At 63.2% G+C, this 57,511-nt stretch carries 47 protein-coding genes, 1 tRNA gene and 1 riboswitch (1 of these 49 cut by a window edge); of the genes, 19 read left to right on the top strand and 29 right to left on the bottom strand.

Going from position 1 to position 57,511, the window contains the following annotated elements; genetic code table 11:
• From Q0O99_RS09470 to Q0O99_RS09540, 15 genes are all read right to left on the bottom strand, one after another.
• Positions 1-1,315, bottom strand: a 1,315-nt coding sequence (locus Q0O99_RS09470; protein ID WP_293750758.1) for a tyrosine-type recombinase/integrase, incomplete at its 3' end; no start/stop codon positions are given.
• 125 nt (positions 1,316-1,440) lie between these two features.
• A tRNA-Asn gene (locus Q0O99_RS09475) sits at positions 1,441-1,516 on the bottom strand.
• A 79-nt stretch (positions 1,517-1,595) separates the two neighbouring features.
• Complete coding sequence (locus Q0O99_RS09480; RefSeq protein ID WP_293750760.1) at positions 1,596-3,806, bottom strand: TonB-dependent siderophore receptor; 2,211 nt, start codon at positions 3,804-3,806, stop codon at positions 1,596-1,598.
• 67 nt (positions 3,807-3,873) lie between these two features.
• Positions 3,874-3,976: riboswitch (TPP riboswitch) on the bottom strand.
• A gap of 197 nt (positions 3,977-4,173) precedes the next feature.
• Positions 4,174-5,211: an NAD(P)/FAD-dependent oxidoreductase gene (locus Q0O99_RS09485; protein ID WP_293750762.1), complete on the bottom strand. Its 1,038-nt coding sequence runs from the start codon at positions 5,209-5,211 to the stop codon at positions 4,174-4,176.
• A gap of 64 nt (positions 5,212-5,275) precedes the next feature.
• A complete protein-coding gene (gene fdxA / locus Q0O99_RS09490) occupies positions 5,276-5,605 on the bottom strand; it encodes a ferredoxin FdxA (protein ID WP_293750764.1) in 330 nt (109 codons plus the stop codon).
• Positions 5,606-6,006: 401 nt separating this feature from the next.
• Entirely contained in the window at positions 6,007-7,287 is a 1,281-nt protein-coding gene (locus Q0O99_RS09495) for a GTP-binding protein (protein WP_293750766.1), read from the bottom strand.
• Positions 7,288-7,304: 17 nt separating this feature from the next.
• Entirely contained in the window at positions 7,305-8,255 is a 951-nt protein-coding gene (gene cysD / locus Q0O99_RS09500) for a sulfate adenylyltransferase subunit CysD (protein ID WP_293750768.1), read from the bottom strand.
• 177 nt (positions 8,256-8,432) lie between these two features.
• The gene (locus tag Q0O99_RS09505) at positions 8,433-9,188 is read right to left on the bottom strand and encodes a phosphoadenylyl-sulfate reductase (protein WP_293750770.1); all 756 of its coding nucleotides are present in this window, start codon (positions 9,186-9,188) and stop codon (positions 8,433-8,435) included.
• Positions 9,189-9,227: 39 nt separating this feature from the next.
• The gene (locus tag Q0O99_RS09510; protein ID WP_293750772.1) at positions 9,228-9,605 is read right to left on the bottom strand and encodes a DUF934 domain-containing protein; all 378 of its coding nucleotides are present in this window, start codon (positions 9,603-9,605) and stop codon (positions 9,228-9,230) included.
• Positions 9,606-9,780: 175 nt separating this feature from the next.
• A complete protein-coding gene (locus Q0O99_RS09515; RefSeq protein WP_293750774.1) occupies positions 9,781-11,586 on the bottom strand; it encodes a nitrite/sulfite reductase in 1,806 nt (601 codons plus the stop codon).
• Between the two features lie 9 nt (positions 11,587-11,595).
• Positions 11,596-12,387 (bottom strand): sulfite exporter TauE/SafE family protein, encoded by a 792-nt coding sequence (locus Q0O99_RS09520; protein ID WP_293750776.1) that lies wholly within the window; start codon positions 12,385-12,387, stop codon positions 11,596-11,598.
• Positions 12,388-12,648: 261 nt separating this feature from the next.
• Positions 12,649-13,665 carry an SPOR domain-containing protein gene (locus Q0O99_RS09525; RefSeq protein ID WP_293750778.1) on the bottom strand — a complete coding sequence of 339 codons (1,017 nt, stop codon included), beginning with the start codon at positions 13,663-13,665 and terminating at the stop codon, positions 12,649-12,651.
• Between the two features lie 209 nt (positions 13,666-13,874).
• The gene (locus tag Q0O99_RS09530; RefSeq protein WP_293750887.1) at positions 13,875-15,455 is read right to left on the bottom strand and encodes an FMN-binding glutamate synthase family protein; all 1,581 of its coding nucleotides are present in this window, start codon (positions 15,453-15,455) and stop codon (positions 13,875-13,877) included.
• 269 nt (positions 15,456-15,724) lie between these two features.
• The gene (gene mnmC / locus Q0O99_RS09535; protein WP_293750780.1) at positions 15,725-16,903 is read right to left on the bottom strand and encodes an FAD-dependent 5-carboxymethylaminomethyl-2-thiouridine(34) oxidoreductase MnmC; all 1,179 of its coding nucleotides are present in this window, start codon (positions 16,901-16,903) and stop codon (positions 15,725-15,727) included.
• A gap of 134 nt (positions 16,904-17,037) precedes the next feature.
• Positions 17,038-17,313: an oxidative damage protection protein gene (locus tag Q0O99_RS09540; RefSeq protein WP_108351744.1), complete on the bottom strand. Its 276-nt coding sequence runs from the start codon at positions 17,311-17,313 to the stop codon at positions 17,038-17,040.
• A 213-nt stretch (positions 17,314-17,526) separates the two neighbouring features.
• Here Q0O99_RS09540 and Q0O99_RS09545 point away from each other — a divergent pair, with 213 nt between their 5' ends.
• Positions 17,527-18,303, top strand: a complete 777-nt coding sequence (locus tag Q0O99_RS09545; RefSeq protein ID WP_293750783.1) for a ferredoxin--NADP reductase — start codon at positions 17,527-17,529, stop codon at positions 18,301-18,303.
• Positions 18,304-18,387: 84 nt separating this feature from the next.
• Positions 18,388-18,891, top strand: a complete 504-nt coding sequence (locus Q0O99_RS09550) for a disulfide bond formation protein B (protein WP_293750785.1) — start codon at positions 18,388-18,390, stop codon at positions 18,889-18,891.
• On the opposite strand, the gene Q0O99_RS09555 is transcribed toward Q0O99_RS09550, so the two are convergent.
• The gene (locus Q0O99_RS09555) at positions 18,879-19,352 is read right to left on the bottom strand and encodes an Lrp/AsnC family transcriptional regulator (RefSeq protein WP_293750787.1); all 474 of its coding nucleotides are present in this window, start codon (positions 19,350-19,352) and stop codon (positions 18,879-18,881) included. The two genes, Q0O99_RS09550 and Q0O99_RS09555, sit on opposite strands and share 13 nt — an antisense overlap.
• A gap of 113 nt (positions 19,353-19,465) precedes the next feature.
• Between Q0O99_RS09555 and Q0O99_RS09560 the strand changes: the two genes are divergently transcribed.
• The 8 genes from Q0O99_RS09560 to Q0O99_RS09595 all read left to right on the top strand — a co-directional run bounded on the left by Q0O99_RS09560 (position 19,466) and on the right by Q0O99_RS09595 (position 29,147).
• The gene (locus Q0O99_RS09560) at positions 19,466-20,155 is read left to right on the top strand and encodes an aspartate/glutamate racemase family protein (protein ID WP_293750789.1); all 690 of its coding nucleotides are present in this window, start codon (positions 19,466-19,468) and stop codon (positions 20,153-20,155) included.
• A gap of 12 nt (positions 20,156-20,167) precedes the next feature.
• Positions 20,168-21,016, top strand: coding sequence for a class II glutamine amidotransferase (locus Q0O99_RS09565; protein WP_293750791.1), 849 nt, complete (start codon positions 20,168-20,170; stop codon positions 21,014-21,016).
• Between the two features lie 80 nt (positions 21,017-21,096).
• The gene (locus Q0O99_RS09570) at positions 21,097-23,598 is read left to right on the top strand and encodes a sugar transferase (protein ID WP_293750793.1); all 2,502 of its coding nucleotides are present in this window, start codon (positions 21,097-21,099) and stop codon (positions 23,596-23,598) included.
• Positions 23,599-23,600: 2 nt separating this feature from the next.
• Positions 23,601-24,716 (top strand): glycosyltransferase, encoded by a 1,116-nt coding sequence (locus Q0O99_RS09575; RefSeq protein ID WP_293750795.1) that lies wholly within the window; start codon positions 23,601-23,603, stop codon positions 24,714-24,716.
• Complete coding sequence (locus Q0O99_RS09580; protein WP_293750797.1) at positions 24,713-25,645, top strand: glycosyltransferase; 933 nt, start codon at positions 24,713-24,715, stop codon at positions 25,643-25,645. The genes Q0O99_RS09575 and Q0O99_RS09580 overlap by 4 nt, the downstream gene beginning before the upstream one ends.
• Positions 25,642-26,889: a hypothetical protein gene (locus Q0O99_RS09585; protein ID WP_293750799.1), complete on the top strand. Its 1,248-nt coding sequence runs from the start codon at positions 25,642-25,644 to the stop codon at positions 26,887-26,889. The genes Q0O99_RS09580 and Q0O99_RS09585 overlap by 4 nt, the downstream gene beginning before the upstream one ends.
• Before the next feature lie 34 nt (positions 26,890-26,923).
• On the top strand, positions 26,924-27,874 hold the full coding sequence (locus Q0O99_RS09590; protein WP_293750801.1) for an AEC family transporter: 951 nt from the start codon (positions 26,924-26,926) through the stop codon (positions 27,872-27,874).
• Between the two features lie 115 nt (positions 27,875-27,989).
• Positions 27,990-29,147, top strand: a complete 1,158-nt coding sequence (locus Q0O99_RS09595; protein ID WP_293750803.1) for a Stealth CR1 domain-containing protein — start codon at positions 27,990-27,992, stop codon at positions 29,145-29,147.
• A gap of 3 nt (positions 29,148-29,150) precedes the next feature.
• On the opposite strand, the gene Q0O99_RS09600 is transcribed toward Q0O99_RS09595, so the two are convergent.
• From Q0O99_RS09600 to Q0O99_RS09615, 4 genes are all read right to left on the bottom strand, one after another.
• Positions 29,151-29,507 (bottom strand): TIGR03643 family protein, encoded by a 357-nt coding sequence (locus tag Q0O99_RS09600; RefSeq protein WP_293750805.1) that lies wholly within the window; start codon positions 29,505-29,507, stop codon positions 29,151-29,153.
• Between the two features lie 22 nt (positions 29,508-29,529).
• Positions 29,530-30,456, bottom strand: a complete 927-nt coding sequence (locus Q0O99_RS09605; protein WP_293750807.1) for a B12-binding domain-containing protein — start codon at positions 30,454-30,456, stop codon at positions 29,530-29,532.
• 229 nt (positions 30,457-30,685) lie between these two features.
• Positions 30,686-31,666: a glycerophosphodiester phosphodiesterase gene (locus tag Q0O99_RS09610; RefSeq protein ID WP_293750809.1), complete on the bottom strand. Its 981-nt coding sequence runs from the start codon at positions 31,664-31,666 to the stop codon at positions 30,686-30,688.
• Between the two features lie 31 nt (positions 31,667-31,697).
• Entirely contained in the window at positions 31,698-32,291 is a 594-nt protein-coding gene (locus Q0O99_RS09615; RefSeq protein WP_293750811.1) for a lysophospholipid acyltransferase family protein, read from the bottom strand.
• A 157-nt stretch (positions 32,292-32,448) separates the two neighbouring features.
• Here Q0O99_RS09615 and Q0O99_RS09620 point away from each other — a divergent pair, with 157 nt between their 5' ends.
• Positions 32,449-33,648: a CoA transferase gene (locus tag Q0O99_RS09620; RefSeq protein WP_293750813.1), complete on the top strand. Its 1,200-nt coding sequence runs from the start codon at positions 32,449-32,451 to the stop codon at positions 33,646-33,648.
• Positions 33,649-33,696: 48 nt separating this feature from the next.
• Here the strand turns inward: Q0O99_RS09620 and Q0O99_RS09625 are convergent, their stop codons facing one another.
• Together Q0O99_RS09625 and Q0O99_RS09630 are read right to left on the bottom strand one after the other, a co-directional pair.
• The gene (locus tag Q0O99_RS09625) at positions 33,697-34,662 is read right to left on the bottom strand and encodes a tripartite tricarboxylate transporter substrate binding protein (RefSeq protein WP_293750815.1); all 966 of its coding nucleotides are present in this window, start codon (positions 34,660-34,662) and stop codon (positions 33,697-33,699) included.
• Positions 34,663-34,673: 11 nt separating this feature from the next.
• Positions 34,674-36,362, bottom strand: a complete 1,689-nt coding sequence (locus tag Q0O99_RS09630; RefSeq protein WP_293750817.1) for an amidohydrolase family protein — start codon at positions 36,360-36,362, stop codon at positions 34,674-34,676.
• Positions 36,363-36,706: 344 nt separating this feature from the next.
• Here Q0O99_RS09630 and Q0O99_RS09635 point away from each other — a divergent pair, with 344 nt between their 5' ends.
• Genes Q0O99_RS09635 through Q0O99_RS09645 form a run of 3 tightly spaced genes read left to right on the top strand, consistent with a single transcriptional unit; the run spans position 36,707 to position 39,694 of the window.
• Positions 36,707-37,864, top strand: coding sequence for an acyl-CoA dehydrogenase family protein (locus Q0O99_RS09635; protein ID WP_293750819.1), 1,158 nt, complete (start codon positions 36,707-36,709; stop codon positions 37,862-37,864).
• 12 nt (positions 37,865-37,876) lie between these two features.
• Entirely contained in the window at positions 37,877-38,878 is a 1,002-nt protein-coding gene (locus Q0O99_RS09640; RefSeq protein WP_293750821.1) for an acyl-CoA dehydrogenase family protein, read from the top strand.
• 21 nt (positions 38,879-38,899) lie between these two features.
• Positions 38,900-39,694 carry a crotonase/enoyl-CoA hydratase family protein gene (locus tag Q0O99_RS09645; protein WP_293750823.1) on the top strand — a complete coding sequence of 265 codons (795 nt, stop codon included), beginning with the start codon at positions 38,900-38,902 and terminating at the stop codon, positions 39,692-39,694.
• 300 nt (positions 39,695-39,994) lie between these two features.
• Here the strand turns inward: Q0O99_RS09645 and Q0O99_RS09650 are convergent, their stop codons facing one another.
• The 5 genes from Q0O99_RS09650 to Q0O99_RS09670 all read right to left on the bottom strand — a co-directional run bounded on the left by Q0O99_RS09650 (position 39,995) and on the right by Q0O99_RS09670 (position 44,569).
• Positions 39,995-41,023, bottom strand: coding sequence for a S1C family serine protease (locus Q0O99_RS09650; protein WP_293750824.1), 1,029 nt, complete (start codon positions 41,021-41,023; stop codon positions 39,995-39,997).
• 187 nt (positions 41,024-41,210) lie between these two features.
• On the bottom strand, positions 41,211-42,884 hold the full coding sequence (locus Q0O99_RS09655) for a long-chain fatty acid--CoA ligase (protein ID WP_293750825.1): 1,674 nt from the start codon (positions 42,882-42,884) through the stop codon (positions 41,211-41,213).
• A 283-nt stretch (positions 42,885-43,167) separates the two neighbouring features.
• Positions 43,168-43,803, bottom strand: a complete 636-nt coding sequence (locus Q0O99_RS09660) for a flavin reductase family protein (RefSeq protein ID WP_293750827.1) — start codon at positions 43,801-43,803, stop codon at positions 43,168-43,170.
• A gap of 103 nt (positions 43,804-43,906) precedes the next feature.
• The gene (locus Q0O99_RS09665; RefSeq protein ID WP_293750829.1) at positions 43,907-44,329 is read right to left on the bottom strand and encodes a type II toxin-antitoxin system VapC family toxin; all 423 of its coding nucleotides are present in this window, start codon (positions 44,327-44,329) and stop codon (positions 43,907-43,909) included.
• A gap of 9 nt (positions 44,330-44,338) precedes the next feature.
• Entirely contained in the window at positions 44,339-44,569 is a 231-nt protein-coding gene (locus Q0O99_RS09670) for a CopG family transcriptional regulator (protein ID WP_293750831.1), read from the bottom strand.
• 350 nt (positions 44,570-44,919) lie between these two features.
• Here Q0O99_RS09670 and Q0O99_RS09675 point away from each other — a divergent pair, with 350 nt between their 5' ends.
• Entirely contained in the window at positions 44,920-45,240 is a 321-nt protein-coding gene (locus tag Q0O99_RS09675; RefSeq protein WP_293750833.1) for a hypothetical protein, read from the top strand.
• 2 nt (positions 45,241-45,242) lie between these two features.
• Here the strand turns inward: Q0O99_RS09675 and Q0O99_RS09680 are convergent, their stop codons facing one another.
• Positions 45,243-46,223, bottom strand: coding sequence for a tripartite tricarboxylate transporter substrate binding protein (locus Q0O99_RS09680; protein WP_293750835.1), 981 nt, complete (start codon positions 46,221-46,223; stop codon positions 45,243-45,245).
• A 368-nt stretch (positions 46,224-46,591) separates the two neighbouring features.
• Here Q0O99_RS09680 and recC point away from each other — a divergent pair, with 368 nt between their 5' ends.
• From recC to recD, 3 genes are read left to right on the top strand one after another with little or no spacing between them, the layout of a single operon-like run.
• Entirely contained in the window at positions 46,592-50,155 is a 3,564-nt protein-coding gene (gene recC / locus Q0O99_RS09685; RefSeq protein WP_293750837.1) for an exodeoxyribonuclease V subunit gamma, read from the top strand.
• On the top strand, positions 50,152-53,823 hold the full coding sequence (gene recB, locus Q0O99_RS09690; RefSeq protein ID WP_293750839.1) for an exodeoxyribonuclease V subunit beta: 3,672 nt from the start codon (positions 50,152-50,154) through the stop codon (positions 53,821-53,823). The genes recC and recB overlap by 4 nt, the downstream gene beginning before the upstream one ends.
• Positions 53,820-55,991, top strand: a complete 2,172-nt coding sequence (recD, locus tag Q0O99_RS09695; RefSeq protein WP_293750841.1) for an exodeoxyribonuclease V subunit alpha — start codon at positions 53,820-53,822, stop codon at positions 55,989-55,991. Before recB ends, recD begins: the two co-directional genes overlap by 4 nt.
• A 5-nt stretch (positions 55,992-55,996) precedes the next feature.
• Here recD and Q0O99_RS09700 read toward each other — a convergent pair whose 3' ends face one another.
• Entirely contained in the window at positions 55,997-56,263 is a 267-nt protein-coding gene (locus tag Q0O99_RS09700) for a hypothetical protein (RefSeq protein WP_293750843.1), read from the bottom strand.
• Positions 56,264-56,397: 134 nt separating this feature from the next.
• Between Q0O99_RS09700 and Q0O99_RS09705 the strand changes: the two genes are divergently transcribed.
• Positions 56,398-57,511, top strand: the 5' portion of a protein-coding gene (locus Q0O99_RS09705; RefSeq protein ID WP_293750889.1) for a pyridoxal phosphate-dependent aminotransferase. Its footprint extends 86 nt past the window's final position; 1,114 of the gene's 1,200 nt are visible here — the first part of the coding sequence; the start codon lies at positions 56,398-56,400; its stop codon lies beyond the right edge, outside the window.

Genomic DNA, 57,511 nt, shown 5'->3' on the forward strand with positions numbered 1-57,511 from the left:
TGAGGGGCATGACAAGTCCTGTACCCATCTGCACCAAGTTCATGATGTTGTTGTTGGCCATTTGTGCTGTCATGATGGCCCTGATCTGTGCAGCTTCACCACTGGTGGCGTAGGGATCTATAACGCCAGCGAATTGCTTGGCCTTCATCAATGGCGTTAAGTGGCTGTAGTGCTTGGTGATCATCAACACTGACGTGCCCATCTGCTCCGCCAAGTCGTGAATTGGAATTCCTTCTAACAAGCGCTGGGTGGCGTAGTAGTGGCGCAAGCTGTACAAGCTGCGTTCCTTGCCCGTAACAGGGCAGTTGAGTAGATCTGAGTCCTCAAGCCACTGACGGAAAGGTTTGTTCCAGTTGTCTGGCACTGAGCCATCACTCAAACGGAACAGCAGCTTGGGGATCTTTTTCTTTAAAACTTCCTCAAGCGTCATGTGGCTCAAGTCCGGACTGAGCTGACGTAGGCGCTCTAGCAGCAGCCAACAGCTGTTGTGGGCTACAAAGTTGCGTGCACCGCGTTTGCCGCGTTGTAGACGGAAATGCAGGATGGGCTGCCCATCGCGCACTTCCACATCAATGTGCCGCCATTCCAAGTATTCAGCTTCAGTTCCGGGGCGCATACCAGTAGCAGCCATGAAGGGCACGTAGATAGCCAGCAGTTCACGGATAATTTTTGTACGAGCGGTGCGCCCATCGTCAATGAACTTGGCCGCATACTTCATCATTGCTTCCAGCTCTTCATGGCTGAACTCAGCACGGCGATCACTTTCAACTCCAGTGTTCTTGGTAAGAGGGCGATCGTATGCAGTGAGATAGCCACGCTCAATGGCTTCATCAAAGATGAGGTTCAGCGCAGCGTTGTGATTGTTCTGTGCACTGCCTGAGAGCTCACGCCCCACCTTGTCGCGACGCCACACATGGAATTCAGAAATCACGGCTGGCTTGATGCCATCCACGTTGTACAAGCCGTAGAAGGGGATTAAGTACAACTTAATAGCTGAAACATAGTCCCGAAAGCTAGGTTTGGCGGTACCTGCGGCAATTTCAGCTTCCAAGCGGTGCAGGACGATTTCAGCCACTGGCTTGAACTTTCTGCTGGTGACAGGGCGACCTTCTTCCAAGTCAAACGTTGCCTTCATCCACATACGCTCAGCAATCTTGGCAGCTTCCTTGACGTTTGCTGTGTCAGTGCTGCGGCGGAACCAAGTTTTGAGATTATCCAGCTTGTAATGCGCTTGCCATTTTTTGCTGTCGTCACGACGCACAAGCCTAATCAATTCAGGCTTGACTATGACGGTTTCGCTTGCTGGTACACGCATGTCAGCACTTTACAACGACTTTTCAGAAAAAGCAACCAACGGCAGATTAATTATTCGTGTAATAACCGTGTAATTAACAAATCAAATAAAAACAACGAGGTAAGTCGTTGTTTTTAAAGGGATTTTGGCTCCTCAACCTGGGCTCGAACCAGGGACCTACGGATTAACAGTCCGGCGCTCTACCGACTGAGCTATTGAGGAACAGCTCTGGATTATAGGTCGATTTTTAGTCTGTTTTGAGAGGGGCAATAGATTTTTCGCAAATCTTGCCACCCTGGTTTCAGAAGCTGGCCTTGACCACCAAACGCACCGTGCGGGGTGCACCGGGGTACAGGTAGTAGTGGCCGTATTGCTTGGGGGATTCACGCCAGTAACGGCGGTCGGCCAGGTTGTCGATGGCCAGTGTCCATTGCGTGCGCGTGCCCTGGATGCGCGTGTCGTAATGCGTGGCCAGATCGAGCGTGGTCCATGCGGGCAGCAGGAGGGCACCATCCTCGGTCACGCGGCGCGTGCCTTCGTGGTTCAGTCGCAAACTGCTGCGCAAACCTGGGGTGCCTGCGAAGCGGTATTGCGCCATGGCGCGCAAGCTCATGCGTGGCACGTTCAGGGCGCGTTGGCCGTTGATGCTGGGGTCAATCTCAGCTTCTTGACGCTTGGCATCTGTCCAGGTGGTGGCGATGTCCCATTGCCATTGCGCTTGGGTCAGGCCCGCCGACAACTCCAGTCCCCGGTGGCGGGCTTGTCCGTCGATTTTTCGGGTGCAGGTGTTGGCCTCGTCGCAGGTGCCTTCGTCGCCCGCCACGGGGCGGGTGATGTCAAACCAGCTCGCTTGCCAGCGCGTGCGGACCCATTGGCCTTTGACACCGATCTCGAACTGCTCGCTGCGCAACGCGGGCAGGGCTTGACCGGCGTTGGTGTAGCGGTTGCGGTTGGGCGCAACATCGGTTTCAATGCCTTCGCCGTAGCTGCCATAGACAAGGTAGGCGGGCGTGATCTGGTGCGTCAGGGCCAGCCAGGGTGTGTTGAAGCTGCGCTCGTCCTGCACAGCGCGGCTGCCGTCGGTGCGCTCGCTGGCGCGGTTCAGGCGCGTGTGACGCAGGCCCAGCCACAGGGCGGTTTGCGCGCTCAATGCAATGCGGTCACGCAGCGCGATTTCAGTGGTGTATTCGCTGCGGTTGGTGTTCAGGTCGTTCGGGGTGGGTTGGGCTTCGGGGCTGTCCGAGGTGCCGTCAATATTGCCTGTGCCGGCCCAGTTGTAGGCTTGCATGCTGGATAGGCGATCGAGCAAGCGGTGGCGCATCAAGCTCACGCCCACATCGTGGCGCAAGCCTGCCAGGCGCATTTGGCCATTGATTTCGGTTTGCAGGGCGTCGCTGGTGCGGCGTTCGTTGTCGCTGCGGTAGTCGTAGAGATCGAAGTTGCCGTTGCTGCAGTATTTGTCGCCAATCCAGTCGCCACTGGGCAAGGTGCAGCCAAACGCGTAGCTCAGTCGGTCATGGGAGCGCAGACGTTGAGCGCCGTATTGCGTGGTCCACAGCCAGCCGCCGTCCAGGTTTTGTTTGAAGCGGATGGTGCCTGTGGTGCCTGCAAACACGCCGGGCACTGACCAGGCCTGGCGCGTGATGTTGCGTGTGCCGTCCACGGTGGGGGGGAGGGTGGGCACGCCATTGAAGGGGTCGTTCGCATTGGCCAGCAGGCTGTAGGCATTCACCCCCATTTGCTGGCGTTCGCTGCGCTCGATCTCCCACTCCAGGCGGCTGTCGGGCGTGAGCCGCCAGTCCATGGCCAAGGCCATCAGGTGGCGGTGGCCTTGCGTGTTTTTGATGTAAGGATTGAGGTCTTCATAGGCCGCATTGAAGCGGTAGCCCAGGGCCTGGTCTTGGCCAAAACGGCCGCCCAAGTCCAGCGCGATGCTGCTGTTGTGGGCTGGGCCGAAACTGGCGCTGACGTCGCGCACGGTGGTGTTTTGGGCCGAGGGCGGGCGTTTGACCACGTAGTTGACCAAGCCGCCCGGGGCGCTGGTGCCGGCTTGGATGCCGCTGGTGCCCTTGAACAACTCGATTCGTTCCTTGTTGTCCATGCCGATCATGGTTTCGGCCGAGATGGGCAGGCCTTCGCGGCGGTAGTTGTAGCGGTTGTCCAGGGTGTAGCCGCGCACACTCAGCATGTCCCAGTAGGCGGGTGAGTTGTAGCTGTCGGCCACACTGGCATCGAGGCGCAAGGCGTCGGAGACGCGTTTCGCGCCGATGTCTTGCAGGGTTTTCTGGTCGATGGTGACGGCACTGAACGGTGCTTTGCTCAGGGGCACATCGCCAAAGCCGCTGACCTGCGAGGGTGCGGCATCGGTGATGGTGATTTCGGTCAGGCTTTGTGCCGCAAGCCCGGTGGCCGTCAACAAGGCGATGGCGCTGGCGACATGGGTGGCGCGAAAAGCAAAGCGGCCGGCAGACCGGCGCGGACGAGACGAAAAGAATGGCGAAAAAAATGCCATGACGTTTTTCCTTCAACGTAATGGCAGGTCGGCTGGCTGGGAACGTCATGCGCCCGAAACCGGACGCCGTTCTTTTGACGAGCTTCCCTGCGCGAGGATTACCTCAATCAGGTTCAAAGGGACTTTCTCAGTCGATGGCTTTGCAGCCACCAACACCCCTAGCGGATGCGCCGCAGGATTGCAGCGCGGTGTGGATTTTAGGCGATCCGAGCCAGGCATGCTTTGAGCAGACACGCAGGGGCTGGGGTTTTGCAGGTCGGGCCTTCAGGTCCGACGGGGATCAGTTGTCGGACCCGAAGGGCCCGACCTACGGGTTATCGGCGTAGATCTTTTGCAGGTCGGGCCTTCAGGTCCGACGGGGTTGTGTTCAGGCGATTCCCAGACGCTGGTGCAGCAGCGTGGAGGTGGTCGTGTACTGCAGCAGGGTTTTTTCTTCCGGGCGCAGCAGGGCCACGGCACCAAAAGCGGCCAGCGTGGCTTCGTGGAAGCCGCACAGGATCAGCTTCTTTTTGCCCGGGTAGGTGTTGATGTCACCCACCGCAAAAATGCCCGGCTCAGAGGTGCCGAAGTTTTCGGTGTTGACCACCAGCTGCTTGCGTTCCATGGCCAGGCCCCATTGCGCTACGGGCCCCAATTTGGGCGACAGGCCCAGACAGGTTTGCAGCACATCCAAGCTCAGCCACTCGGTGTCGCCTTGCGGGTTGAGCAGTTCCAGTGCTTGCAAGCGGCCAGCTTCGGTGCGCAGGCCTGTGGGCTGACCGGCCACAAAGCGCATGCGGCCTTCGGTGCAGGCTTGGCGCATTTGGGCGATCAAGGTCGGGTCGGCGGTAAAGGCGTCGCGGCGGTGCAGCAGCGTCACGCTGGCAGCGGCTTGTGGGCCTTGACCTGCATCCAGGCCAGTTTGCAAGGCGGTGTCGCCGTCGCCCGCCACCACCAGGTGTTGGCCTGCCCAGCGCTCGGGCGCGGGTTGCTCGGCAAAGACTTGCGTGCCTTCAAAATCCGCCAGGCCGCCCAAGGCCATGCGGCGCGCGACAAAAGCGCCGACGCCCGCTGCGATGAACAGGGTGTGGGTGCGAAAGGTCTGGCCCGTGCTGGTGATCACCAGCAGGCGCTGGTCGGGCAGGCGCTCGACGCTGCCCACATGCTGGCTCAGGTGCAGGGTGGGTTTGAAGGGGGCGATTTGCTGCTGCAGGCGCTCGATCAGTTCGAGGCCGGTGCAATAGGGAATGCCCGGAATGTCGTAGATGGGTTTGGCGCCATACAGCTCGGCGCATTGGCCGCCCACATGCGGCAGGGCGTCGATCACGTGGCAGTGCACGCCCTGCAGCCCGAGCTGGAAAACCTGAAACAGGCCCACGGGGCCTGCGCCAATGACCAGCGCTTCGGTGTCGATGGGGGCGGTCATGGGGTGAAGCTTGCGAAAAAAAGGCCGAAATAAAAAGGCCGAAAATTTCGGCTCTTCAAAAAGTTCAGCGGATCAACTCGGACAACTTGCCGGTCTTGTCTTTCCACTCGTCAGCGGTGGCCAACGGCGTTTTGCGCTTGGTGATGCTCCTCCAGCCGGGCAATACGGCCAACTGGGCATTGAGTTGGGTCATGTGCTGCTGGTCGGCGGGCAGGTCTTCTTCGGCAAAGATGGCATTCACGGGGCATTCTGGGATGCACACAGCGCAGTCGATGCACTCATCGGGGTCGATGGTCAGGAAGTTGGGGCCTTCGCGAAAGCAATCCACGGGGCAAACGTCCACACAGTCGGTGTATTTGCACTGGATACAGGATTCGGAAACAACGTGGGTCATGATGGACTCGGAAAATGGAGCAGCGCTGTAGGATTGGCGCGGGAATTTGGATTTTAAAGGAGATCGTTCGCCTCCCGATGGAGGCGAACCCCTGCTCACGACAGGGATGATGGTGAATCATACGCATGGGTCAGAGTGGCCCATTTGTCGGGGCTAAAGCCGCCGACCTACAAATCGATGTGTCACTCGGTGGCATCTGCCCCGACATGAAATGAACCCGTAGGTCGGTGGCTTCAGCCCCAACATGAAATGAACCCGGTCGGTGGCATCCGCCCCGACATGAAATGAACCCGTAGGTCGGTGGCTTCAGCCCCAACATGAAATGAACCCGTAGGTCGGTGGCTTCAGCCCCAACATGAAATGAACCCGTAGGTCGGTGGCTTCAGCCCCGACATGCCGGCTCAGTTCACCAGCACCGCCCCCGAGGTCTTGTGGCTGGCGGTGTCCACCAGCACCAGCGCGCCCAAAATGCGCGACTGGGCAAAGGGCCGGGTGGCCAGAGGCTCTTGCAGGGTCAAGGTCACATGGCCGATGGCGTTGGGGGGCAGTTCGCTGGCTTCTTCTTCGGCCAGGGTGTTCACGTTCAGGCGGTGTACCACGCGCTGCACTTTCACTTTGACCCAGCGGTGGCCGTGCAGCGCCCAGTAAGTGCGCCCGGCCACCAGGGGCTCGTCGTCCATCCAGGCGATGGTGGTGCTCAGCTGGCGCTGGCCTTCGGGGCTGCCGTGTTCTGCCAGCAGCCAGTCGCCGCGCGACACGTCCACCTCGCGGTCGAGCACAAGGCCTGCGCTGTGGCCAGCGGCCTTGTTTTGCGCTTGGCGGGTGGCGCTGAGCACCTGCGCCACCACGGCGGTTTGGCCACTGGGGAAAACCTGGACGGTCTGGCCCGGCTCAACGCTGCCCGTGGCCACGCGGCCCCAAAACACCCGGCGGCCCTGGGTGGTCACGCCCGAATCGTGAAACTTCTCCACCCACTGCACCGGGAAGCTGAACGCCACACCGGTCTCGGCAGGTGTGACGGGCAGGTCTTCCAGGATGCTGAGCAAGCTGGGGCCGGTGTAGCCGCACCAGTCGGCTTGGTCGGCGTTGTGGGTGTCCACCACATTCCAGCCCTTGAGGGCCGATACGGGCACCATGGCCGCGATGGTGATGCCGGCTGCTTGGGCGAACTTTTCCAAAGCCCCTGCGATGTTTTTGTAAGCCAGGGCAGGGTCGGCCACGGCGTCCAGTTTGTTGATGGCGAACACGACAGACGGCACCCGCAGCAGGTTCACTAGCAGCGCGTGGCGGCGGGTTTGCGGCAGCAGTGGCAGGTCGGGGTGGGCCCAGTCGAGCTTGATGGCGTCGACCAGCACCACGGCGGCGTCGGCGCTGGATGCGGCGGTGACCATGTTGCGGGTGTATTGCTCGTGGCCCGGTGCGTCGCCAATGATGAACTTGCGCGATTCGGTGTTGAAGTAGCGGTAGGCCACGTCGATGGTGATGCCTTGCTCGCGCTCGGCACTCAGGCCGTCGGTCAGCAGAGCCAGGTCAGTTTCGCCTGAGCGCTGCACGCCCGCCAAGTGGTCTTGCAGCACGGCCTTGGTGTCCACCAGCAGGCGGCCAATCAGTGTGCTCTTGCCATCGTCGACCGAGCCGCAGGTGATGAATTTGAGGGCTGAGAAATGTTTGTCGTTGTGCATATGTGGTTCCCCCGTGATTAGAAATAGCCGTCTTTTTTGCGCTTCTCCATCGAAGCCTCGGACGTCTTGTCGTCCATGCGCGTGGCGCCGCGCTCGCTCACATCGGCGGCCAGCGTCTCGATCACGATCTGCTCAGGTGTAGAGGCCGTGCTTTCCACCGGGCAGGTGCAGGTGATGTCGCCCACAGTGCGAAAACGCACGTCGCGCACCACCACCGTTTCGCCGTCTTTAGGCGCGGTCAGCGTGGTCACCGGCACCAAGAGGCCCCGGCGGTCGACCACCTCGCGTTTGTGGGTGTAGTAGATCGAGGGCAAGGCAATGCGTTCGCGGGCAATGTATTGCCACACGTCCAGCTCGGTCCAGTTGCTGATCGGGAAAACGCGAAAGTGCTCACCGGGTTGCAGCTTGTGGTTGAACAGGGTCCACAGTTCGGGGCGCTGCGCCTTGGGCTGCCACTGGCCAAAGCTGTCGCGGTGACTGAAGATGCGCTCCTTGGCGCGGGCTTTTTCTTCGTCTCGGCGGGCGCCACCGATCAGCGCGTCAAAGCCGAACTCTTCAATCGCTTCGAGCAGGGTCACCGACTGGTGCACGTTGCGGCTCTCGCCGGGGTGGGCCAGGCGCACGGTGCCGCGCTTCATCGAGTCTTCGACGCTGCGCACGATCAGTTCGGCACCCAGCTCCTGGGCGCGCGCGTCTCGGAAGTCGGTCACTTCGGTGAAGTTGTGGCCGGTGTCGATCATGAGCAGCGGGTAGGGGATGCGGCCGCTGCCGGCGGGGCTTGTTTTGCCTCCAAAAGCCTTCTCTGCGCACTTGAGCATGACCAGCGAATCCTTGCCACCGGAAAACAGCAGGGTGGGGCGCTCGAAAGCGGCGGCAACTTCGCGCAGGATGAAGATGGTTTCTTCTTCCAACGCGTCGAGGTGGGCGTTGCTCAGGGTGTGCAGTTCGGTGGGTGTGGTGGCGGTCATGTTGAGATCTTCGCAGGGGTTTTTGTAGGTCGGTGGCTTTAGCTCCGACATCTGTCTTTTCGGGCTCAATGTCGGGGCTGAAGCCACCGACCTACGAGGTCAATGCATGTCGGGGCTGAAGCTGCCGACCTACGAGGTCAATGCATGTCGGAGCTGAAGCTGCCGACCTGCGGGGATTCATTGTTTGACGTGCAGTCCGCATTCCTTGGCGGCTTCGTCCTCCCACCACCAGCGGCCGGCGCGGAACGCTTCGCCCAGGCTGATGGCACGGGTGCAAGGGGCGCAGCCGATGCTCGGAAAAAACTGGTCGTGCAGCGGGTTGTAGTCGACCTGGTGGGTGGCGATGTGGTGCCACACGTCGCCCCAAGTCCACCTGGCCAGTGGGTTGAACTTGTACAAAGCTTTGCTGGCCACTTCGCTCTCGTCCAGCAAAGGCACTTCGGCGCGGGCATTGGATTGCTCTTGGCGCAGACCGGTGATCCAGGCACGTTGGCCCGTCAAGGCGCGGGCCAGCGGCTCCATCTTGCGCACACCGCAGCAGGCTTTGCGCAGCTCCGTGCTGTGGTAGATCGCGTCTTGGCCTTTGTCGCGCACAAACTGAATGACCGAATCTTGCACCGGGCGGAACACGTGGATCGGCGCACGCGAATGCGCCTGGGTGCGCTCCAGCAGCGCCAGGGTTTCGGTGTGCAGCGCACCGGTTTCCAGCACGAAGACCGGGATGTCCAGCTGCAAGCGGTTGATGAGGTGGGTGATCACCACGTCTTCCGCGCCCAGGCTGGAGGCCTGGGTCACGGGCGCAAATTCGGCGGCAGCGCGTTGCAGCAGGGCTTGGGTTTCGGCCAGCTTGGCGGCAAAGTCAGGGCTGGCTTGGGCATGCAGATCTGTGGCTTTGAGCGGCGTGTTGCGAGAAGAAATCAGATTGGAAGTCATGGTGTGTCTTTTGTAGGAGCCCACCCCGCGGGCGATGCTTTAGGCTGCTTTCGCGAATGGGGGTTGTGTCCCCACAGCAGAGCCTTGGTAGAACCCGGCAAAGCGCTCAAACTGGCGTTGCGCCGCCGAGGCGTCTACGCCTTCGCGCAGCACGGCCACGTCAAAACCGGTGCGCTGCATCTGCACCAGTTGGTCGATCAGCACGTCGCCGGTGGCGCGCAATTCGCCCGCAAAGCCCAGGCGGCGGCGCAGTAAAAAGGCTTGGCTGTAAGCGCGCCCATCGGTGAATTTGGGGAACTGCAGATCAATGCGTGTCACGCCGCTCAGGTCGAGCGTGCGAGGGTCGGCGTCGTTGGCCAGTGTGATGACGGCTGGTGAATCAACGGTCTGGTGTTCTTGGGCGGAAATGATGTTCATGGCTGTTTTTTCTGTTGCAGGAGCGGCGTCCTCGCCGCGATTTGCAATTCATCTCCGTGAGGGTGTGGCTCCCAAAGGTGCATGCTGTGCAAGTTGGAGGAGCCCCGCCCTCGAGGCGATGTTGGGTGGTTTGCGCGGATTGATCGCGACGAGGACGTCGCTCCTACAAGGGGATTCAGGCGGTGCTTTCTTCGGTCACATGGCGTGCCGCATTGGCCGCCGCCTTGAATGGGTCTTGGCCCACGCGGCGCAAGGTGTCGATGAAGTATTCGTGGCGGCCTTGGGCGGGCTGGCGCAATGCCTTGTAGGTTTCCAAAATCGCCTCGATCACATCCGGCACTTCAAACGACGAGAACGAAGGGCCGACCACTTTGCCAGGGGTGGTGGGGCCTGAGAGGTTCTTGCCGTCCGAGCCGCCCAGCGTGACCTGGTACCACTCTTTGCCGTCTTTATCCACACCCAAAATGCCGATGTGGCCCGAGTGGTGGTGGCCGCAGGAGTTGATGCAGCCGCTGATGTGAAAGTCGATGTGGCCCAGGTCGTTCAGCTCGTCCAGGTCTTGGTAGCGCTCAGTGATGGCGGCCGCCAAAGGCAAAGAGCGGGCATTGGCCAGCGCGCAATAGTCGCCGCCGGGGCAGGCGATCATGTCGGTCAGCAGACCAATGTTCGGTTGGGCCAAGCCCAGGGCCTTGGCTTGGAGCCACAGGGCGTGCAGTTGGTCCAGGCGAACCCAGGGCAGCACCAGGTTTTGGGTGTGCGTCACGCGGGCTTCGCCTGCGGAATAGTGGGCCACCAGCGCAGCGGCAGCGTCCAGCTGGTCGGCCGTGGCGTCACCGGGGGCCTGGCCCACACGCTTGAACGACAGGCTCACGGCGCGCAGTGCAGGGTTTTGGTGGGGCTTGACGTTTTGCGCGATCCAGCGGGCAAAGGCGGGTGTTTTGGCCGCTTCGATGCTGACATCGGCTTCGGCTTTGGCCACCCATTCATCCAGGTCTGCAGGCAGGTTCAGCGCAGGCGCGGCAAAGCAGGCGGCCACGCGGTCGAACTCAGCCTGCGGGATGGTGTGCAGTCCGCCGTCCTTGACCAAGATGTCTTGGTACTCGGCTTCGACTTCGTAGAAGTAACGCTGGCCTTCGGCCTTGACCAAAATTTTGATGCGGGCCTTGTACAGGTTGTCGCGGCGGCCCCAGCGGTTGTAGACGCGGATCACGGCTTCGAGGTAATTCATGATCTGGTTCCAGGGCAAGAACTCGCGGATTGAAGTGCCCACCACCGGGGTGCGGCCCATGCCACCACCCACCAGCACCTTGAAGCCCACTTCGCCCGCCGCGTTCTTGAGCATCTGCAGGCCCACGTCGTGCCAACCAATGGCGGCGCGGTCCTCAAGAGCCCCGGTGATGGCGATCTTGAACTTGCGGGGCAAGAAGGCGAATTCGGGGTGCAGCGTGCTCCACTGTCTGATCAGCTCGGCATAGGGACGGGGATCGACCACTTCGTCGACGGCCACACCGGCCAGTTCGTCGGTGGTGGTGTTGCGGATGCAGTTGCCGCTGGTCTGGATACCGTGCAGGTTCACGCTGGCCAAGAGGTCCATCACGTCGGCCGATTTGGACAGGGGAATCCAGTTGAACTGCACGTTTTGGCGGGTGGTGAAGTGGCCGTAGTTGGTGGTCAGCTTCGGGGCCAAGCCCGCAATTTTGTCTTGCGTGGCCTGGGCCTCGGCCAGCAAGGCGGCGTCGGGTGTGTCGTAGTCGCGGGCAATTTTCGCCAGAACGCTGAGTTGTGCCGCCGAGATTTCGCCGTAAGGCACGGCCACGCGCAGCATGGGGGCGTAGCGCTGCACGTACCAGCCGTTTTGCAGGCGCAGGGGCTTGAACTGGTCGCCCGTGAGTTGCCCGGCTTGAAAGCGCTCGAGCTGGTCGCGGTGCTGTGCGGCGCGGGCGCGCACGAACTGTTTGTCAAATTCGGTGTAGTGGTACATGGGAATCACTCAGATCAAAACCAGTTTGGTGCCAGCCCAAGCCAGCAGGACGGAAAGCAAGGAGCGGATCACGCGATCCGGCGTGTGTTGGGTCAGGCGCGAACCCAGCCAGATGCCGGGCAGCGAGCCCGCCAGCAACTTGGCCAGCAAGGCCCAGTCCACCGAGCCCATCGACGCGTGGCCCAGGCCCGCCACCATGGTCAGGGGCACGGCATAAGCGATGTCGGCCGCTACGATGCGCGGCAGCGGCAGCAGGGGGTAGAGCAAGAGCAACACGGTGACGCCAATGGCGCCCGCGCCCACCGAGGTGAGGGTGACCATGATGCCGATCAGCGCGCCAAACAGCACCGGCAGGCTCCAGTGGCGCGGCGTGCTGGCGCGGGCTTCGTCGGCGGCGGCCAGGTGGCGGGGCAGTTGTTGGCCGCGAATGGCCTTGTAGAGCATGGCCGCCGCCGTCAGCAGCAAGGCCACACCCAAAGTGGTGGTCATCAGCGACTGCACCTCTGGGGAGGCCGGGCCCACCCAGTGCAAAAAGCCCAGCGTCAACAAGCAGGCCGGAATGCTGCCCGCACTCAGCAAGCCCACCACACGCCAAGGCACGATGCGCTGTCGGGCAAAGCTGATGGTGCCGCCCATCTTGGTGAAAGCCGCAAACAGCAAGTCGGTGCCCACGGCCATGTAGGGCTTGACGCCAAAGAAAAAGATCAGCAGCGGCGTCATCAAGGAGCCGCCACCCACCCCCGTCAAGCCCACGATGGTGCCCACGAAGAAACCTGCAAAGACATAAGCCAAATCAACCATGGAGGCGACTGTAAGGGGGCTTTATGCCTAAACAAACGATTTTTTAGTTGGGCTTATATTCTTTTGACTTATAAGAGTGGTGTCGGACCCTGGCTCAGTGCCTGCTGCGTTGGAAGGCTCGAAAGGGGTTGAACCCGGTGAGCCATGCCGAGGCGATCAAGATGAGCAGCACACCAGGCAGCAGGCCGGGGGTGAGGGGTTCGTCCAAAAACAAGGCCGCCCACCAACCTCCAGCGGTCTGGCATGAGGGGCATGGGCTTTTCAAGAGCCGGACGGGGCTGTCCTCGCACTGTCCTCCAAGACATCGGAGACCCTGCGCACCGGAGTCTGGGGCGCAAGGTTTGCCCGATCCTTGTAGTTTTGCGCCCGTTCCTGCGATCGGAAGGGTCCTGTGATCACCACAAACCGGCCACCCGGGTTGGCGGTTTTGCGCATGAGCACGCGGGCATTGGCCAGTTCGTCTTTCGAGCGGATCAGGCTTTGGGCCTGCGCGGCGGTTTGAAACGCGCCATGTTCCACGACAAAGAACTCGGGCGACTGCAGGGTCAGCCACTGCAGGCCCCGCAGGGCGATTTCCGGCACGTCGTTGCGGGTGTCTGCGGCAGCAGGCACTTGTGGCAGGGCCGCGGGTTCTGCCGGAGCGGCGGACGCGACAGGGTTTGGGGTTGGGCTTGGCGGTGCTTCAAGAGAAGGCGCTGAAGCTGCTGGCGTGGGCGTTGTAGCCGCAGACGCAGCCGCAGACCGCGTGTCCGCCCGCAAGGGGACTGGGTGGGGGTCCGACAAGTGGAGCGCCGTGCCCCATGCGCCCAAGCCCAACAGGGCGGCCAAGCTCAGCCAGGCCAGACGCTTGGGTGCTTGTTTGGATGCGGGGCTGGCGGCCGCTTCGGACGTTGGGCTGGGCGATGCCAGGGTGCGGGGCTCAGCCATCCACTGGGGATCCAGGCCCAGCAGAACCCAGCGCCAACGCAGGCCGGGCAGGTGCTGCGAGAGGTCTTGCAACAGCTGAACATCTGAAGCGGACAGCTGTTCGGCGTGGGTGACGAGGGAAATTTGCCTCGGCAAAGCGGTGGGCGATGGCGTTTGCATCGCCTGTGTCAACCCCAGCTGGGCAATGCCTTGGTTGATGTGACCGAGCCAAGCCAGGCGTTGTTGACCTGTGAAGTGCTCTACCGCAACAGCCGGGGCCGCTGTGCGCCACAAGCTTTGCAAGGCGTGCGCTGCACGCCACATGGCCTCGCTGTCTTGACGCCAAATGACCAGGTTTTGATCATCCTTCAAAACGGCGTGGCCCAGCGCTTCCAATGCAGACGCTGGTTCTTTCGGCTGGGAAGAGGCTGGTGGGGTGGCGTGAGACGGACCAGGGCGCATTGGAAACTGAATGTTGCGAAATTGGTGGCTCATTAGACACCAAGCAAGCCCACAGTTTTTTCGCCAAAGGGGTGGGCTTGCCACCCAAGACGGCGCACACCGAGCACCTGGGCGCTGGTTCAGGCGGGCTGGGGGTCAGCGCCTGTGGGCACGCCCCAATGCCCCGCCTGGCTGGCATGCCAGAACTCGGCAAAGGGACTGGGCAGGGTGTGTGGCCCTGACGGCTCACGCAAGAGTTGTCCGGGTGCCAGCGTGTCGATGCTCGAAGCCAGGGTTCGGGCCTGTCCTTCGGCATTGCGCCCCATGAGGTGATGGGCCGTGATGTCGCCTGGTTTTTGCAGGCCTGCCGCGCCCACCAGGTCGGCCAGCGCATGCAAGGTGTTGGCATGAAAGTAATACACCCGCTCGGCCTTGTCGGTTACCACGATGGCGCGTTGGCGCACCGGGTCTTGCGTGGCCACGCCCGTGGGGCAGTGGTCGGTGTGGCAGCTGCGTGATTGGATGCAGCCCAGGGCAAACATGAACCCCCGTGCCGAATTGCACCAATCGGCCCCCAGCGCCAGGCAACGCGCGATGTCAAAAGCTGAAATCACTTTGCCCGAGGCGCCTATCTTGATGCGATCGCGCAGGCCCGCGCCCACCAAACTGTTGTGCACCAAGCGCAGCCCATCGCGCAGCGGCATGCCCACATGGTCGGCAAACTCGATGGGCGCTGCGCCCGTGCCGCCTTCGGCACCATCGACCACGATGAAGTCCGGTGTTTGACCGGTTTGCACCATGGCTTTGACCACCGAAAACCATTCGGCCGGATGCCCCACACACAGCTTGATGCCCACGGGCTTGCCACCCGAGAGTTCGCGCAGTTGCGCGATGAAAGCCAGCATCTCCAAAGGTGTGCTGAAGGCCGAGTGCCGGGCCGGTGACACGCAGTCCTGGCCCATGGGCACGCCGCGCGCTTCGGCAATCTCTGCGCTGACTTTGGCCTTGGGCAAGACGCCGCCATGGCCGGGCTTGGCCCCTTGCGAGAGTTTCAACTCGATCATCTTGACTTGGGGGGAGCGGGCTTGCTCGGCAAAGCGCACCGGGTCAAAACGGCCTTCCGGTGTGCGGCAGCCAAAATAACCCGAGGCTATTTGCCAGATCAGATCGCCCCCGGGCTCGCGGTGGTGCCGGGAGATGCTGCCCTCGCCGGTGTCGTGCGCGAATTGCCCCATGGCCGCGCCCTTGTTGAGGGCCTTGACCGCGTTGGGCGACAAGGCTCCGAAGCTCATGCCGGAAATGTTCAGCAGCGACAGCGCATAAGGCTGCTGGCATTGGTGCGCGCCCACCGTGACCCTGAAGCCGGCCGGGTCCAGCTGTGTCGGTTGCAGCGAGTGGGTGATCCAATCGGATTGCGCTTGGTACATGTCTTTGATGCTGCCAAAGCCCCGCTTGTCGTTTTGCACCTTGGAGCGGGCATAGACCATGGCACGTTGGCTGCGTGAGAAGGGGAGTTTTTCCTCGTCGTTTTCCAGAAAATACTGCCGAATTTCCGGGCGGATGTATTCCAAACCGTATCGGAGGCGACCCGTGAGCGGGTAGTTGCGTCGCACCGCCTGCCGGGTTTGGGCGTAATCGATGCAGCCCAGCACAAACAGCAGTCCAAACCCGCCGCTGGCCCAGATCGAATAGGGCAGTGCCACCAGCGCAGCGGGTGCCATCACCAACCAAGGCAGATACCTGGAAAAAGAGGGTTGGGTCATGGGAACTCCTGAAAAAGTTAGCCGTTCGCCACATTTGTCAAGGTCAGTGGACGCAGTGATGAGCGCTGATGTTGAAGGGTATGGCTGATTTTTACAAGGTAATGCTACAAATGATTTGAAAGTTGAATTTAAATCAAATCGAAAAATGCGTGGAATTCGACTTTGCGCCTTACGGGCGAGAGCCAAGGCGGACAGGTGCAAGCCACAGCCGCATGAAATCCAGCCCCTCAAGCGGACGCAAAGCGCTCGGCCGCCAGGTGTTTCAACAAGGCGGCCGGCAAGGGCAGGGCTTCTTGGCTCAACCAGGCGGCGGTGAGCTCACCGCACAGCACGGCCAGGCTGATGCCGCGTGCGCCCATGCCTGTGCTCAGACACAGGCCCGGCAGTCGCAGGGCGTCGATGGGGCCGACCGCCGGCAAGCGGTTGGGCAAGCTGCAGCGCAAACCAGCCCAGCCATGGACCCGGTCCGGCCCGAATTGGGTGGCCATGGCTTCGCCCAAGGCCGGCAACAGCGTGGCCAAGCGCAGCTGGTTGGCGTGGTGGTCCTCAACCCGCACGGGCGTTTGCGTGCAGTCGCGCTCAAAAGTGGCTCCCATGAACCAGCCCGGCGGCCCCTCGGGCGTGGGCACGCCGCTGATGAAGCTGCCGTGGCCGTTGACTGGAAACGGCGGCAGCCGCTGGCGTTGGGCGTCCGTCAAGTCGGCCAGGCGGCCAAAGCTGACCTGCCCGCGCAAAGGGTTGAGTGGCACGGCAAAGCCGGGCAGGGGCCGCAACAAAGCCAGGCTGTCAAAGGCGCTGGCCACCACCAGAAAGGGGGCTTGGCCCAGCGTTTGGCCTTGGGCATCGGTCACGGCCCATTCATCGCCGCGCCGCTCAATGCCCTGCACCTGCTGACCCCAGCGCACCTGCACGCCCGGCGTTTGCAACTGCGCGGCCACCAGTTGCCGAGGGCGAATCCAGCCCGCCTGTGCGTGCCAGAGCGCGGGTGTGCCCGGTGGCAGGCCTGCGGCGGCAATTTGTGCCGCGCTGGCCGGGGCGCTGTGTTGATCGGGCGGGTCTGCAGGCAGTTTGCGTTTGCCCGCCAGCTTGTGCTCCAGAACACCGGTCAGCGCCCAATCGGTGCCGCTTTGCAGCAGCACCTGGGCGCGCTGCAGCGTGGCCTGCACCCCCGCACGCGTGATGCGCGAGAGCACGTTGTCGTCCGGTGAAACATGGGGCGCGGCCAAACCCGCAGGCAGGCCCGATGCGCCAGCCCCGACCCCTGGCGCCTGGTCGAGCACGGTGACCGACCAGCCGCGCACGGCCAAGCTGTGCGCCACGGCCGAGCCCGACAGCCCCGCACCAATCACCAGGGCTTGGCGCGTTGCGGGTGGCGAACTCTGGCTTGAAGCGGATGAAGGGTGCAAGCAAGACTCGCTGGAGGGGAGGTTGGCTGTTCAGCGTTGGGCGTTGAGCGTTGCGCGCCTTGCCTTTGCATTTCACGCTGAACGCTGAACGCTGAACACCAAACGCCCAACGCCCAACGCCCAACGCCCAACCCTTAACTGGCTGCAGGGGGCACGTAGCCTTGGGCGGCGTCTGCGCCATCGCCAAAGAAATGGTTTTCCATTTGGCGTGCCAGGTATTGGCGGGCGCGCAAATCGGCCAGGTTCAAGCGGTTTTCATTGACCAGCATGGTTTGGTGCTTCAGCCAGTCGGCCCAGGCCTGCTTGCTCACGCCTTCCCAGATGCGCTTGCCCAGCTCGCCTGGGTAGGGCGGAAAATCCAGACCCTCGGCTTCTTTGCCGAGTTTGATGCATTGAACGTTGCGTGCCATGGTGTTTGTCAGCCTTGATGTATCTTAAGAAGCGCTGGTGATACAGATATAAAATTTCTGTATTTCCAGTTGGAAGCGGTTCGCACGAGAATAAGCGTTGTCGGTGCAACAACACCGTCTTTTCTGTGGTCTTGCAGGCAGCAACTGTAGCAAGCTTTCAGCATCCTCCATTGGCATTGGGTCTCTCTCCCAGCCAAAACCCAGACACATCACATGAGTGCATTTCTCGAAGAACGCGTTTTGAGCGTTCACCACTGGACCGACCGCCTGTTCAGCTTCACCACCACCCGTGACCAGGCCCTGCGCTTTTCGAATGGGCACTTCACCATGATCGGTCTGCGCGGCGACAACGGCAAACCGCTTTTAAGGGCCTATTCCATTGCCAGTGCCAACTACGAAGAGCATTTGGAGTTTTTGAGCATCAAGGTGCCCGATGGCCCGCTGACCTCCAAGCTGCAGCACATCCAGGTGGACGACACCATCGTGGTCGGCCGCAAGCCCACCGGCACCTTGCTCATCGACTATTTGTTGCCCGGCAAGCACCTGTATCTCATGGGCACAGGCACCGGTCTGGCCCCGTTCATGAGCATCATCCGTGACCCCGAGACCTATGAGCGCTTTGAAAAAGTGATCCTGGTGCACGGTGTTCGTCAGGTCAATGAACTGGCTTACCACGACTACATCACGAAAGAGTTGCCTGCCCACGAGTTTTTGGGCGAGATGGTGAGCCAACAATTGCTGTACTACCCCACGGTGACCCGCGAGCCCCACCTACACCAGGGCCGCGTGACCGACCTGATGGAAAGCGGCCAGCTGTTTGCCGACTTGGGTCTGCCCCCGCTCAACCCTGAGACCGACCGCGTCATGATTTGCGGTTCGCCTGAAATGCTCAAGGACCTCAAGCGCATTTGCGAAGCGCATGGCCTTAAAGAGGGCAACACCAGCACGCCCGGCGCTTTCGTTATCGAGCGGGCTTTTGCAGACGCCTGAAGTCCTCAGGGCTTTGTTCAACCAATCGCTGACACCTGTACCGACAAGGGGGCACAATGCCCCCTTGTTTTTTGAAGAGACCCCATGAAACTGTCCGTTGTATCTCCCCAGCGCTGGATGCTGATGACCGCCCTCTCGGGCATCGGCATGCTGGTGTTTGGCTTGTATTTGCAACATGTTGTGGGTCTGAACCCTTGCCCCATGTGCATCGTGCAGCGCTACGCCTTGATTGGCGTGGTGCTGCTGGCTTTGATCGGCTGGCGTTGGCGGGGCTGGGGCTTGGCGGTGACCGGTGTGATGCTGGCGCTCTGCGCGGGTTTTGGGGCCTTCACCGCCGCCCGCCAAAGCTGGCTGCAGTGGTACCCACCCGAGGTGGTCAACTGCGGTCGCGATTTTTATGGCATGGTCGAAAACTTTCCCCTCAACCGCGCCATCCCCATGATCTTCAAAGGCAGCGGTGACTGCAGCAAGATCGACTGGACCTTTTTGGGCGGCTCGATCGCCAATTGGTCCTTCGTCTGCTTTGTGCTGTTTGGCTTGCTGGGGCTGTGGGTGGCCCTGCAGTCCCGCTCGGCTCAGGCCGCATAACTGAGCGGCACCGCCGTGGTGAATTTGAGCTCCTCCATGGCAAAACTGGAGCTCACATCGGACAGCGGCACCTGCTCGATGAGCCGCTTGTACACCTGGTCATAAGCGGCAATGTCGGGCACCACCACCTTCAGCAGGTAATCCACATCGCCGCTCATGCGGTGGGCCTCGACGATTTCGGCAATGCCTTGCACCGCGGCGCGAAATTTGTCCAGCCACGGCACATCGTGCTGGCGGGTGCGCACCGACACGAACACCGTGACGCCCAGGTTCACCTGGTGCCGGTCCACCAGGGCCACTTGCCGGGCCAAAATGCCCAGCTCCTTGAGCCGTTGCACCCGCCGCCAGCATGGCGTGGGTGTCAGGTTCACAGCGGCGGCCAAATCGCTGATGGGCCAGTCGCTGCGCGCCTGCAAGAGCTCGAGGATTTTGCGGTCAATGGCATCAATTTTCTGCTTCATGGCCGGATTGTAGAAAAGCATTCCAAAAAATCCATATTTAGGGGCAGAAAAAGCAATTTCATGCTGCTTTTTTGATGGCAAACTTCTGTTTTCAATCGACAAAGATGGATGGCATGAAAAAAATCGGTCTGATCGGGGGCATGAGTTGGGAGTCCACCGCCCTGTATTACCAGCACATCAACCGCGAAGTGGCGCGACGCCGGGGCGGACTGCACTCGGCCCCCCTGCAACTGGTCAGCCTGAATTTTCAGGACATTGCCGACCTGCAAAAGCAGGGCGATTGGGACCGCATGACCGAGATTTTGCAAACGGCGGCCCGCCAGTTGGCGCACAGCGGGGCCGAGGCTTTGCTCATTTGCACCAACACCATGCACCTCATCGCGCCGCAAGTGCAGGCGAGCACGGATGTGCCCTTGCTGCACATTGCCGATGCCACCGCCGATGCCGTCTTGGCCGCCGGTTTCAGCCAAGTGGCCTTGTTGGGCACCCGTTTCACCATGGAGCAAGCCTTCATGCGCGACCACTTGGCCGCACGCGGCATCCAGTGTCTGGTGCCCGAGGCGTCCGGGCGAGCCGAAGTGCACCGCATCATTTTTGAGGAACTGTGCCGGGGCCAGGTGCTGGAGGGATCGCGCCAGAACCTGATCGCGCAGGTGCAGCAGCTGGCAGCACTTGGGGCGCAAGGCGTCATTCTGGGTTGCACCGAGTTGACCATGAGCTTGCGGCCCGGCGATGGCGGCGTGCCGGGCTTTGACACCACGGCCCTGCACGCCATGGCCGCTGTGGATTTTTGCTTGTCCTGAAAGGGCCTCTCGATGTGCCAGCTGATGGGCATGAGCTGCAACAAACCTGCGGCCACCACCTTTTCTTTCACCGGTTTTTCGGCGCGTGGGGGCTTGACTTCGGACCACGTTGACGGCTGGGGCATCGCTTTTTATGACGGCAAAGGCTGCCGGGTTTTTCAGGACGACCAACCGGCCAGTCATTCGCCGCTGGCCGAATACGTGCGGCAGCACCCCATCAAGTCCAACGTGGTGGTGGCGCATGTGCGCAAAGCCACGCAAGGGGATGTGCAGTCGGCCAACTGCCACCCGTTTCAACGCGAATGGCTGGGACGCACCTGGGTGTTTGCGCACAACGGCGACCTGCGCGATTTCCAGGCCCCCAATGGTTGTCAGGACAAGCCCGTGGGTGGCACCGACAGCGAGCGTGCGTTTTGCGCCCTCATGAGCCACTTGCGCAGCCACTTCAAGGACCGCGTGCAGCCCCCCGAATGGCCCGAGCTGGCCCCTGTGCTGGCCTGCATCGCCGCTGAGCTGGCTGGGCATGGCAACTTCAACATGCTGCTCAGCGATGGTCAGGCCCTGTATGCCCATTGCTCCACGAACCTGCATTTGCTGACCCGGCGTCACCCCTTTCCCCATGCGCGCTTGGTGGACCGCGACATGAGCCTGGACCTGGGGCCGCTCAATGCCGAGGGCGACATCATGAGCTTGCTGGCCACCGAGCCCCTCACGCTGGACGAGCCCTGGCAAGCCTTGCGCACGGGCGAGTTTGTGGTGATGGTCGGTGGCCAGGTGGTTTGGCAAGAGCTTCACCCCGGCACGCAAGCTTTTCCCGTGGCCTTGCCGATCAGCGGCCAGCGGGAGCCGAACCCCGCTTGAAGGGCTGGCGAGCGGGGAGGTCGGCCGGTGACCCGGTGGTCATTCGCGGTGACAATACCGGCACTTCCTGTTGCCCCAGAATGTCTGCCCCTGTTCACCCCCCCGTTAACCCTTCGGTTGACTCACCCATTGCCCCGCCCGTGCCCCATGTGGTGTTGGTCATCACCAAAGGCGAAGCCGGTGGGGCGCAGACGCATGTGTTGGAGTTGAGTCGTGCCCTGCAAGGCCGGGTGCGCTTCACGGTGGCGATTGGCGGCGACGACACGCACAGCGTGCTGGGTCAAGCCCTGAGTGATTTGGGCATCGCGGTGCTGGCGCTGCCAAGCCTGCAAAACTCGCTCAACCCCCTCAAAGTGATCACTTCGGTGCGGGCCTTGCTGGCGCATGTGCGGGTGCTGCAGCCCGATGTCATCCACGCCCACAGCGCCGTGGCCGGGGTGATCGCACGTCTGGCGGGCAAGCTGCGGCAAATTCCGGTGGTCTACACCGTGCACGGCTTTGGCTTCAAGCCGCAAGCGCCTTGGCTGATCCGCACCAACGCCTGGCTGGCCGAGGCCGTTCTGGCGGCTTGGACCACGCGCATGGTCTGCGTCTCGGCCCACGAAAAAGAATTGGCCGCGCGTTTGCCCATGCCGCCCGAGCGGGTGAGTGTGGTGCACAACGCCTTGGCCGATGTGCCCTGGCGCAGCGACATGGCGACCCAGCCGCCAAGCCTGGTGATGGTGGCCCGCATGGCCGCGCCCAAGCGGCCCGATGTGTTGATCGAGGCCCTGGCTTTGCTGGCCCATCTTGGCCTGCAGCCCCTCACCCGGATGTTGGGCGGCGGGCCCGACCTGGCCCGCCACCAACAGGCCGCCGCCCCGATGCCACACATCCAACTGGAGGGCGACGTGAGCGATGTGGCCCAGCGCCTGGCCCAGCACCAGATTTTTGTGCTCTTGTCCGACCACGAGGGCCTGCCCATTTCCATTTTGGAAGCCATGCGCGCGGGCATGGCGATTGTGGCTACGCGCTTGCCGGGCATCGAAGAAATGCTCACGCATGAGGAGAGCGCCTGGCTGGTGCCCAACAGCCCGCAGGCGGTGGCCCAGGCGCTGCAGACCCTGCATGCCGATGCCTCCTTGCGCCAACGGCTGGGCCGCGCCGCACGCGCGCGCTACGAGGCGCAGTTCCAGCCTCAGGCCATGGCCGAGCCGGTGCTGGCGATCTACCAGCAAGCCCCCTTGATGCCCACCGCCCGTTGGCCCATGACGCGCCCGCGCCGCCACACCCAGCAACTGGCCTCGCAGCAGGCGCACCGCCAAAGTGCCCACCTGGTCTGGAGCCTGCTGGGCTTGGCGATGATCGGCCTGGCCTACGCCATCAGCCAGGCCCTGATGGCCAGCGGCCATGCCACCGTGGACTTTGGCCGGACCGTGCTGGCCAGCCTGGTGCCCTATGCGCTGGCGGCGCACTTGTTGTACCGGGGCGCGCACATGCCTGCGGCCGAACGCGGCCCGTTGTTGCTGGTCACCACCGGCTTGCCGTTTTGGCTGACACCCTTGGCCTTTGCCTTGCTGCAGCAGCCGTATTCGCGCGGCGCTCTGCTTTTGACCTATGTGCTGTGCACCTTCTGGTTTTGGCTGGCCGACCAGTGGTTTTTGCGGCATCGGCCTTGGCGGCTGGTGTACCAAGACCCGCGTGTGCCCGACCTGCTGGCCCGCTGGTTGACCGAGCCCAACGGCCAGGGCCTGCCGCGCATCCGCTTGCTGCATTGGCCTGCTCAGGGCATGCCGCCTGGCGCAGCACTGGCATGCGACGGCGCGGTTGTGCTGCCTGCCGTCACCTCTGCCACCTCTGCTGCATCCGCACCCACCGGCCCCGAGCGCCAACGTTTTCTGACCGCGCTCAAGCTGCAGCACATCCGCCTGTACAGCCCCGAGACTTTGCAGCAAAACCTGACCGGGCGCATGGCGGCCGAGACCCTGCAAAACGAGCTGTGGCAAACCGATGGCAACCCGGCTTACGACCTGGCCAAGCGCCTCATCGATGTGAGCGTGGTGCTGGCCTTGTTGCCGCTGTGGCTGCCGCTGGCGATCGCAGTGGCCTGCGGTGTCAAGATCGACTCGCCCGGCCCGGCCCTGTTCAGCCAGCGGCGCACCGGCATGCACGGCCAAAATTTTCGGATCTGGAAGTTCCGCAGCATGCGCCATGAAACGCCACTTCACCCCCAGTTCGCCCAGGCCAACGACCCGCGCATCACCCGCTTCGGACACTGGATTCGCCGCACCCGGCTTGATGAAATTCCGCAGCTGTTCAACGTGCTCATGGGCCACATGAGCCTGATCGGTCCGCGCCCCGAGCAAGACGGCTTTGTGCGACAGTTTGCCGAACAAATGCCCAGCTACCCCTACCGCCACCTGGTGCGACCTGGTTTGACGGGGTGGGCTCAGGTGCAGCAAGGCTATGCGGCCAGCGCCGATGAAACCGCCATCAAGCTCAGCTACGACCTGTACTACATCACGCACTACAGTCTGGCCATGGACTTGCTGATCGTCTTCAAAACCATTCAGACCGTGCTGACCGGGCGAGGCGCGCGCTGACCATGCCCCTGCCCCTGAATTCTCCCTGCCAAATCCTGTTGCTGACCGAAGAGTCTGGCGTGGGCGGGGTGCAGACCACGCTGCACTGGCTCGAATCGGGCCTGGCCGAGCGCGGCTGGCAAGTCTCGCGGCTGCCGGTGCGCCAAGGCCGCCCCTCGCTGTGGGCCTGCTGGCAGGCGGCGCGGCGGGCGCAGGTGCTGGTGGCCTCCAACAACTTCTGGCCAGCCTATGTGGCGGTGGTGCTGGCTGGGTTGGCCCGCCGGCCCAGCGTGGTCTGGGTGCACGGCCCTGTGCATGAGGTGCTGCAGCAAGCTGGGGCTTCGCGCCTGAAAACCGGCTGGCTGCGCAGGGTGTACCGCGGGGCCAGCGAGCTGGTGTGCGCCTCACAAGCCTCGTGCGACAGCCTGCTGCGCGTGATGTCCGGTGCCGGGGGTGCAGCCCCTGAAAACGTGCGCGTGATCCGCAACCCGGCGGTGTTGCCCGGTGCAGGCCCAGAGGACGCTGCCCTGCCCGCCACCGAGGGGCTGGTGCTGGGTTTTGTCGGCCGTTTGTCCCCGGAGAAACAGCCCTTGCAATTGCTGTCCATGCTGCGCCTTTTGCCGGCCGCTTGCCAACTGCATGTGGTGGGCGACGGCGAGCTGATGGGCGCGATGCGCAGCGCCGGGCAAGACCTGCTGGCCCAAGGCCGCTTGCAGCTGCTCGGTCAGCAAACGGTGACCGCGCAGACCTACCGGGCCTGGCGGGCCACGGTGCTGTGCTCGCGCTACGAGGGCTACCCCATGACGGCGCTGGAGTCGCTGGCCTGCGGCGTGCCCTGCGTGAGCACACCCATCCCCGCGATGCAGGAAATGCTGGGCACGCAGGCCCCGCTCTGGCTGGCGCGCGATGACAGCCCCACCGCGCTGGCCGAGGCGGTGCAGCGCTGCCTGGCGCAAGCGCCGGCCGATCGGCAAACGGCCATCGACCGCTTGCAGGGCCAGCACCGGCTGGAGACCTTTGTGCAGGCTTGGGACGAACTGCTCAAGCGGCTGCTGCACAAAGCGGGGCAGGGGCCCAAAAAGCACGCTGTGAAGCTGGAGGCTTCGCGCGATGACCCCCCTGCGGGAGGGCGGTCGTGATCACCGTTCATTTTGTGCAGGGCACACGTTCTTATTTGCCCGAGCTGGCCGCTTACCAGGCCCACATCGAAGGCTTGGGCCATGCGGTGCAGCTGCACACCCAGGCCCACACCGTGCCCGATGGCGCTCAGGCCGTGTGGTGGATTTGCGGCCGCGTGCCCCCAGGCCAAGCAAGGCGTTTGAAAGGCGCGGTGCAGGTGCACGAATACGCCTCGGCCAGTGTGGCCCCGCTGGCCTGGCTCAAGGACCGCATCAAGCGGTGGCAGCAGCCGGTGCCCCACTTTCGGGTGTTCCAAAGCGAATGGGTGCGCCAGCGCATGGGCTTTGGCGACACCGTGCCTGAAGCGGTTCCCTATGCCTTGCGCGATATGGGCGTGCCCGACGCATTTTTGACGGCGCAGGCCCTGCAGCCGCCCGAGTTTGACCTGGTCTATCTGGGCGAGATGCGCCGCTTGCGGCACTTTGTGCCGCTTTTGCGCACCTTGGGGCAGGCGGGATTGCGCCTGTTGCTGGTGGGCGATGTACCCCCGGCCTTGCAACAGCGCTTGGCTGCTTTGGGCCACATCCAAAACACCGGGCGTGTGCCGCAAAGCCAGGTGCCTGCGCAATTGCTGCGGGCACGCGCAGGCCTGAATCTGATGCCCGATGTGTTGCCTGTGAGCGAGCAAACGTCCACCAAGCTGCTGGAGTACCTGGCGCTGGGCCTGCCCGTCATCAGCAACCCCTATGCCTGGGCGCAGCGCACGGCGCTGGCCCATGCCGGGCGGGTGCAGCTGCTGGGCGTGCAGGCCAGCGCAGCGCAATGGCAAGCAGCGGTGCAGCGCCTGCCCTTGCGCCAGACCGATCGCCAGCACCTGCAGTCCTTGCGCTGGTCGCATCAGCTGCAAGGGCTGCCGGTGTGGGCTGCCTTGTTCGGGGCTGACAGATGAAGCCTTGGAAGTTGTTGCAGACCTTGCCCCGCGCCACGGCGCCCGCTGCCCTGGGCAGCCTGGTGTCGCTGGCGGCGCAGGGCTTTTTGGCGCTGGTGTTGTTTCGCCTGTTCAGCCCCGAAGAGGTGGGGCTGTTTTCTGCCACCAGCCAACTGGCTTTTTTTTGGGCCAGCTTGGCGCTGGCGCAAAGCCCCTTGAGCCTGCTGGCCGAGCGCCACCAGGAGCCGCGCGCGGCCGCACGCCGCGCCTGGCGGCAAAGCGCCTGGCGCATGTTGTGGCTGGGCCCGCTGGCGGCGCTGGGGGCGGTCTGGTCGGGTTTGGGGCAAGCAGCGCAGGTCTGGGCCTGGGCCGCCGCCTTGGGCCTGACGCAGCTCAGTTGGCTGCTGGCGCAAAGCCTGACATTGCGGGTGGGCAGCCTTGGGTCCATGGGCTTGGTGCGGATGGTGCCGCCCGTGCTGGCGGCGACGGTGGCGGTGCTGGGGGCGGTGCTTTTTCCCGTGCGTGGCGAGGGCCTTGAGCTGCCCGTGCTCTTGGTCTCGGCCTGCTTGGGCTATCTGGCCGGGGCCCTGTGGATGCGGCTGGCTTTTCAACCGGCGTCACCTGCTGGCGTGGCTTTGGCGGCCGTTGCAGGCAGCGACTTGCCTTGCGCCATGAACGAGACACCCACCGCTTCAGACCCGCGCAGCGCGCGGCTCAAGATGCTGCACACCCTCACCGACGGCCTGGCCGCCACGGCGTTGGCGCTGAGCTGGCCAGCGCACTACGGCGTGCAAGAAGCGGGCTTGATGCTGGCGCTGCTGCGCATCTTGAGCTTCATCCCGGCGCTGGTGCACACGGCCTGGGCGCAGGTGGTGCTCAGCAGCGCGACTCAGGTGCGGCTGCGTCCGCTGCAAGTGGCCTGGGCCGCGTCGGCGCTGGTGCTGGGCGTGGGGGCTTTGGCCCAGCTGGCGCTGGCACTGGGCTGGCTCGATGTGCGTTGGCAAGGCCTGTCGACCTATGTCTGGCCCTTGGTGCTGTGGCAAACGGCTGCGTGTTTTGTGGCCGCGCACGCGCACCTGCCATTCCAAAAAGGCCTGGCCGCCAAGCACTCTTGGCTGTGTGTGGGCATGAACGCGGGCTTCATCGCTTTGTGCTTGATCTTGCCCTGGTCCAGCACCTTGAGTGCCAGCACGCACATGGCCTGGCTGTCGGCCTACATGCTGCTGAGCCTGGCGGCTTTGACGCTGTGGGTGGCCAAGCGCTGAACGCGACCGGCACAAAAATTCTGCAGACCGTCCCATGACCACCACCTTGAACATCCTGGGCATCACTGTCCCGATTTACCTGACCATTGCCTTGGGCTATGTGTGCACCCGCATGGGGCTGTTTGCCAAGGCCGAGATGCAGGTGTTTGGGCGGTTCACGCTGCAGCTGGCTTTGCCTGCGCTACTGTTCAACGCGCTGTCGCAGCGCAGCGTGGCCGAGATCTTGAACCTGAACTATTTGTTGGCCTATGCCCTGGGGTCTTTGCTGGTGATGGGCTTGGGCCTGTGGTGGGCGCGCAAGGTGCTGGGCCAGAGCCTGAGTTACAGCAGCATGATGGCCATGGGCATGGCGTGCCCGAACAGCGGGTTTGTGGGTTACCCCATCATTTTGTTGTCGTTGGGCCCGGTGGCCGGGGTGGCACTGGCTTTGAACATGGTGGTCGAAAACTTTTTGCTGTTGCCTTTGCTGCTGGCCATTGCTGACGCGCAGGGGCGGCCCGGGCAGTGGAAAAGCGTGTTGCTGCAGACCGTGAAGAACGTGCTGCGCAACCCCATGATTTGGGGCGTGGTAGCGGGTTTTGCGTTCGCGCTGTCTGGCCTGCAAATGCCTGCGCCTGTGGGGCGCACCATCGACTTGTTTGCGCAATCCAGCGCAGTGCTGGCGCTGTTTGTGATTGGGGGCGCTTTGGTGGGCTTGCAGGCGCGGGGGCTGCAGGGCACGGTGCTGCCGATTGCGCTGGGCAAGCTGGTGTTGCATCCTCTGGCCATGTGGGTGGTGCTGGTTTGGCTGGTCCCGATTGAAGACCCGGCTTTGCGCGCCGCCGCATTGCTCACCGGGGCCATGCCCATGCTGGGTATTTTCACCATCTTGTACCAGCGACACGGCCACGGCACGGTGAGCGCTGCGGCTTTGCTGGTGACGACAGTGCTGTCGTTTTTCACACTCAGTGCGCTGTTGTGGTTGTTGCAGTGGCACCCTGTGTGATGGGCTTGCAGGCATTTTTGGGGCTTATGGGGTGTGCGCGCCAAGGGTGAGCAGTGGCCCTGACCCCGGGGCGGGTATTGAAAATGCCTGTGTGGCCCGCTGATAGACTTGCTGCTTGAAAAATTCCAGACCCTCCACTGTCCGCACCATCGCCCTGGTGCACGCAGAACCCGCGCTAGCGGGCATGCACCACTTCCAAGACGAACCGATTGATGTGGTGTATTTGTGGGTGGACGGCAACGATTCGAGCTGGCGGGCCAAGCGCCAGGCGGCTTTGGCGCAATTGCCTGGCGATACGGGCGCGGCCATGGCGCGTTACAGCAACGTGGAGGGCCGCTTTCGCGACAACCACGAGCTGCGCTACAGCTTGCGGGCGCTGGAGAAATTTTTCCCGCAGCACGGTCATGTGTACATCGTGACCGATGCGCAAGCGCCGGACTGGTTGCGTCCCTCGGACCGGTTGACGCTGGTGGACCACCGCGAGCTGATGCCCGAGGCCGCTTTGCCCACCTTCGATTCGGGCCACATTGAATCGTGGATTCACCACATCCCGGGTTTGTCTGAGCGCTATTTTTATTTCAACGACGATGTGTTTTTGGGTGCGCCTTTGAATCCGGCCGACTGGTTCACGCCCGATGGTTTTTACCTGACCTGGTCAGACGAGCCACACGTCACCGACGAGGCCATGCGCATGGACGCGACTTCGCTGGAGAACGCTTGCCGTTTGTCGATCGAGTGGTTGAGGGCGCAAGACCCACTTTACCCAAGCACCTTCCGCACCTTTGCCCATTCACCCCGGCCCATGCGGCGCTCTTTGCTGCGGGCGTTGGAGGGGGCGGCTCCCGAGTTGTTTGCCGGTGTGCGTTCAACCGTGTTCCGCAGTTGGGACAAGCCGACCATCGTGTCGGACTTTGTGCTGCGTTGGGCGCTGGCGCAGGGTTTGGCACAGATGCGCACTTACCGTCACCGCCATGTGTCCACGGGTGACGCCGATCAGCAGGCCCAGCTGCGGGCCTTGGCGGCCGAGTTCGGGGCGCTTGATTTCTTTTGCATCAACGACACCACCGACGATGCCCACCCCCAAGACCCGCGTTTGCGCCAGGTGCAGTCGGTGCTGCAGGCCATGCTGCCGCAGGCTTCGGGCTTTGAGCAGTTGCAGGGCGTTGCGGTGAGCGGATCGGCCGTGCTGGCCGGGGCCGCCGAGATTCAGCAAGGGGTGCAAGCGGCAGCGGCCCACCAGAGCCTGGTGTCGGGGTCGCGCCGCCGGGCTTGAGGGTCAGCGCAAAGAGGCCGCGGTGACCCCTGAGCGCGGCAAGGTCAAGGGTTCGGATTCGCTCTGAAACGGCTGTTTGTAGGGTTCCAGCAGGGCAAGGGTGTGCGCCGTATCCGCTGATGTTGCACGGCTTCGGGCATGTTGCAAAGCTTGGTGTTTGGTGGCGCGGCCGCGCACCCGCATGCGCCAGACCCGGAAAGACCGGGCTTTGAGGTGCGCGCGCATCAAGGCAATGACCTGGTCCTCACTCAAACCGAACTGCAGGGCCATGGCTTCGAAAGGGGTGTCGTCTTGCCACGCCATGCCGATGACAGCGGACACGTCGGCCGCGCTCATGCCGGTGCTGGGGTCTGCGGGCAAGAGCGGGCTCGCAGTCCAGCGCTCAGGCGTTGGCCACCGGGCTGGGGCCTTCGCGAAACGAAGCCGCCAACGCCACGGCTTCTTTCACGTCAATGCAAATGCCGTCAGCGCCCAAGCTACGGGCGTCATGTTTTTGCAGGGTGAAGATGGGGCCACCCAGCAGCACACCGGGCTCGGGGTTGCCCGATGCGGCCTTGAGGGCGCGGATCAGGCCGGGCAGGGCCTTGAGTTGCGCTTCGGTGGCGCACGAGATGCCAATCACGTCAAACCACTCGTTGTTGACCGCGTGCACCAGCTCTTTTTCGGAGACCGAGATTTCGATGACGACGTCCCAGTCGGCTTTGCGGAAAAAGTCGGACACGATGGTCATGCCCAAAAAATGCTGCGAGCCTGGGGCAGAGGCCAACATGATGCGCTTGACGTCGCCGCCCAGTTGCGGACCGTTTTGGTATTCGAAGCCCAAGCGGTGAGTGATCTCGTGCATGCGCACCAGGCCACAGGTGACTTCGGTGAAGTCGCACAGGTCTTGATCCCACATTTGGCCCAGCTGCCGTGCAGCAGGGGCGATCAGGTCCAGGAAAATCCGGTCGGTGGTGACGCCCTGGTGCAGCAGCTCGTCGATGAATTGGGTGGTCTCACTGGCCTGACTGGATTTGCTCAGGGCTACAAATGTGGCCAGCTGTTTGGGCGAGATGCCAGGCCCCAGTGCGGCGGTGTCAGCTTCGGGCAACGACACCCGGTGCGCTTGCACCAAGCGCGGAATGATCTGGGTCTCGATGGCCTCGGTCAAAGACCTTTTGCACTCTTCCTGTGCATTCAAGGCGTCGGCGTTGTTGGGCTGCGACCGAAAGTCGCTCAGTCGTTGCCCCAGGGACGACATGAGCGTGAGCCATGCGCTTGTGTGTGCCTTCAGCGGGTTGAAGTGGAGGCCCGGTAAATTGAGGTACATGGCAAAGTCCAAAAGTAAGTTTTGACCATAACCCTTTCAATAGTTCCTCGCAAGGCTTTAGGCAGCAGCTTGACTAGGGGTTATCACCTGTAAAACGTGTCCATTGAGGTCTTTTTGGGCCTATTCCAGTCTCTCTCGCACAGGACGAGCCTGGCGCGAAGTAATGTGGCCGACAAGGGGGCCAGGCAGCAGGTCTGGCGTTTTCGCCCTAAGCGTTCATGCCCGTGGCTCACCAGCGGATGCCGCGCACCTTGAGCAGTTCGATGGCGATGTCTGGGCGGTCGGTCACCAGGCCGTCCACCCCGAGGTCCAGCATCTGGCCCATGGTTTCGCGGTCGTTCACGGTCCAAGCCAGCACTTTCAGGCCCAGGCTTTGGGCCTCGCGTACTTTTGGGGCATCCAGTTCACGCCAGAACGATGACCAGTGCGTGCCACCCGCAGCCTTGATCATTTTGGGCACCGAGCCGTGTTGCGCATGCTGAAATCCCGCGGTCCAGGCCGAGGGCTGGCCTGACTTGATGCCCAGGTTGTCCAGTGCCGCCAGTTGCGCCGTGAGGTAAACCGTGGGCATGCCGGGGGCGGTTTTTTGCACGGCCTGCAAAGTGCGCCAGTCGAACGACAAAATTTGAACCCGATCGCTCATGCCGTGGTCCTTGATGTCCTGCAGCAGCAGTTGCACAAAGCGCTCGGGGTCGGGCGTTTGGTCGGGGCGCTGTGGCGTGATCTTGGTTTCGATGGCGAATTTGACTTGCGTGTTGCCCTGGGCCTGGATGAGGTCGAACAGGTCTTTCAGACGGGGAATGCGCACGCCGTCTTGGCCCTTTTGCGCTGAAAAAGTCTGGCTGTAGCGCGATGTCGGGTTGATGCGCCCGACATCGTAGCTTTGCAGCTGTTCAAAGGTCAGCCGCCGTATGTCAGGGCCTTTGCTGCTGAGAAAGCGGCCTTGCGCGTCGCGGGTGATGTCGGGGTTCAGTGCCGGGTCGTGGCTGATCACCAGCACATCGTCTTGGGTGACCACCACGTCCAGCTCCAGGGTGGTCACACCCATTTGCAGCGCCAAGGCCAATGAGGGCAGGGTGTTTTCGGCCAGCAGGCCGCGTGCGCCCCGGTGGCCTTGCAGGTCTATGGTGGGTTGTGCCAAGCAGGGCAAACCCGTCAGCAGCAAGGCCCAGCACATGAGTGCTCGGGGCCCGAATCGTTTGAAATGCATGGCCAGTCCTGGTGTTTTCAGAGAGGCGGGTTCACGCCTGGGTTTGAAATTGGTCGGCGTTTTTGCCTTTGAATGGGGCGTAGAAACTTTTGATGGCGGCCATGTCGGCGTCTATATCGCCTGTGGGCGTGAACACCGGGCCCAGGCCGCTGCGGCGGGTGCTGTAGTCCATGTAGGCCAGCACGATGGGAACTTGGGCTTGCTGGGCGATGTAATAAAAACCGGTTTTCCAGGTGCGCGTTTTGCTGCGCGTGCCTTCGGGTGGCACGATCAATTGCACCGGGCCTTGTGCTTGCGCCAGTGCTTGCGCAGAAGCTGCGACCAGGTTGGTCGATTGTTCGCGGTTGACCGCAATGCCGCCCAGCCAGCGCATCAGGGGGCCAAACGGGAATTTGAAAATGCTTTGCTTGCCCATCCAGTAAGGCGTCAGCTGCAGGGCAAAGGCCACCATCAAGGTGTAGGGCAGGTCCCAGTTGCTGGTGTGTGGCGCGGCAATCAACACGCTTTTGTGTCCGGCGGGGGGCAAGGCCCCTTCGACGCGCCAGCCTTTGAGGCGCAAGAAAGCGATGGAAAACCAGCGCAGCGAGGTGTTGACGACCGGGGTGGTGAAGATGGTGCGGTGCATGAAATGGGCGTTTGGCGCATGCAGCTGGATGGCTGCTGGTCTGCGAAGGGATGATGAGGTTTTTGTGGCGTGTCGCAGCGGATTATGGCGCTGTGGGCGACACCTGGCCGTGCCAGCGGTACCGATAATTCACGCCTGAGCCGCGAAGGAGAGCAGCATGGCTGGTGCGTTGAGTGGATTGCGGGTACTGGATTTGACCAGTGTCCTGATGGGCCCGTTTGCCACGCAGCTGATGGCGGACATGGGGGCGGACGTGATCAAGATCGAGTCGCCTGGCGGGGACACGGTGCGCGGGATTGGTCCGATGCGGCACGCGGGCATGGGGTCGATTTTTTTGCACGTCAACCGCAACAAACGCAGCCTGGTGTTGGACCTGAAAAAGCCTGATGGCCTGAATGCTTTTTTCAAGGTGGTGGAGACGGCCGATGTGGTGGTCTACAACATCCGGCCACAGTCCATGCGGCGCTTGGGCATCGATTACGAGCGGCTCCAAGCCCTCAACCCGCGCATCATTTATGCAGGCCTGTATGGCTACAGCGAGAAGGGGCCTTACGCGGGCAAACCCGCTTACGACGACTTGATTCAGGGCGCTGCAGCCGTGCCCAGCCTGATGAGCCGCGCCAGTGGCGGCGAGCCGCGCTATGTGCCCCTGACCCTGGCCGACCGCACGGTGGGCCTGATGGCGTCGAATGCCATCTTGGCAGCGGTGATTGCGCGCCACCAGACCGGCGTGGGCCAGGCGGTGGAGGTGCCCATGTTCGAGACCATGGCGCAATGCGTGCTGGGCGAGCACATGGCCGGTGCCACTTTCGAGCCGCCCATGGGCGAGACCGGGTATCCGCGCTTGCTGGTGCAAGAGCGCAGGCCTTATCCGACCATAGATGGCCATTTGTGCGTGCTGATTTACACCGACCGGCACTGGGAAAAGTTTCTGGGGCTGATTGGCCAAGGGCAATTGTTTGAACAAGACCCGCGTTTTGCCAGCATTGGCGCGCGGACCCGGCACATCAACGACTTGTACCGCCTGGTGGCGCAGGCCATGGCCACGCAAAGCACCGAAGTTTGGATGGCCCGGTTGAACGAGGCCGACATCCCCTGCATGCCGATGCACGACATCGACAGTTTGTTGCAAGACCCGCACCTGTTGGCAGTGGGCATGCTGCAAGATGTGCAGCACCCCAGCGAGGGCCATGTGCGCGAGATCGGTGTGCCCGTCAGCTTTTCTGGCACACCGGGTTTGACCGTGCAAAAACCGGCACCGCGTTTGGGCCAGCACAGCGCCGAGGTGCTGCGCGAAGCGGGCCTGAGCGATGCCGACATTGAAGGTCTGCACAAGCGCGGCGTGAGCCACGGTTGAAGCTCAGGCCTCGCCACGCCAAGCGGCGCAGGCACCAGCTTCAATGCGTCACTCGGCTTTGGCGCCCGAGTCTTTGACCGCTTTGGCCCAGCGCGGTATTTCGGTGCGCAGGTGGGCCGCGTATTCGGCCGGTGTGCCGCCTAAAATCTCAGCGCCTTGTGCGGCCAGGCGGGCGCGCAAATCGGGGTGGGCCAGCGCTTTGTTCACTTCGGTGTTGAGCTTTTGTACGATGTCAGCCGAGGTGCCGGTGGGCACCACGATGCCTTGCCATGCGGCGGCATCAAAACCGGGCATGCCCGATTCGGCCAGGGTCGGCAGGTCAGGCAAAAGGGTGGATCGCTTGATGCTGGTCACCGCCAGACCGCGCAGGCGGTTGTCACGCACATAAGGCAAGACCGTGTTGATGGTGTCGATCATGAACTGGGTTTGACCTGCTGCCAGATCCACCAGGCCCGGCGCACTGCCTTTGTAGGGGATGTGCTGGGTCTGCACGCCGGTCTGCGCCGACATCATGGCGCTGGCCAAATGCGTGATGGTGCCGGTGCCCGATGAGCTGTAGTTGAGTGCACCGGGGCGCGACTTGGCCAGGTCCAAAAATTCTTTGACGCTGCGCGCGGGCAGCTGCGGGTTGACCACCAGCACCATGGGCACGCTGGCCGTCAGAGCCACGGGCGCGAAGTCTTTCAGGGTGTCGTAATTCACCTTGCCGTAGAGCGCCGGGCCAATCACGATGGCCGATGTGTTGTAAAAAATCGTGTAGCCATCGGGCGTGGCTCTGGCGGCCAGCTCGGCGGCCAGGTTGCCCCCCGCGCCGGGTTTGTTGTCAACGATGACTTGTTGCCCCAGTTGTTCGGACAAGCGTTGCGCCAGCACCCGCGAGACCAAGTCGGTGGGGCCGCCGGGCGGGAAGGCGATGATCATGCGCACTGGGCGCGTGGGCCAGCTTTGCGCCCACACGCTGGTGGCCATGAAAGCCAGCAAAAGGCCGGTCAAGAAACGACGGTGGATGGACATGAACACACTCCTTAGGAATTGAATTGGTCGAGCACTTGGCCTGGCCCGTGGGGATGGTCCACATAGTCCTGACCGTCGTGCACTTTCACGCCATTGACCCAGACGCCATGGACGCCGGTGGCTTCGCGCACCATGCGCGTGCCACCGCCAGGCAAGTCTTGGCGTGGCAATGGTTTGGAGATGCCCACGCAGGCTGGGTCGAACAGCAGCAGGTCGGCGGGCAGGCCCACTTGCAGGCGACCCCGGTTGGGGATGCGAAAGCGGTCGGCAGGCTCGCTGGTCAGGCGGCGCACGCCTTCGGCTAGTGTGAAGTGGCCGGTGTCACGCACCCAGTGCGCTAAAAAGTACAGGCCAAAGCCTGCATCGCACATGTAGGTGAGGTGGGCACCCGCATCCGACAGCGTGATGACGCTGGCCGGGTGCTTGAGCGAGGGGGCCACGCCGTCGTCGTTGTTGTTGAAAAACTTGCCCACGAAATGGGTGCCCAGGTCTTCCGACAGGGCCAGGTCAAAGAACACATCCACCGGGTCCAGCCCGCGTTGGTCGGCCAGCGCCTGGATGCTCACGCCTTCCAGCACCTGGTTGTCCGGACGCATGGTGTGTCCGACTTCGATGTGCCGCCAGTTGCCCAGAAACAATATGCCCGCCTTGGGCTGGCGCAGGTTCTGGCGGAAGGCTTCGCGGAATTCGGCCGAGCGGTACAAGCCGGGCAGGGCGTCCGCCGTGGCGGTTTTGACCGCATCAAAGGCCGCATGGCTGAGCAGCACATAGGGGTCGGTCAAGGTGAAGTCAAAGGACAGCGGCTGGCAACTGGTCAGCACATACAGCTCGTGGCCGCGGGCCAGGGCCTGGGCACAGCGTTCATAGTAGGTGGCCCCCAGGCCCGGGTTGCCCTCGTTGTACATGGTCAGCACAGTGGAGATGTAGCCGGGCCGGCCGGTGTCTTGCACGATGGACTCCATCACGTCGGGGTTGGCGCGGCTGCCGGTGGCCATCATGAAGACGCCCTTGTTTTTCTCGCCCAGCACCCCGGCCAAGGCCCGCAACTCGCTTTCGGAGGCGATGGTGGACGGCATGGGGATGCCGCCATAGCCGCTGTGGTTGGGCGAGAAAGACGACGCAAAACCAATGGCACCGTGGTCCATGGCGTCGCGCACCAGGGCTTTCATGGTCTGCATTTGTTCGGGTGTGGGATCGACCTGGGCAGAGCCATCTGCGCCCATCACGGCGGTGCGGATGACCGAGTGGCCTGCGAAGACGGCGGTGTTGACATAGGGGCCGATGCGGCGCAATTGGTCCATGTATTGGCCAAAAGACTCAAACTGCCAGTCCACGCCCGTCAGCAAGGATTGCAAGTCCATGCCTTCCACCACCGACAGGTTTTTCAGCATGGTCTCGCGCAGGTGCGCCGGGCAGGGCGCGATGCCAAAACCGCAATTGCCAATCACCGCCGTGGTCACGCCCAGGGCAGGAGATGGCGACAGGGTGCGGTCCCAAGTGACTTGCGCGTCGTAGTGGGTGTGCAGGTCCACGATGCCCGGCATGAGGGCCAAACCCTGGGCATCGATGTTGTCGCGGGCGGGGCCGTCCACGGGGCCGATGTGGGTGATGCAGCCTTGCGAGACAGCGACATCGGCCATGAGGGGTGGGCCACCCAAGCCGTCGTAAACCTGCGCATTGCGGATGATCAAGTCATGCATCTGTCTGAAGCCTTGCTGCTGTGAAAGTCGAGCGCGGGGGACATGCCCAACGATTTTTCGGACTATAGGCAGTTGCCTGCTGCAGGCTGTCGCGCAGTGGATATCAGGGTTTTCCAGACCCGCCAGGGTTTCCATGGCGCTGCACCGCCAGGCGCGCCCAGTGCGGCAGCAGGTGCTTGAGCATGAACAGCGCGTGGGTGTCGCGCAAAGCAAAGCAAGCATTAGGTGAAAACACAAACCATCGAAATAATGCGCTGCACCAGGGGCCTCCATGGGTGGCTGGGCGGTCTGTTGGCCCTGACGGGAGAGATCATGAAGACGTTGTTTTTAAAAGGGGTGTTGGCATGAGCCAGCTGGATTCGTTGAACCCGTCGGCCATTCCTGCGCAAGACGAAGCCTTGCGCCAAGAGGTGCGGATTTTTTTGACCGAAGCCATGCGCGGTGTGCCGGCCCATGTGCGCGCCCGCTCCTGGATGGGTTATGACCCCGCCTTCAGCCGCGAGCTGGGCCGCCGGGGTTGGTTGGGCATCACGTTTGCGCCGGCCTATGGCGGTGCAGGGCGCAGCGCGTTTGCGCGTTATGTGCTGGTCGAAGAATTTTTGAACTTTGGCGCGCCCGTGGGTTCGCACTGGATCGCTGACCGCCAAAGCGGCCCCTTGCTGCTCAAGTACGGCACCGAAGCGCAAAAGCAGCGCTACCTTCCCCCCATCTGCCGGGGCGAAGCTTTTTACTGCATTGGCATGAGCGAGCCCGGTGCAGGTTCGGACCTGGCCAGCGTGCGCACCCGCGCTTTGCCCAATGAATCGGGTTGGCTGTTGAACGGCCAAAAAATCTGGACCACCAATGCCCACAACTGCCACTTCATGATCGCGCTGGTGCGCACCCGTGGCGAGGCGGGTGACCGCCAAAAGGGCTTGTCGCAGGTGATCGTCGACTTGTCCTTGCCGGGCGTCACGGTGCGGCCCATCGTGGACCAGTCGGGCGACAGCCATTTTTGTGAAGTGTTTTTTGAGAATGTGCAGTTGGGGCCTGACGCTTTGGTGGGCGACGAAGGCGGGGGTTGGGACCAAGTCACGGCCGAGCTGGCCTTTGAGCGCAGCGGGCCGGAGCGCTTGTTCTCCAGCATCGCCTTGTTCGACGAATGGCTGGCCTATGTGCGCACGCCGCAAGGCCGCACCCCCCAGGCCCAGCGCCTGGCGGGCAAGATCCTGAGTCAGCTGGCGCCGCTGCGCGCCATGTCGGTGGCCATCACCGAAAAACTCACGCGGGGCGAAAGCCCGGTGGTCGAGGCGGCCTTGGTCAAAGACCTGGGCACAGGCGTGGAGCAGCTGATCCCGGCGACGATTGCCGACGACTTGTTCTCGCGCGACGCTGCCAATGTGCCGGCCGAATTGCTCAACACCCTCAACTACACCACGCAAGTGGCGCCCAGCTACTCGCTGCGCGGCGGCACACGCGACATCCTGCTCGGCATGATCGCCCGTGGGCTGGGTCTGCGCTGAAAAGGACACACCATGGACGATCTTTTTTCTGACGCTGTGAAAGCGCTGCTGACCGACCATTGCACGCCTGCGGTGGTGCGCGCCATCGAAGCGGGCCAGCCGCGCGCGGCTTTGTGGCAGCAACTGGAGGCCGCGGGCTTTGCCGATGCGCTGGTGCCCGAGTCTGCGGGCGGATCAGGGCTGACGTTGGCCGATGTGTACCCGGTGCTGGAGTTGTGCGGCAGCTATGCCGTGCCCCTGCCGTTGGGCGAGACCTTGCTGGCGCGGGGCCTCTTGGCCCATGCGGGCGTGTCCGCGCCAAAAGGCTCGGTGGTCTTCGGTACGGGGCAGTTGGCCAGCGATGGCCGTCTGCACTGCGCGCAGGTGCGCTGCGGTACACAAGCCGACTGGGTGCTGGTGTCGTGTGGCGGCGTTTGCCGATTGCTGCCCGTGGCTTGTGCCCAAATGCAAGTGGCCGGGTTTTGCCTGGACGCACAAATCAGCTGGCCGCAAGCGGCTTGGGACGCTGCACAGGCAGTGCCTGGAACGCATGATCTGGTGACCTTGCAGGCGGCCCTGTATGCCGCCCAGTTGGCTGGGGCGCTGATGGCCGTGTTCAGCCGCACGCTGCAATACGCCAACGACCGGCAGCAGTTTGGCAAGCCCATTGGCAAGTTCCAAGCGATCCAGCACCAGCTGAGCGTCATGTCCGAGCACGCCTTTGCCGCCCGCATGGCGGCCCAGTTGGGGCTGTCCGCTGCGGGCCCGGTGCCCGACCGTTTGCGCGTGGCGATGGCCAAGGCCCGCACCAGCGAGGCGGCGCTCGAAGTGGCGGGCCTGAGCCACGCCATCCACGGGGCGATCGGCTTCACGCGAGAGTTTGACCTGCAGCTGTACACCCGCAGGCTGCATGCTTGGCGGCAAGCGGCCGGGTCAGAGTCTTACTGGCACGATGTCTTGGGCCAGGCCTTGCTGGACAGCCCCGAGCCGCTCAGCCTGGACCTGATGCGCACACTCACCGATGCGGTGGATTGATTTTTTTATTCAGGAAGTTTCATGAGCCATTTTCTCAACATCACCCGTGAGGGCACCATCGTCATCCTCACCATGAGCCATCCCGAGACCCGCAACGCCCTGACCGGCAACACGGCGGTTGAAGAGTTTGTGCAGGCTTGTGCCGACATCACCAAGGACACCAGCGTCCGCGCGGTGATCCTGACGGCCGAAGGCCCGGTCTTCAGCTCGGGTGGCAACGTGAAGGACATGCTGCGCTACCAAACCCAGCAGCTCAAGCCCGATGTGATCCGTGAGGAGTACCGCAACGGCATCCAGCGCCTGCCCAAGGCGCTGTACAACCTCGATGTGCCGGTGATCGCCGCCATCAACGGCCCGGCCATTGGCGCGGGGCTCGACTTGACCTGCATGTGCGACATCCGCATCGCCTCGGACAAAGCCACCTTTGCCGAGAGTTTTGTGAAAGTGGGCATCGTGCCGGGTGATGGCGGGGCCTGGCTTTTGCCGCGCGCGGTGGGCGCGTCCAAGGCGGCCGAGATGGCCTTCACGGGCGAGGCCCTGACGGCCCAGCAGGCGCTGGCCTGTGGTTTGGTGTCGCGGGTGGTGGCGCCTGAACAGTTGCTGCCCGAAGCCATGGCGCTGGCCCGCAAGATCGCGGCCAACCCGGGCGCGGTGCTGCGCATGACCAAGCGTTTGCTGCGCGAAGGTGAGCGCAGTTCATTGGAGTCCTTGCTGGAGTTGTCGGCGGGCTACCAAGCCATTGCCCACATGACCACCGATCACCACGAGGCGGTGAACGCCTTCATCGAAAAGCGCCCGCCCCAATTTTCGGCCTGAAGGCGCGTGCCACGCCGATCGCCCACGGGGTGGGCCCTTGCTGCATGTCGGGGCTGAAGCCACCGAAGATGTCGGACCTGAAGGCACCGACCTACAAATGCCAATCTCATCGCGGGGGCGCGACATGCCTCTCGTAGGTCGGGCCTTGATGGTCCGACAGCCATCCCTTCGCGGAGCGACATTTTCAAGGGGTGCTGGTGCACCGAAGATGTCGGACATGAAGGCACCGACCTGCAAATGCCAATCCCCCGTAGGTCGGGCCTTGATGGTCCGACGTGGGTCTATTCGCAAAGCGACATTTCAAATCCCGCTGGGCCTTTTTAATGCCGTTGCGCGGTCGGTGCTCAGCAGCTCAACCTCGCGGCTTTGGCCTTGGCTGCGCACGGTCAGGGTCAAGCGGCTGCCGGCAGGCCCCAAGGCCCGCAGGCGGCGGTAAAAGTCGGGCAGGTCCTGCAGTATTTGGCCTTGCAGGGCGATCAAGGTGTCGCCCACGGCGATGCCTGCCTGTGCTGCGGGGCTGCCAGGCGATACACGCAATACGGCCAAACCGCCACTGGGCAGGCGCTGGCTGGTGATGCCCAGCCAGGGCGTGGCCGGGCCGGTGCGCTTGCCGCTGCGCACCAAGTCAGACAGAGGGTCTTTGACGAGGTTCACGGGCACAAACAAATTGCCCGGCAGTGGCACTTGGTCGCCAAACACGTCTTGCACCAACAAAGAGCCGATGCCGACCAAGTGGCCTTGGTCGTCGAACAAGCCCGCGCCACTCCAGTTGTTAACCGCGGGCAGCGTCATCAGGGGGGCTTCCAACAGGTATTCCCAAGTGCCTGCGAAGACTTTTCTGGAGACCAACTCCAGCTGTGTGGGGGCGGCCTCACTTTGACCCAGCGTCCAGAGTTTGCCGGGTGTGGGCAAGGTGTCCGAGTCGCCCAGTGGCACGGACTCCAGGCGCAAGGGGATCAGGGTGCGAATCAGCCCCAGGCCACTGAGGTTGTCCACGGCCCGCACTTGGCCTGGAATGCGGCGGCCTTGGTGGTCGATCAGGTCCACGCTTTCGGCTTCGAGCAGCAGGTAACCAATGGTCAGCACCAGGTCGGGGCCAATCACCACGCCCGTGCCTTCGCGGCGCTGGCCCAGGGTGCGGCTGGTGCTGGCCTGCGCGTCGCTGCGGCTTTGCACCGTGACCACGGACTGCATGACCCTTTGCAGAGGCTCTGGCGGCAAGGTGATGGGGACGTCTGGCTTGGCTTCAAGCGGGGTGACAGGCTGTGCCCAAGCCAGCGTGAAAGACAACAAGCCGGTGCATAAAGCGGTCAAAAATCGGTGCTGCATGCCCATTCCCTAGAAAAATTGGCGCTCTAGCAGCGCAAATCTATTTTGTGCCTTGCCTCTTAACCCCATGCCCGGAAAGCCTAATGATTCGGCCCTGCGACGTTTTCAAATGTCGGCCCAAGGGGATGGACCCCGGGTCTTCGCCCGGGGTCACAGCCGCAGGGGCTGCGCTCGCCATTCAACTTCATCAGGCCGGAAAGCGCTCGCGCAGTTTGAGTTTGTAAAACTTGCCGGTGGAGGTGCGGGGCACGGCGTCGATGAACTCGTAGCGATCGGGCACCTGCCACTTGGCAAAGCCGTGCTGCAGCAGGTGCGCGGCAAAGTCTTCGGGCCGGGGCGCCTGACCTTGTGCGTGACCGAGTTTGAGCACGATGCAGGCCAGCGGCCGCTCGCTCCATTTGGGGTCGGGGATGGCGATCACCGCCGCTTCGGCCACGTCGGGGTGGGCCATCAGGGCGTTTTCCAGATCCACCGAGCTGATCCACTCGCCGCCGGACTTGATCAGGTCTTTGGTGCGGTCGGTGATGCGCACAAAACCCAGGGCGTCCACGCTGGCCACATCGCCGGTGCGCAGCCAGCCGTCGGCGCTGAACTTGTCTTCGCTCACGGGCACCTGGTGGTAGCTGCCGGTGATGAAGGGGCCGCGCACCTGGATTTCACCCACATGCTGGCCGTCCCAATGGGCATCGAGTCCGTCTTCGCCCCGGATGCGCAATTCGGTCAAGGGCACCGGCACGCCTGCCATGGCGGCGCGGCGGTAGCGCTCGTCGGGCGATGCGTCTTTCAGCTCCGACTTGGGGTAAGACACGGTGCACAAAGGCGAGGTTTCGGTCATGCCCCAGCCTTGCATAATCCAGATGCCGTGCCGGTCAAAGGCGCGGATCATCGTCTCTGGCACGGCCGCGCCGCCCACCAAAGAGCGCATGCCAGCGGGCAGCTTCCAGCGGCCCGGCTGGGTGCTTTGCGCAGCCTCAAAAGCCTGGATCAGCCCCATCCAAATGGTGGGCACGCCCAGCGACAGCGTGGGGGGCTCGGCCGTCATCAGGTCCAGCAAATCCTCCGGGTGCAGGTGCGGCCCAGGAAACACGAGCTTGACGCCCATCATCACCGCGCCGTAGGGGATGCCCCAGCTGTTGGCATGGAACATGGGCGTCACAGGCAAGATCACATCGCTGCCCTTGAGGCCCCAAAAGTCACCCAAACAGCCCACCAGGGTGTGCAAGAGGGTGGAGCGGTGCGAGTACACCACGCCTTTGGGGCGACCCGTGGTGCCCGAGGTGTAGCACATCGACACCGCATCGTCTTCGGCATGCGGGGCGTATTGAAAGCCCTGTGCATCGGTGCTGGCCAGCAGCTGTTCGTAGTCGGTGAAGGGCGCGGGCACGGCGGCACCGGAGAAGGGAAAGACGATCACGCGTTCAAAGTGGTACAGGTGCGCAAACTGCTGGTACAGCGGCAGCAACACGTCGTCGATGATCAGTACCCTGTCTTGCGCGTCGCCCGCGATCCAGGCGATCTCTTCGGGCGACAGGCGCAAGTTGAGCGTGTGCATCACCCCGCCTGCGGCCGGGATGCCGAAATAGCACTCCAGGTGCGCGTGGTGGTTCCAGCACAGCGTGGCCACGCGTTCGCCTTTTTGCAGCCCCAGGTTTTGCAGGGCCTGCGCCAGCTGGCGCGTGCGTTGGTAAAACTCGCCATAGCGGTGCCTGCGCAGCGACTTGTCGGGCAGGCGCGAGACGATCTCGTTGCTGGCAAACAAAGTGCCCGCACGCTCGAGCAAATGGTTCAGCGACAAGGGCATCTGCATCATGGTGCTGCAGATGGGCGACGGGGCAGCGGATTCAGAAGAAGCTGTGGTCATGAAGGGCGAGGGTTGAACTTGACAGCCCAAATCATGCTGCCCGCACCGCACGCCGTACGCTAGGGAAAACCCAAGGACCGTGACACTTATTGATTCTGACCGTAAAAGTCTGAATTTTGTAGGTCGGTGCCTTCAGGTCTGACATGGCGGGTGGTGCACCGTTGCCGTTTGACATGTCGCTTCGCGAGAAGATGAAATGTCGGACCATAAAGGCCCGACCTACGAGGGATGACCGACTTGCACCGCGTGACTTCAAACATCATGGGGCCGGATCGATGGCAACTCACTTGGGCAAATCGCGGGCACCGCTTTCGGGGCGGTGCATCTTGAACAGTTGCTCAGGTCCGATGCTGAAGTAATCGGCCGGGCCGCCCCCGCGCAAAATGTGCCCGGCATTGGCCGTGTCGTAGACCCCGTTGGCAATCAAGCGCTGGTCGATGTGCACCCCAATCACCTGGCCAAACACCATCCAGGTCTCGATCTTTTTGCCGTCCAGATTTTCGAGTTGCAAAATTTGCGTGCAGCGGCACTCAAAGCTCACCGGGCTTTGTGCCACGCGCGGCACGCCCACGATGCGAGAGGGCTCGGGGCTCAAGCCCGCCAGGTCGAACTCGTTCACCTCGGGCGGCACCGCCTCGCAGGTCTGGTTCATCCCCTCAGCCAAGTCACGCGTGACCAGGTTCCAGACAAACTCGCCCGTGGCTTCGATGTTGTTGAGCGAGTCCTTGCGCCCGACACTGGAAAACCCGATCAGCGGCGGCACGTAATTGAAGGCGTTGAAAAAACTGTACGGTGCCAGATTGAGCACACCGCTGGCGCTGCGGCTGGACACCCAACCGATGGGCCGGGGACCCACGATGGCGTTGAACGGGTCGTGCTTGAGGCCGTGGCCCAGGTGGGGTTCGTAGAAGTGCATCATGTTGGCACTTTAATGTGAGGCTGGGGTCAAACCAGTCATGTGCATGACAAAGCGACAGTTGACCTGGGTGTGGGACGAACTGTCGTTGGGCCTTGGTGTTCGCTTAGGGCTTAAGGGCTGGCCTGTCGTCGTGCCAGTTGATCCACTGCAGGCCCGGTACCCGAGAAAACTCGCGCACATTGCGCGTGATGAGTGTGGCCTGATGGCGCGTGGCTGTGGCCGCTATCAAGGTGTCGTGCGGGCCGATGGGCGTACCTGCCGCTTCCAAAGCGATGCGAATTTTGGCGGCCTGTAAGGCACATTCATCGTCAAAGGGCAGCATTTGCATGGGTCGAAGAAATTGTGCCAAGGCGGCCAAGCGCGGTTCGGCCGCTTCTTGGGGTAAGCGCATGAGTCCGTAGCGCAACTCGTACGCCACAATGGCCGGAACACCCAGCGTGCCCGGCCTTATCGCTTGCATGCGAGGCACCACCTGTGGGTCGCCTCTGAAGTAATAGCTGATGGTGTTGCTGTCGAGGATCAACATGGCCGGGCATCAATAAATCAGGCGCGGCACATCGGCAGGCTGGGTGCAGGGTGCACCTTGCTTCAGGGGAAAGTCTGTGAAACGGCCCGCCAGCGCCAAGCAGTCTTGCGGCCAATCGTGCGCCGCATAAGTGCGGATGATGTCCGCCACCCATCGGCTCTTGGACACCCCATTGGCTTTGGCGGCTTCATCGACCAGGGCTTGCGTGGCGTCGTCCAAATACAGCGTGATTTGTGCCATGTTCAACTCCAGTGCAAAAAAGTATATGTGGGAGTATACGTACTTTGGGCCAGAGTCCCAACTTTCAGCCGACAGACAAGGGCAAACAGGGTGCCCAAGCCCTTGAGCCTGTCACCACCGACCTGTCCGAACGGGTGGTCCGAAGGACCGTAAAGCTGCTAAATTCCGATCGCCCAAACTTTTCTTTCACCCGTGCGACACCGATGGCGATCTGTGCCGACAACCCTTGAAACTCCATGGCCACGAAAATACCCCCCCACCTCGATGCCCCAGCTTTGAAAGCTTTGGCTCAGGCCACTGCGCCCCAAAAATGCCAATGCGCCTTGGGGCCTTGTGCTGGCTGGGAAAGCATGACGGAAGACCGTTGGCCCGGGCCACAAATGACCGGCGTAGGCAGCCTGCGCGCAGCACCCGCTGAGGGCGAACAAGCGGCGGCCAGCGAGCCCACGTTTGAAGAGTTCCACCCTCAGGGCACCCGATACGACAGCCCGCTTGCGCCCTTTGCGCCGCAATTTTTCCCCTGCAACCGGAGCGATGTCTTTTCTTGCAACCGCTGCCAACGGGTTTTGCTCCGGTACACCGAGTTTGGCGGCTACTACGTCGACCACCGGGTGCGCGCCCTCAACGCTGATTTGGTGGTCGACGCGCCGCTGCCGGAAGCGGCGGCTTGAACTCAGTCGGGTTTGATGCCGTTGTCGCGCACCACTTTGGCCCAGGTGTCGATCTGACCGTCGATGAAAGTCTTGGCTTTTTCAACACTGCCGCCTGAAATTTCAATGCCCTGGGCCACCAAGCGCTTGGAGACGTCCGGGTTGGCCAGCGCCTTGTTCAGCTCTTCGTTCATGCGGCGGATGATGTCCGGGGGTGTTTTGGATGACGCCAGCAGCGCCCACCAGGCGGGGGCTTCGAAGCCTGCAAAGCCCGCTTCGGCAATGGTGGGGACGTCAGGAAAATCGGCGACACGTTTGGCCGATGTGACGGCCAGAGGCCTCAAGCGCTTGCTGTCGATGTGCGGTTTGTTCAAAAAGACAGTGGCCATCGACAGGGGGATGTGTCCTGCAATGGCATCGTTCATCAAAGGGCCGCCGCCTTTGAAAGGGACATGGTTGAACTCCATGCCGCCACTTTTGCCCAACAAAGACATGGCCAAATGCGCCAGACTGCCATTGCCAATGGAGCCATAAGAGACGTTCTTTTTGGCCTTGGCCGCGGCCACCACGTCGGCAAATGTTTTGTATTCGGTGTTGGCGTGCGTGGTCAGCATCATGGCCGAAGTGCCCACCAGGATCAGAGGCGTCAAGTCTCTTTTGCTGTCATAAGGCATGTTGGGCATCAGGCTTTGGTTGACGCCATGCGTGTCGAACACCACGGCGAAGGTGTAGCCATCGGCGGGGGCGCTGAGCACGCCTGCCGTGCCGATCACGCCCGATGCGCCGCCTTTGTTTTCGACCACCACGCTTTGGCCCAGTTGCTGAGACAGGGGCCCCGACAAAATGCGTGCCACTTGGTCCACCGATCCTCCCGGCGGGAACACGGCCACCAATTTGATGGGCTGTTTGCTGGGCCAGGCTTGGGCCCAAGCGCCCAGGGGCATGCCGAAGGCCAGTATTGCGCCCGTGACGCAAGCCGTGCGCCTTATCCAGGAGGCTGTCATGTGGGGTTCCTTATTTGTTGATCGAAGTTGATCAGCAAAGTATCTGCTGGATGTCTGCTTTTTTCCTTCAGCGTATTCCCTTAATCCAAAAGGGCGGTTTTTTGCGGGTGCTCGGAGGGGCCAGTGCAGAGGTGCACTGTTGTCCCCGCACGGGTTTGGCCCCTTTGGGTCAATAGTGGATCTTTTTATTCTTTGAGGGATTTGCCCCCAAACCCCGTGCCCAAAGGTGTGGATAAGTCTTTGCACAACTGCGCCAAGCCGCATCTTGATTGGCGTGGCGGCGGGTGCTTAAAAATTAGGCAATGTGGGGCGCTTGCCATGAGCCTGGTGGCGGGCACGATTGCGGCTATTCTTATCCCTTCGCTTCCATGTCTGCACTTGTTCACCGCATGCCTGTCTCCAACATCGCCCCCGGTTTCATCGCCCTGCACAGCCACCGCTCCGAGCGGCTGGCCGACACCCTGACGGGCTGGTTGCGTGCGCACCCGCTGCACCCGCTCGAGAGTGAAGTGGTGCTGGTGCAAAGCAACGGCATGGCCGAGTGGATCAAGATCGAGCTGGCGCGCCAGACTGGCGTGTGCGCGGCCACGCGGGTGGAGCTGCCTTCGCGGTTTTTGTGGCGCACTTACCGGCAGGTGCTGGGCGCGCAGAATGTGCCGCCCGACTCGCCGCTGGACAAACTGCCCATGACCTGGCGGCTGATGGCTTTGCTGCCGGGCTGTTTGGGGGACCCCGTCTTCAAGCCCGTGGCGGGTTTTTTGCGGGGCGACGAGCCCGACCGCCTGCTGCAGCTGGCCAGCCGATTGGCGGATTTGTTTGACCAGTACCAAATTTACCGCCCCGATTGGCTGCAAGACTGGGCCGCCGGGCGCGATGTGTTGCGCAAATCGGCAGGTTCTGACGCGTTGGCCAAAGACCAACTTTGGCAAGCTGAACTCTGGCGGCGCGTGTTGGCCACACTCGATGACAAGCAGCGCGAAGCCACTCGCCCGGCTTTGCATGCGCGGGCGTTGGCGCATTTGCAGTCGGGTCAGCCCCTGGCCAGCGCCGTGGCGCGACGCGTGTCGGTGTTTGGCATGAGCCACATGCCCGGGCAACTGCTGGAGATGCTGGCGGCGCTGGCCGCGCACAGCCAGGTGATGCTGGCCGTGCCCAACCCGTGCCAGTACCACTGGGGCGACATCATCGATGGGCGCGAATGGCTGCAGGCCGAGCGCCGTCGCCACGCTGACCGGGGCGAGGCCTTGGCCCATTTGCCGCTGGCGCAGATGCACCTGCACGCGCCCACGCTCTTGGCCGCTTGGGGGCGGCAGGGGCGCGACTTCATCCGCCAGCTCGACGCCTTTGACGACCTGCAAGCGGCCCAGCAACTCACGCAGTGGCCACGCCTGGATTTTTTTGACGATGTGCCCGGCGAAGACGGTACGCGCTTGTTGGCGCAGTTGCAGCGGCGTATTCGAGACCTGGAGCCGTCCAGTAGTGGTGCCCCTGTGGAGTCATGGACCCAGGGCGATCAGTCGCTGGTGTTCAAAATCGCGCACAGCCCTGTGCGCGAGCTGGAGGTGCTGCACGACCAACTGCTGCAATGGTTCCACACCCCGCCGGGCGATCAGCCGGTGTCACCCCGCGACGTGGTGGTCATGGTGCCCGACATCGAAGTCATGGCCCCAGCGATCCGCGCCGTGTTTGGCCAGTACAAGCGCGCCGATGCGCGGTTCATCCCTTTTGACATTGCCGACCTGGGCGCGCAGGCCATCAGCCCGCTGATCCACGCGCACGAGTGGTTGCTGGCCTTGCCGCAGCAGCGCAGCCGCATGAGTGAGCTGGTCGAGTTGCTCGAAGTGCCAGCGCTCGCCGCCCGCTTTGGTTTGAACGAAGACGGCCTGCCCACGCTGCTGCGGTGGATGGCCGGATCGGGCATCCGCTGGGGCCTGTCGGCCGAGCACCGCGCCGGCCTGGGCCTGGGCGTGTGCGGCGAGGACAACTCGGCGCTCTTTGGTGTGCAGCGCATGCTCATGGGTTACGCCTGCGGGGCGGACCCGGTCGACTCGGTGGACGCCAATGCGCCCGGGGCCACGCCTTACCCTGAAGTGGGCGGGCTGGACGCCGAGCTGGCCGGGTCTTTGGCGCACCTGCTGCAGGCCTTGATCGACTGGTGGCAAATCTGCACGCAAGAGGCCACGCCCGCGCAATGGGCCGAGCGTGGCCGCGCATTGCTGGCTGCGATGTTCAAGCCGCGAGATGACAACGACCGCAACGCGATCGCGGCGCTTGACCAGGCACTGACCGACTGGGTGCGCGCCTGCGCCGAGGCGGGATTTGCAGAGGCCGTGCCGCTGGCTGTGGCGCGCTCGGCCTGGCTCGAAGCGCTCAAAACGCCGCGCCTCGAGCAGCGCTTTCGGGCTGGGGGCGTGACCTTTTGCACGCTCATGCCGATGCGGGCGATTCCGTTCAAGGCGGTGTGCTTGCTGGGCATGAACGACGGCGACTACCCGCGCCGCAGCCCGCGTGCCGACTTTGACCTGATGGGCCTGCCCGGCATGAGCCGCCCCGGCGACCGCTCGCGCCGTGACGACGACCGCCAGCTCATGCTCGAAGCCCTGCTGTCGGCGCGCCAAGTGCTTTATGTCAGCTGGAGCGGCCGCAGCGTGCGCGACAACAGCGAGCAACCCCCCTCGGTGCTGGTGTCGCAACTGCGCGACGAAATCGACCTGCTGTGGGGCAAGGGCACAGCCGTGCGCCAGACCACGGTGCACCCGCTGCAAGCCTTCAACCGCGCTTATTTTGAAAAAGGCAGCGGTTTGCAGACCTATGCCAAAGAGTGGCGTGCAGCGCAGAGCAATCTCCCTTTAGGAGCGGTCGCAGGCCGCGAAGCCCTTGCCGAAAATCTGTCGCGGCCTGCGACCGCTCCTACAGGGGCATCGGTCCCTTGGTTGCCCCCGTTGGAATCCGCGCAGGGCGTGCCCGTCATCACGCTAACCCAACTCACCCGCTTTCTGCGCAAGCCGGTGGGCGCGTTTTTCCGCGAACGCCTTCAGGTGCATCTGGAGGACGAACGCAGCGAGTTGCACGACCAGGAACTCTTTGGTCTGGCGGGTCTGGACCTGTACCAGTTGATCGACCGCGAGCTGCAGCATGTGCCGACCGCGCTGAGTGCCGCCACCTTGTCCGCGCATGTGCAGCAGGTGGTGCAGCGTCTGCGCCAGGCCGGGGCTTTGCCGCTGGCAGGCGTGGGCACGCTCGCCGCAGAACACCTCAAGGCCCGCTTGCAGGCCATGCTGGGCACAGCGCTGCGCGAGCGGCAGGCTTACCCCGATGCGGCCGAGCGCCTGTTGGTGGATATGGCCCACTCCCAAGTGGCCTTGCAGGATACGCTGGGCGATGTGCTGGTGGGGGAGGGCGGGAAGATGTCCTTGCACCTGCGTGCCAGCGATCTGGCCAGCTTCAAGACCCAAAGGCCGCAGGCCCACCCGGACAAGCTGATCGACATTTGGCTGCTGTCGCTGGCCGCTGCCGCCATGGGCCAGCCCTTGAAGTGTGTGGTGGTGGGCCGCAACGCTGTGCTGCGCATGGCTGAGCCAACGCCAGAAGAAGCCCGCGCCCAGTTGACCGCGCTGTTGGCCGTGTGGGCCGAGGGCATGCGTTGGCCGCTGCCGCTGCCGCCCGGTGTGGCGCTGCAGTGGCTCAAAGACCCGGACAACCCCAACGCGCTGGCCGATGCCTACGAAGGCAGTGACTTCAAACGCGCCGAAAAAGACAAGGACCCGGCGCTGGCACGCACCTACCCCGCGATGGAGGACTTGCTGGCCACGGGCGCGTTCGAGCGCCTGACTCAAACCGTTTACGCGCCCTTGAAGGCCTGGGCTGAGCAAGCCGAGATCGAGGCCTTGCCCGATGCGCCTCATGACAACGAAGAGGGAGAGTTGGCATGAGTACCGCCCACGCCCTCAATGCCCACACCTTCCCTCTGTGCGGCAGCCACTTGATCGAGGCCAGCGCTGGCACGGGCAAGACCTGGACCATTGCCGCGCTGTATGTGCGCCTGGTGCTGGGCCACGGCCACGATGGCACCGCACCTGTGCGCCCCATGCTGCCGCAAGACGTGTTGGTGATGACCTTCACCCGCGCCGCCACGCGTGAACTGTCCGACCGCATCCGTGCTCGCTTGACCGAGGCGGCGCAGGTGTTCCGAGGCCTGGCCAAAACCAACGATGAATTCCTGCAACAACTGAAGGACGGGTACCCCGAAGGCGAGCCGCGTGAGCAAGCCGCCCACCGACTGGCGCTGGCGGCGCAGGCCATGGACGACGCGGCCGTGTACACCATCGACGCCTGGTGCCAGCGCATGCTGCGCGAACACGCGTTTGACAGCGGCTGCTTGTTTGAAGAAAACCTGGTGGGCGACGAAGCCGCGTTGCGCCTCGAAGCGGTGCAGGACTACTGGCGTCAGCAGCTCTACCCCATGGGCACGGCCTTGGTCACGCAGGTCTTGGGCGTTTGGCGCGATGTACCCGCGCTCGACCAAGACATGCGCGCCCTGATGGCTGTGCCGCTGGACGATGCCGAACCTGGCACGCTGGCGCAGGTGTTGGGCCAGGCACTGGCCGAGCGCGATGCTCAGCTGGCGGCCCTCAAGCAGGGCTGGTGCGAGAAGGCCGATAACTTGTTGGGCTGGATCGAGGCGCAGTTGGCGGTCAAAAAACACGGCTGGAACGGCGCTCTGCTGCAGGTTGGTCGTTCCCAAAAGTGGCTTGAAGCACTCAAGTCCTGGGCTCAAAGCGATGGCGACTTCAAAGCATTAAAAGGAGCGATGGGCAAAGGCTGGAACCGTTTCACGCCCGAAGGTCTTTTAGAGTGCCGCAAAGATGGCGATATGGTGGATTTGCCGCCAGAAAGCCAAACTTATGCGCACCTGTTGGCCGGACTTGAGGCCTTGCCCGAACCGACCCAAGTCGCCCGCCTGCACGCCCGCACCCATGTGCTGCAGCGCATGGCCGAGCTCAAGCGGCGCAGCGGCTTGTTTGGCTTTGCCGACATGCTGCAACGCCTTGATGTGGCGCTGGCCGACCCCGACTCGGGCGAACGCTTGGCCCAGCGCCTGCGCGAGCAGTTCCCGGTGGCGATGATCGACGAGTTCCAAGACACCTCGCCGCTGCAGTTCCGCATCTTTGACCGCATTTACCGCACGGCGGACAACCGGCCCGACATCGCGCTGCTGCTGATTGGCGACCCCAAGCAATCGATCTATGGTTTTCGGGGTGCGGACATCCACAGCTACTTGGCCGCACGCCGCGCCACCGCCGGCCGCCACCATGTGCTGGGCACCAACTTCCGCTCTACGCAAGCGGTGGTGGCGGTGGTCAACCGCTGGTTCGACCTGGCGCCAGACGCCTTTGGCTACCAGCAAGGCAATGAAGACCCGCTGCCGTTCCTGCCGGTGCAAGCTAATGGCCGCCCTGAAGTGTTCACGACGAGTGCAGGCGATGTGCCAGCCATGACCGTGGTGCACGACGCCTGCTTGCGCAGCACACGCGATGCACAGACGCAGTTGTCGGCCCTGTGCGCCGAGCAAATCGTGGCCTGGCTGAGCGACCCCCAAGCGAGTTTTACCGATGCGTTGAAAGGCGGCCAACCCTTGCAGCCCAAAGACATTGCCGTGCTGGTGCGCACCGGCAAAGAAGCCGCGGCCGTGCGCGATGCGCTGCGCGCACGCGGCGTGGCCTCGGTCTATTTGTCGGACCGCGACTCGGTGTTTGCCAGCGACGAAGCGCAAGACCTGTGCCTGTGGCTGCGCGGCGTGGCCGAGCCGCAAGACATGCGACGCGTGCGCGCCGCATTGGGCACGCGCACGGTGGGCCTGTCGCTGGCCGAACTGTACGACCTGGCCACGCAAGACGAATTGCTGGACCAGCGTGCCGAGCAGATGCGCGAGCTGCACCAGACCTGGCAAAGCCAGGGCGTGCTGGCCATGCTGCGCCAGTCGCTGCATGTGCTGCAGCTGGCGGGGCGCTGGCGTGGCCAGGCCGATGGCGAGCGGCGTTTGACCCATGTGCTGCACCTGGCCGAATTGCTGCAAGCGGCCAGCGGCCAGATCGATGGCGAGCAGGCCCTGATCCGCTGGCTGGTCCAGCAGATCGACGAAGCGCAGTCGGGCAATTCCAGCGGCAGCGAAGCGCAAACCGTGCGGCTTGAAAGCGACGAAGACTTGGTCAAGCTCATCACCATCCACGCCAGCAAGGGCCTGGAGTACCCGGTGGTGTGCCTGCCTTTTGCGCACAGCCACCGCGTGGTCACGGCCGACAAAGCCGCCGTGCTGCAGTTGGACAGCGGTGAGGGTCAACGACTGTGGACGCTGGACTTTGACAAAGAGGACTCGCAACTCGCGGACCTCGACCGCCTGCGTGAAGACCTGCGCCTGTGGTACGTGGCGCTGACGCGGGCGCGCCACGCGCTGTGGGTGGGCTGGAGCGCGGTCAAGCGCGGCAACGGCAAAACCTGCGTGAACCACAGCTGCGCCGCCGGGCATTTGCTGGGCAGCGGTCAAGCACTCGAAGCCGCCGATTGGCTGAACAAGTGGCAAACCCTGCAGACCAGCAAGCTTGGCCAGGTCTTGTCGGTGCACTTGCACCTCGCCCCCGCCGAAGTGCCGCTCACGCTTTGGCACAAGCCCGTGCAGACCACCGCACTGCGCGAGGCCCTGAGCTGCACCGCCCGCATCGACAAGTCGTGGACGATCGCCAGTTTTTCGCGCCTGACGCGTGACCTGTCTTCGCAGTCCCTGGCGCCCTTGGTGTTGCACTTGAACCCGCCGCGCCCCGCAGACGACGAACCCCCAGAAGATACGGCCATGCCCACGGCCAGGCTGGCCAGCCCCGGTGCTTTGGCCCCCTGGCATGGCTTTGCCAAAGGCCCCACAGCGGGCAATTTTTTGCATGACCAACTCGAATGGTTGGCGGCAGAGGCCTTTGCGCTTGATGCGACCCAGGCCGCGCGCCTGAAGTACCGCTGCGAAAACGCCGGTTACAAGGCCCAGGCCGACGACGTGCTGCAGTGGCTCAGCCGTGTGGTGGCCCAGCCTTTGCGCGGGCCCAACGCGCCGCTGAACGCGTTGGGCACCTTGTTGCCCGAGATGGAGTTCTGGCTGCCCGCCGAGCGCCTGCATGCACGCCAGGTCGATGCCCTGTGCCAGCAGCACCTGTTGCCCGGCGTGAGCCGCCCGCAGCTGCCCGACGCGCAGCTGCACGGCATGCTGATGGGCTTTGCCGACTTGGTGTTTGCGCACGAAGGCCGCTACTGGGTGCTTGACTACAAATCGAATTACCTGGGGGCCGATGACGCGGCCTACACCGCACAGGCCCTGGATGCGGCCATGGCCCAGCACCGCTATGAGGTGCAGGCTGCGCTGTACATGCTGGCGCTGCACCGCTTGTTGCGCGCTCGCTTAGGGGATGCCTATGACCCGGCGCAGCAGTTGGGTGGCGCGGTGTATTTGTTTTTGCGCGGCATCGACGGGCCTGCGGGCGGCTGCTGCACCTTGCCTGCGCCTTTGGCGTTGCTCGACGGCCTGGACGCCATGTTGAACACCGAGGGGGTGGCATGAGTTTGAAAAACCCCCCACGCATCACGACCGTGCCCACCGCGCAAATGGATTGGATCAAGGACCTGCCAGCCCAAGGCCTGCCCACCCAAGGCCTGTCCGCTGTGCAAACGGTTCAGTGGTTGAACCTGTGGACGGGCCAAGGCCTGCTGCGCCACATCGACAGCGCCTTCGCCGCACAAGTGCTGCGCCTCGACGCCGGTGCCCCTGCACCCTGGCTGGTGGCTGCGGCCATGCTCGCGCACATGGAAGGGCGCGGCCACACCTGCTTGTCTTTGGCCGAGTTGTGCCAGCCGCCAGTGGCCTTGCTGGGCTGGCCTGCTGTAGCCGTGGAAGGCCCGCAGGGCCTGAAGGCCTTGTGGGCACACCTGCCCGCCACGCTGGCCGACTGGCAAACCGCTTTGCTGGGCACGGTGTCTGGCGCGTGTTGGCGTGGGGTCGATGCCCCCGACCAAGGCCAGCCGCTGGTGCTGGGTGGCCCGGCCGATGCGCCGCTTTTGTACCTGCGCCGTTATGCGGGCTATGAGCAGCGCGTGGGCCAGAGCCTGCTGCAGCGTGCCAGCGAGCCCCTGGCCGTGCCCGAAGCGGCGGCACGCGAATGGCTGGACCGTTTCTTTGTGCCCAACCCCGAAGCGCCCAATCCCGAAGCGCACCACCTCACCGACTGGCAAAAGGTGGCCTGCGCTGTGGCACTGCGCGCGCGCCTGTCGGTCATCACCGGTGGGCCCGGCACCGGCAAGACCTACACCGCGGCCCGCTTGCTGGCCCTGTTGCTGGCGCTGCACCCCGATGGCACACCGCTGCGCGTGGCGCTGGCCGCGCCCACCGGCAAAGCAGCGGCGCGCCTGAAGCAGTCGATCGACGACGCATTGACCCGCTTGCCTGTGCCTGTTGACTCGGGGCTGGACCTGGGTGCGCTGATCGCCCGCATGGGCCCGGCGCGCACACTGCATTCGCTGCTCGGGGCGCGGCCCGACACACGCCAGTTCCGCCACCACGCGGCCAACCCGCTCGATGTGGATGTGCTGATCGTGGACGAAGCCTCGATGGTGCACCTGGAAATGATGGACGCCCTGCTGCAGGCCCTGCCGCCCACAGCCCGCTTGGTGTTGTTGGGCGACAAGGATCAACTGGCCTCGGTCGAAGCCGGTGCGGTGTTGGGCGACCTGTGCCAAGACGCGGCAGCGGGCCGCTACAGCGGGGCCACGGCGCAGTTTGTGCAGCGCGCAGCCGGGCAGACCCTGGCCGCCGAATTTGTGCAGCCCGATCCGGCCCCTGTGTTGGCCCAGCAAACCGTGATGCTGCGCCAAAGCCGCCGCTTCAAAGGCGCCATCGGCCAGCTGGCCCTGGCCGTGAACCGGGGCGATGCCATTGCAGCCCGCGACGTTTTTGTAGGACCGGCCTCTGGCCGCGATGGCTTGGCTGGCGATTCCTCGCGGTCGCAGACCGCTCCCACAGGGCCACTTTCTGCCCTGCTGGCTCTCCAGCCGAGCAGCCCCCAAGCGGTCTGCGCCCTGGCGCTGGGCGCAGCGGGCAAGCCTTCGTATGCCGATTACCTTCGCCTCATGCAAACTGGCCCGGCAGGGCAGGGTATGGCAGCGCACGCCAGTTGGGTCAGCAGCGTGCTCAAGGCCTTCGAGCGGTTTCGCATTTTGTGCGCGGTGCACCAAGGCGACTGGGGCACGCAAGCGCTGAATGCAGCGGTGCAAAAAGCCTTGGCCGATGCGGGCTTGCTGCACATCCAGGGCGAGTGGTACGAGGGGCGGCCCGTCATGGTCACGCGCAACGACGCACAGTTGGGGGTCTTCAATGGCGACGTGGGCGTGGTGTTGCCGGGCACCGAGGGCAAGCCCAAGGTTTGGTTTTTGGACGGTCAAGCCCTGCGATCGGTGAGCGTCATGCGCTTGGCCCAGGTCGACACCGCGTTTGTCATGACGGTGCACAAAAGCCAGGGCTCGGAGTTCGAGCACACCGCGCTGGTGTTGCCACCGGGCGCTGCCGAGGTGCTCAGCCGCGAGCTGGTCTACACCGGCATCACCCGGGCCCGCGAGCAGTTCACCCTGATCGAAGCCGAAGCCGGTTTGCTCGAAGCGGCCACCCACCGCCCCAGCATGCGCGCCAGTGGTTTGGCCCAGAGGTGGGCCCAGCCGCTTGTGAAGGCCGGTGCCTGAAGCACTCAGCTGGCGTAGCCCGCGCATGCCCCGGCATTGGGTCGGCCCCGGCATTCGCGCAACAGGCGTTTGTCGCGATCGGCCTTGCTTTCTGCCGAGCCTTTGTCGGTGGGCGGCTTGGGGGCTTTGGCCTGTTGGGGTTTTTTGGCGGGTTTGTCGGCGGCGGTCACGGCGGTGAAGTTGTCCGTTGCCCCGCTGGCAGGCACGGCCGCCAGCCATCCCAGTCCCAAAACCACGCTGGCGAGCGTCGACGCTAAATGCCGAGTCTTCATGGCGTTCTCCCTGTCTTTTGTTGTGCTGTGCATCATAGGCAAGCCCTGCAGATCTGCAAGCATCTGCTGCGTCGAGATGACAAGCTGTGCAAGTGGTGACTCGCTGCGTGCACCTGAGCCTTTACGATGCGGGCATGAACAAAAACACCACCCCTTTCATGCGCCAGGCCGTCATGGACTTGGAAGAGTCCCGCATCCGTGAAGTCGCCAACGCGGGCATGGGCCGCCCCGATGTGCTGGCCTTTTGGTTTGGAGAATCTGACGAGGTGACGCCCGACACCGTGCGCCAAGCCGCCATCGATTCGCTGCAAAAAGGCGAAACTTTTTATGCCCACAACCTGGGCCTGCCCGAGTTGCGCGAGGCCGTGTCCGATTACATGTCGGCCCTGCATGGCCCCATTGGCGTGGACCGACTGGCCATCACTTCGGGCGGCGTGAATGCGCTCATGCTGGCGGCGCAAGCCCTGATCGATGCCGGTGACGACGTGGTTGCCGTGACGCCCGTGTGGCCCAACCTGACGGCGCAGGCGCTGGTGATGGGCGCGAATTTGAAGTGCGTGCCGCTGCGCCCGGTGAATGGCCAGTGGCAGCTCGACATGGCGGCGCTCAAAGCCGCCATCACACCCGTCACGCGGATGCTGATCGTCAACTCACCCAACAACCCGACAGGCTGGACGCTCAGCCGCGCCGAGCAGGCCGACATTCTGGCGCACTGCCGCAGCACCGGCACCTGGGTGCTGGCCGACGAGGTGTACGAGCGCTTGTATTACGAAACCGATACCGCCAACGGCTGCGCCCCGTCGTTTTTGGATGTGTCCGAGCCCGAGGACCGACTGGTGGTGGTGCACAGCTTCTCCAAGAGCTTTTTGATGACCGGCTGGCGCTTGGGCTGGCTGGTGATGCCCGCCGCCATGACGCCGCACATGGGCAAACTGATCGAGTTCAACACCTCGTGTGCTTCGGTGTTCACCCAAAAGGCGGGGGTGGTGGCTTTGCAAAACACCGCAGACATCACGCCCCGCGTGGTGGCTCACCTCAAAACCTGCCGCGACACCTTGCTGCCGCTGCTGCAAGCCGTTCCGGGCGTGCAAGTGGCCCCGGCCAAAGGCGGCATGTACGCGTTTTTCAGGCTCGACGGGCACCCTGATTCGGTGCAGACGGCCAAGCGCCTGGTGGCCGAAGCCGGGTTGGGTCTGGCCCCCGGCGAAGCCTTTGCGCCTGAAGCGGCCGGCTGGCTGCGCTGGTGCT

It is taken from the genome of Limnohabitans sp. Rim8 (assembly GCF_945901735.1).
In the GTDB taxonomy this organism is placed as follows: Bacteria; Pseudomonadota; Gammaproteobacteria; order Burkholderiales; family Burkholderiaceae_C; genus Limnohabitans_A.

Coding starts and splice junctions, on each gene's coding strand:
- Q0O99_RS09480 (WP_293750760.1), bottom strand. CDS start 3,806: ATGGCATTTTTTTCGCCATTCTTTTCGTCTCGTCCGCGCCGGTCTGCC.
- Q0O99_RS09485 (WP_293750762.1), bottom strand. CDS start 5,211: ATGACCGCCCCCATCGACACCGAAGCGCTGGTCATTGGCGCAGGCCCC.
- fdxA (WP_293750764.1), bottom strand. CDS start 5,605: ATGACCCACGTTGTTTCCGAATCCTGTATCCAGTGCAAATACACCGAC.
- Q0O99_RS09495 (WP_293750766.1), bottom strand. CDS start 7,287: ATGCACAACGACAAACATTTCTCAGCCCTCAAATTCATCACCTGCGGC.
- cysD (WP_293750768.1), bottom strand. CDS start 8,255: ATGACCGCCACCACACCCACCGAACTGCACACCCTGAGCAACGCCCAC.
- Q0O99_RS09505 (WP_293750770.1), bottom strand. CDS start 9,188: ATGACTTCCAATCTGATTTCTTCTCGCAACACGCCGCTCAAAGCCACA.
- Q0O99_RS09510 (WP_293750772.1), bottom strand. CDS start 9,605: ATGAACATCATTTCCGCCCAAGAACACCAGACCGTTGATTCACCAGCC.
- Q0O99_RS09515 (WP_293750774.1), bottom strand. CDS start 11,586: ATGTACCACTACACCGAATTTGACAAACAGTTCGTGCGCGCCCGCGCC.
- Q0O99_RS09520 (WP_293750776.1), bottom strand. CDS start 12,387: ATGGTTGATTTGGCTTATGTCTTTGCAGGTTTCTTCGTGGGCACCATC.
- Q0O99_RS09530 (WP_293750887.1), bottom strand. CDS start 15,455: ATGGCACCCGCTGCGCTGGTGGCACTGCCCTATTCGATCTGGGCCAGC.
- Q0O99_RS09540 (WP_108351744.1), bottom strand. CDS start 17,313: ATGGCACGCAACGTTCAATGCATCAAACTCGGCAAAGAAGCCGAGGGT.
- Q0O99_RS09545 (WP_293750783.1), top strand. CDS start 17,527: ATGAGTGCATTTCTCGAAGAACGCGTTTTGAGCGTTCACCACTGGACC.
- Q0O99_RS09550 (WP_293750785.1), top strand. CDS start 18,388: ATGAAACTGTCCGTTGTATCTCCCCAGCGCTGGATGCTGATGACCGCC.
- Q0O99_RS09555 (WP_293750787.1), bottom strand. CDS start 19,352: ATGAAGCAGAAAATTGATGCCATTGACCGCAAAATCCTCGAGCTCTTG.
- Q0O99_RS09560 (WP_293750789.1), top strand. CDS start 19,466: ATGAAAAAAATCGGTCTGATCGGGGGCATGAGTTGGGAGTCCACCGCC.
- Q0O99_RS09565 (WP_293750791.1), top strand. CDS start 20,168: ATGTGCCAGCTGATGGGCATGAGCTGCAACAAACCTGCGGCCACCACC.
- Q0O99_RS09570 (WP_293750793.1), top strand. CDS start 21,097: ATGTCTGCCCCTGTTCACCCCCCCGTTAACCCTTCGGTTGACTCACCC.
- Q0O99_RS09575 (WP_293750795.1), top strand. CDS start 23,601: ATGCCCCTGCCCCTGAATTCTCCCTGCCAAATCCTGTTGCTGACCGAA.
- Q0O99_RS09585 (WP_293750799.1), top strand. CDS start 25,642: ATGAAGCCTTGGAAGTTGTTGCAGACCTTGCCCCGCGCCACGGCGCCC.
- Q0O99_RS09590 (WP_293750801.1), top strand. CDS start 26,924: ATGACCACCACCTTGAACATCCTGGGCATCACTGTCCCGATTTACCTG.
- Q0O99_RS09605 (WP_293750807.1), bottom strand. CDS start 30,456: ATGTACCTCAATTTACCGGGCCTCCACTTCAACCCGCTGAAGGCACAC.
- Q0O99_RS09610 (WP_293750809.1), bottom strand. CDS start 31,666: ATGCATTTCAAACGATTCGGGCCCCGAGCACTCATGTGCTGGGCCTTG.
- Q0O99_RS09615 (WP_293750811.1), bottom strand. CDS start 32,291: ATGCACCGCACCATCTTCACCACCCCGGTCGTCAACACCTCGCTGCGC.
- Q0O99_RS09620 (WP_293750813.1), top strand. CDS start 32,449: ATGGCTGGTGCGTTGAGTGGATTGCGGGTACTGGATTTGACCAGTGTC.
- Q0O99_RS09625 (WP_293750815.1), bottom strand. CDS start 34,662: ATGTCCATCCACCGTCGTTTCTTGACCGGCCTTTTGCTGGCTTTCATG.
- Q0O99_RS09630 (WP_293750817.1), bottom strand. CDS start 36,362: ATGCATGACTTGATCATCCGCAATGCGCAGGTTTACGACGGCTTGGGT.
- Q0O99_RS09635 (WP_293750819.1), top strand. CDS start 36,707: ATGAGCCAGCTGGATTCGTTGAACCCGTCGGCCATTCCTGCGCAAGAC.
- Q0O99_RS09640 (WP_293750821.1), top strand. CDS start 37,877: ATGGACGATCTTTTTTCTGACGCTGTGAAAGCGCTGCTGACCGACCAT.
- Q0O99_RS09645 (WP_293750823.1), top strand. CDS start 38,900: ATGAGCCATTTTCTCAACATCACCCGTGAGGGCACCATCGTCATCCTC.
- Q0O99_RS09650 (WP_293750824.1), bottom strand. CDS start 41,023: ATGCAGCACCGATTTTTGACCGCTTTATGCACCGGCTTGTTGTCTTTC.
- Q0O99_RS09655 (WP_293750825.1), bottom strand. CDS start 42,884: ATGACCACAGCTTCTTCTGAATCCGCTGCCCCGTCGCCCATCTGCAGC.
- Q0O99_RS09660 (WP_293750827.1), bottom strand. CDS start 43,803: ATGATGCACTTCTACGAACCCCACCTGGGCCACGGCCTCAAGCACGAC.
- Q0O99_RS09665 (WP_293750829.1), bottom strand. CDS start 44,329: ATGTTGATCCTCGACAGCAACACCATCAGCTATTACTTCAGAGGCGAC.
- Q0O99_RS09670 (WP_293750831.1), bottom strand. CDS start 44,569: ATGGCACAAATCACGCTGTATTTGGACGACGCCACGCAAGCCCTGGTC.
- Q0O99_RS09675 (WP_293750833.1), top strand. CDS start 44,920: ATGACGGAAGACCGTTGGCCCGGGCCACAAATGACCGGCGTAGGCAGC.
- Q0O99_RS09680 (WP_293750835.1), bottom strand. CDS start 46,223: ATGACAGCCTCCTGGATAAGGCGCACGGCTTGCGTCACGGGCGCAATA.
- recC (WP_293750837.1), top strand. CDS start 46,592: ATGTCTGCACTTGTTCACCGCATGCCTGTCTCCAACATCGCCCCCGGT.
- recB (WP_293750839.1), top strand. CDS start 50,152: ATGAGTACCGCCCACGCCCTCAATGCCCACACCTTCCCTCTGTGCGGC.
- recD (WP_293750841.1), top strand. CDS start 53,820: ATGAGTTTGAAAAACCCCCCACGCATCACGACCGTGCCCACCGCGCAA.
- Q0O99_RS09700 (WP_293750843.1), bottom strand. CDS start 56,263: ATGAAGACTCGGCATTTAGCGTCGACGCTCGCCAGCGTGGTTTTGGGA.